This is a genomic window from Pseudarthrobacter oxydans (genome assembly GCF_013314975.1).
GTDB classification, from domain to species: domain Bacteria; phylum Actinomycetota; class Actinomycetes; order Actinomycetales; family Micrococcaceae; genus Arthrobacter; species Arthrobacter oxydans.
On sequence record NZ_JABTYH010000022.1, the window covers coordinates 1 to 57671 of the forward strand.

General features: G+C 67.7%; 39 protein-coding genes and 1 pseudogene (1 of these 40 running past the window's edge). 25 read left to right on the plus strand and 15 right to left on the minus strand.

All coding sequences use genetic code 11. The features are described 5' to 3' along the window. The 3 genes and pseudogenes from HTS88_RS14335 to HTS88_RS14345 all read right to left on the minus strand — a co-directional run. A pseudogene (locus tag HTS88_RS14335) lies at positions 1-316 on the minus strand (FAD-dependent oxidoreductase); the annotation flags it as partial. Continuing rightward, the gene (locus tag HTS88_RS14340) at positions 313-2532 is read right to left on the minus strand and encodes a molybdopterin oxidoreductase family protein (protein WP_174179490.1); all 2220 of its coding nucleotides are present in this window, start codon (positions 2530-2532) and stop codon (positions 313-315) included. The pseudogene HTS88_RS14335 and the gene HTS88_RS14340, both read right to left, overlap by 4 nt. A gap of 1 nt (position 2533) precedes the next feature. Further along, positions 2534-4006 (minus strand): MFS transporter, encoded by a 1473-nt coding sequence (locus HTS88_RS14345; RefSeq protein WP_174179492.1) that lies wholly within the window; start codon positions 4004-4006, stop codon positions 2534-2536. Positions 4007-4283: 277 nt separating this feature from the next. Between HTS88_RS14345 and HTS88_RS14350 the strand changes: the two genes are divergently transcribed. Then, complete coding sequence (locus tag HTS88_RS14350) at positions 4284-5693, plus strand: MFS transporter (RefSeq protein WP_174179494.1); 1410 nt, start codon at positions 4284-4286, stop codon at positions 5691-5693. 151 nt (positions 5694-5844) lie between these two features. Here the strand turns inward: HTS88_RS14350 and HTS88_RS14355 are convergent, their stop codons facing one another. From HTS88_RS14355 to HTS88_RS14380, 6 genes are all read right to left on the minus strand, one after another. Beyond that, positions 5845-6576 carry a glutamine amidotransferase gene (locus tag HTS88_RS14355; protein ID WP_174179496.1) on the minus strand — a complete coding sequence of 244 codons (732 nt, stop codon included), beginning with the start codon at positions 6574-6576 and terminating at the stop codon, positions 5845-5847. 35 nt (positions 6577-6611) lie between these two features. Then, positions 6612-7049, minus strand: coding sequence for a YybH family protein (locus HTS88_RS14360; RefSeq protein WP_174179498.1), 438 nt, complete (start codon positions 7047-7049; stop codon positions 6612-6614). A gap of 15 nt (positions 7050-7064) precedes the next feature. After that, positions 7065-8879: an acetyl/propionyl/methylcrotonyl-CoA carboxylase subunit alpha gene (locus HTS88_RS14365; RefSeq protein WP_174179500.1), complete on the minus strand. Its 1815-nt coding sequence runs from the start codon at positions 8877-8879 to the stop codon at positions 7065-7067. Between the two features lie 154 nt (positions 8880-9033). Then, positions 9034-9678 (minus strand): Maf family nucleotide pyrophosphatase, encoded by a 645-nt coding sequence (locus HTS88_RS14370; protein ID WP_174179502.1) that lies wholly within the window; start codon positions 9676-9678, stop codon positions 9034-9036. Between the two features lie 9 nt (positions 9679-9687). Further along, positions 9688-12228, minus strand: a complete 2541-nt coding sequence (locus HTS88_RS14375; RefSeq protein ID WP_174179504.1) for an MMPL family transporter — start codon at positions 12226-12228, stop codon at positions 9688-9690. 18 nt (positions 12229-12246) lie between these two features. After that, positions 12247-12951 carry a TetR family transcriptional regulator gene (locus HTS88_RS14380; protein WP_174179506.1) on the minus strand — a complete coding sequence of 235 codons (705 nt, stop codon included), beginning with the start codon at positions 12949-12951 and terminating at the stop codon, positions 12247-12249. Positions 12952-13114: 163 nt separating this feature from the next. On the opposite strand from HTS88_RS14380, the gene HTS88_RS14385 reads away from it, so the two are divergent. Continuing rightward, positions 13115-13678 carry a hypothetical protein gene (locus tag HTS88_RS14385; protein ID WP_174179508.1) on the plus strand — a complete coding sequence of 188 codons (564 nt, stop codon included), beginning with the start codon at positions 13115-13117 and terminating at the stop codon, positions 13676-13678. 120 nt (positions 13679-13798) lie between these two features. On the opposite strand, the gene HTS88_RS14390 is transcribed toward HTS88_RS14385, so the two are convergent. The 4 genes from HTS88_RS14390 to HTS88_RS14405 all read right to left on the minus strand — a co-directional run bounded on the left by HTS88_RS14390 (position 13799) and on the right by HTS88_RS14405 (position 19077). Continuing rightward, entirely contained in the window at positions 13799-15238 is a 1440-nt protein-coding gene (locus HTS88_RS14390) for a dicarboxylate/amino acid:cation symporter (protein WP_174179510.1), read from the minus strand. 273 nt (positions 15239-15511) lie between these two features. Then, positions 15512-17194, minus strand: coding sequence for a DUF885 family protein (locus HTS88_RS14395; RefSeq protein ID WP_174179512.1), 1683 nt, complete (start codon positions 17192-17194; stop codon positions 15512-15514). A 69-nt stretch (positions 17195-17263) separates the two neighbouring features. Further along, entirely contained in the window at positions 17264-17497 is a 234-nt protein-coding gene (locus tag HTS88_RS22010) for an acyl-CoA carboxylase subunit epsilon (protein ID WP_174179514.1), read from the minus strand. Continuing rightward, positions 17494-19077: an acyl-CoA carboxylase subunit beta gene (locus HTS88_RS14405; protein WP_174179516.1), complete on the minus strand. Its 1584-nt coding sequence runs from the start codon at positions 19075-19077 to the stop codon at positions 17494-17496. Before HTS88_RS14405 ends, HTS88_RS22010 begins: the two co-directional genes overlap by 4 nt. A gap of 223 nt (positions 19078-19300) precedes the next feature. On the opposite strand from HTS88_RS14405, the gene HTS88_RS14410 reads away from it, so the two are divergent. The 19 genes from HTS88_RS14410 to HTS88_RS14500 all read left to right on the plus strand — a co-directional run bounded on the left by HTS88_RS14410 (position 19301) and on the right by HTS88_RS14500 (position 50756). Then, the gene (locus HTS88_RS14410; protein WP_174179518.1) at positions 19301-20188 is read left to right on the plus strand and encodes an SDR family oxidoreductase; all 888 of its coding nucleotides are present in this window, start codon (positions 19301-19303) and stop codon (positions 20186-20188) included. 74 nt (positions 20189-20262) lie between these two features. Continuing rightward, the gene (locus HTS88_RS14415) at positions 20263-21171 is read left to right on the plus strand and encodes a biotin--[acetyl-CoA-carboxylase] ligase (RefSeq protein ID WP_174179520.1); all 909 of its coding nucleotides are present in this window, start codon (positions 20263-20265) and stop codon (positions 21169-21171) included. Beyond that, complete coding sequence (locus HTS88_RS14420; RefSeq protein ID WP_174179523.1) at positions 21164-21763, plus strand: PH domain-containing protein; 600 nt, start codon at positions 21164-21166, stop codon at positions 21761-21763. The genes HTS88_RS14415 and HTS88_RS14420 overlap by 8 nt, the downstream gene beginning before the upstream one ends. Next, positions 21753-22877 carry an adenylate/guanylate cyclase domain-containing protein gene (locus HTS88_RS14425; protein ID WP_174179525.1) on the plus strand — a complete coding sequence of 375 codons (1125 nt, stop codon included), beginning with the start codon at positions 21753-21755 and terminating at the stop codon, positions 22875-22877. The genes HTS88_RS14420 and HTS88_RS14425 overlap by 11 nt, the downstream gene beginning before the upstream one ends. A 365-nt stretch (positions 22878-23242) precedes the next feature. Continuing rightward, a complete protein-coding gene (locus HTS88_RS14430) occupies positions 23243-29320 on the plus strand; it encodes an Ig-like domain-containing protein (RefSeq protein WP_217432617.1) in 6078 nt (2025 codons plus the stop codon). 83 nt (positions 29321-29403) lie between these two features. After that, positions 29404-30375 carry an AAA family ATPase gene (locus HTS88_RS14435; protein ID WP_174179529.1) on the plus strand — a complete coding sequence of 324 codons (972 nt, stop codon included), beginning with the start codon at positions 29404-29406 and terminating at the stop codon, positions 30373-30375. Positions 30376-30425: 50 nt separating this feature from the next. After that, positions 30426-31757, plus strand: a complete 1332-nt coding sequence (locus HTS88_RS14440) for a DUF58 domain-containing protein (protein ID WP_174179531.1) — start codon at positions 30426-30428, stop codon at positions 31755-31757. Beyond that, positions 31754-34387 carry a transglutaminase TgpA family protein gene (locus HTS88_RS14445; RefSeq protein ID WP_174179533.1) on the plus strand — a complete coding sequence of 878 codons (2634 nt, stop codon included), beginning with the start codon at positions 31754-31756 and terminating at the stop codon, positions 34385-34387. The genes HTS88_RS14440 and HTS88_RS14445 overlap by 4 nt, the downstream gene beginning before the upstream one ends. Next, positions 34384-35976 carry an RDD family protein gene (locus tag HTS88_RS14450; RefSeq protein ID WP_343044974.1) on the plus strand — a complete coding sequence of 531 codons (1593 nt, stop codon included), beginning with the start codon at positions 34384-34386 and terminating at the stop codon, positions 35974-35976. Before HTS88_RS14445 ends, HTS88_RS14450 begins: the two co-directional genes overlap by 4 nt. Beyond that, positions 35973-36893, plus strand: a complete 921-nt coding sequence (locus HTS88_RS14455) for a PP2C family protein-serine/threonine phosphatase (protein ID WP_246256337.1) — start codon at positions 35973-35975, stop codon at positions 36891-36893. Before HTS88_RS14450 ends, HTS88_RS14455 begins: the two co-directional genes overlap by 4 nt. Continuing rightward, complete coding sequence (locus tag HTS88_RS14460; RefSeq protein ID WP_174179537.1) at positions 36880-38841, plus strand: FHA domain-containing protein; 1962 nt, start codon at positions 36880-36882, stop codon at positions 38839-38841. Before HTS88_RS14455 ends, HTS88_RS14460 begins: the two co-directional genes overlap by 14 nt. Then, positions 38838-40556, plus strand: coding sequence for a serine/threonine-protein kinase (locus HTS88_RS14465; protein ID WP_174179539.1), 1719 nt, complete (start codon positions 38838-38840; stop codon positions 40554-40556). The genes HTS88_RS14460 and HTS88_RS14465 overlap by 4 nt, the downstream gene beginning before the upstream one ends. A 130-nt stretch (positions 40557-40686) precedes the next feature. Beyond that, positions 40687-41391, plus strand: coding sequence for a hypothetical protein (locus tag HTS88_RS14470; RefSeq protein WP_174179541.1), 705 nt, complete (start codon positions 40687-40689; stop codon positions 41389-41391). Next, positions 41388-45833: a type VII secretion EssC family protein gene (locus HTS88_RS14475; protein ID WP_174179542.1), complete on the plus strand. Its 4446-nt coding sequence runs from the start codon at positions 41388-41390 to the stop codon at positions 45831-45833. The genes HTS88_RS14470 and HTS88_RS14475 overlap by 4 nt, the downstream gene beginning before the upstream one ends. 133 nt (positions 45834-45966) lie before the next feature. Continuing rightward, positions 45967-46578 carry a hypothetical protein gene (locus HTS88_RS14480; RefSeq protein ID WP_174179543.1) on the plus strand — a complete coding sequence of 204 codons (612 nt, stop codon included), beginning with the start codon at positions 45967-45969 and terminating at the stop codon, positions 46576-46578. Between the two features lie 63 nt (positions 46579-46641). After that, positions 46642-48951 carry an NAD-dependent DNA ligase LigA gene (gene ligA, locus HTS88_RS14485; RefSeq protein WP_246256344.1) on the plus strand — a complete coding sequence of 770 codons (2310 nt, stop codon included), beginning with the start codon at positions 46642-46644 and terminating at the stop codon, positions 48949-48951. Further along, the gene (locus HTS88_RS14490; protein ID WP_174179544.1) at positions 48948-49757 is read left to right on the plus strand and encodes an inositol monophosphatase family protein; all 810 of its coding nucleotides are present in this window, start codon (positions 48948-48950) and stop codon (positions 49755-49757) included. The genes ligA and HTS88_RS14490 overlap by 4 nt, the downstream gene beginning before the upstream one ends. A gap of 64 nt (positions 49758-49821) precedes the next feature. Continuing rightward, positions 49822-50325 (plus strand): GNAT family N-acetyltransferase, encoded by a 504-nt coding sequence (locus tag HTS88_RS14495; protein WP_174179545.1) that lies wholly within the window; start codon positions 49822-49824, stop codon positions 50323-50325. Between the two features lie 47 nt (positions 50326-50372). Further along, positions 50373-50756, plus strand: a complete 384-nt coding sequence (locus HTS88_RS14500) for a RidA family protein (RefSeq protein ID WP_174179546.1) — start codon at positions 50373-50375, stop codon at positions 50754-50756. Between the two features lie 10 nt (positions 50757-50766). Here the strand turns inward: HTS88_RS14500 and HTS88_RS14505 are convergent, their stop codons facing one another. Together HTS88_RS14505 and HTS88_RS14510 are read right to left on the minus strand one after the other, a co-directional pair. Further along, the gene (locus tag HTS88_RS14505) at positions 50767-51429 is read right to left on the minus strand and encodes a response regulator (RefSeq protein WP_174179547.1); all 663 of its coding nucleotides are present in this window, start codon (positions 51427-51429) and stop codon (positions 50767-50769) included. Next, on the minus strand, positions 51422-53149 hold the full coding sequence (locus tag HTS88_RS14510) for a sensor histidine kinase (protein ID WP_174179548.1): 1728 nt from the start codon (positions 53147-53149) through the stop codon (positions 51422-51424). Before HTS88_RS14510 ends, HTS88_RS14505 begins: the two co-directional genes overlap by 8 nt. A 151-nt stretch (positions 53150-53300) precedes the next feature. Between HTS88_RS14510 and HTS88_RS14515 the strand changes: the two genes are divergently transcribed. From HTS88_RS14515 to gatB, 4 genes are all read left to right on the plus strand, one after another. Then, a complete protein-coding gene (locus tag HTS88_RS14515; protein WP_343044977.1) occupies positions 53301-54836 on the plus strand; it encodes a CitMHS family transporter in 1536 nt (511 codons plus the stop codon). A 146-nt stretch (positions 54837-54982) separates the two neighbouring features. Then, positions 54983-55279 carry an Asp-tRNA(Asn)/Glu-tRNA(Gln) amidotransferase subunit GatC gene (gene gatC, locus HTS88_RS14520; protein ID WP_059319419.1) on the plus strand — a complete coding sequence of 99 codons (297 nt, stop codon included), beginning with the start codon at positions 54983-54985 and terminating at the stop codon, positions 55277-55279. A gap of 3 nt (positions 55280-55282) precedes the next feature. Beyond that, the gene (gene gatA, locus HTS88_RS14525; RefSeq protein ID WP_174179551.1) at positions 55283-56860 is read left to right on the plus strand and encodes an Asp-tRNA(Asn)/Glu-tRNA(Gln) amidotransferase subunit GatA; all 1578 of its coding nucleotides are present in this window, start codon (positions 55283-55285) and stop codon (positions 56858-56860) included. Then, positions 56860-57671 carry the 5' portion of an Asp-tRNA(Asn)/Glu-tRNA(Gln) amidotransferase subunit GatB gene (gene gatB / locus HTS88_RS14530; RefSeq protein WP_174179552.1) on the plus strand. The gene runs 697 nt beyond the window's last position, so 812 of the gene's 1509 nt are visible here — the first part of the coding sequence; the start codon lies at positions 56860-56862; its stop codon lies beyond the right edge, outside the window. The genes gatA and gatB overlap by 1 nt, the downstream gene beginning before the upstream one ends.

Sequence of the window (57671 nt, forward strand, 5' to 3'; positions counted from 1 at the left end):
CCAGCCGGTCGTAGTGGACGGCACCGCCGTCGGACAGGAGGACCTGCTGCCGGGCGCGGTCCACACGCTTCACCCGGACGCCCAGGCGGATGTCGGCGCCCTGGGCAGTCAGCTCCGCGGCGTCTGAGAGGGCCAGGGCCTCGACGGTGGTCCTGCCCACGCCGAGATCGGCCACGAGCACGCGGTTGTAGGCGGCTTCAGCTTCCTCGCCCACCACCGTCAGGCCCACCTTGCCGCTGCGGACGGCAGGCAGGAGTTCGTCAACCAGCCGGGCCGCCACCGGGCCGAATCCCACAATGACAATCTGCTCGCTCATGAGGCCTCCGTCGTTTGAAGCACGTTGGTGGAAAGGGACGCGGCTACGGGCCGGACCCACACGGTGTTGAACTTGAACTCCGGCATCCCGGAGACGGGGTCCGTGGCCGCTTCCGTGAGGCGGTTCGCACTCTCGAGTTCGGGGAAGTGGAACGGCAGGAAGACGGTTTCGGGACGGATGGCGGTGCTGAGCTGGGCCCGGCACTGCACCTCGCCGCGCTCATTGGCAACGGACACGAGCGACCCCTCGGTGATGCCCATCGACGCCGCAGCCGCCGGATGGATCTGCACCTTCGCTTCCGGCTGCGCCGCCAGCAGCTCCGACACCCGCCGGGTCTGCGCGCCGGACTGGTAGTGCTCCAGGAGGCGGCCGGTAATGAGGGTCATGGTTGTCGCTGCGGTGCCGGCCCCTGCAGGGGGCGCAGCAGGAGCACGACGGCGGCGCGGCGTCACCGGGGTCATCACGGCTTTGCCGTCCGGGTGCGCGAACCGGTCCTGGAACAGCCGCGGTGTTCCCTGGCTGCCGGCGGGGTAGGGCCAGTAGGCGGCTTCGCCGCGGTCCAGCATGCCGTAGTCGATCCCGGAGTAGTCCGCCAGTCCGCCGGCAGAGGCAAGGCGGAGTTCCTCGAACACGGTTTCGGGGTCCTCGCTGTAGGTGGAAGGGGCGTCAAGGGCTTCGGCCAGCCGCGCCATGATCCACAGTTCACTGCGGGCGCCGGCCGGCGGAGTGAGGGCCCGGCGGCGGCGCAGCACGCGGCCTTCGAGGTTCGTCAGGGTGCCCTCTTCCTCCGCCCACTGGAGGACGGGAAGGATGAGGTCGGCCTCAGCGGCCGTCTCAGACATAAAGAAGTCGCAGACCATCAGGAAGTCCAGGCTCCGGAGCCCCGCGATCACGGCGTTGGCGTCGGGGGAGGCCACGGCGATGTTGGAGGCGTGGACAAGAAGGCAGCGGACGCCGTCGGGCTTGCCCAGCGACTTCAGCAGCTGCACGGCGGGCAGGCCCGGGCCGGGAATGAGGTCCTCCTCCACGCCCCAGACCTTGGCCACGTGGGCGCGGGCGGCGGGGTCGGTGATCTTGCGGTAGCCGGGGAGCTGGTCGGCCTTCTGGCCGTGCTCGCGTCCGCCCTGGCCGTTGCCCTGGCCGGTGAGGGTCCCGTAGCCGCTCCGGGCCGATCCGGGCAGGCCCAGCAGGAGGCTCAGGTTGATCGCGGCCGTGGCGGTGTCGGTGCCGTCCACGTGCTGCTCCACACCGCGGCCGGTGAGGATATAGCTCCCGCCGTCGCGTGCGCCCCGGGCCAGCCGGCGGGCCGTTTCGCGGATCAGTTCAGCCGGGACGCCGGTGAGGGACTGCACCCGTTCGGGCCAGAAGGAGTTGACGCTGCGGGCTACGGCACTGTAGCCGGACGTGCGCCCAGCCAGGTACGCGCTGTCCACCAGGTTCTCGTGGATGACCACGTGGGAGATGCCCAGGAGAAGGGTAAGGTCGGTGCCCGGCAGGGGCTGGAGGTGGAGGCCGCCGCCGTCGGCCGTGAACGCGGCAGTGGCGGAACGGCGCGGATCCACCACGATCAGCCCGCCGGCGTCGCGCGTTCCCTTGAGATGCTGCACGAACGGCGGCATGGTTTCGGCGACGTTGGAGCCGAGCATCAGGATGGTGCTGGCGGTGTCCAGCGCTTCGAGGGGGAAGGGGAGCCCGCGGTCAACGCCGAAAGCGCGCATCCCGGCCGCCGCGGCCGAGGACATGCAGAACCGGCCGTTGTAGTCGATGCGGGAGGTGCCCAGGGCGAGCCGGGCGAACTTCCCCAGCATGTAGGCCTTTTCGTTGGTGAGGCCGCCACCGCCGAACACGCCGACGGCGTCGGCGCCGTACCGGGCGCGGGCGTCCTTCACAGCGGACACGGCGAGGTCCAGGGCCTGGTCCCAGCTGATGGGCCGGTGGACGCCGTCAGCGCCTTTCAGGAGCGGCTCCGTGATCCGTCCGGGGTGGTTCAGGAGGCTGGCGGAGGTCCAGCCCTTGCGGCACAGGCCGCCGCGGTTGGTGGGGAAATCCCGGCCGCTGACTTCGAGGGGTGCCGCCAAGGGGATTCCGGGGGCGGCAGTTCCCGGCACGGGGACTGACCCCGGCTGGGAAGCCGGGGCCAGTGCCGTGGGAGACGTGAGCGTCATGGCGCACTGCAGGGCGCAGTAAGGGCAGTGCGTGTCGGCGCTTTTGGTCATGTTAGACGTGTCCCATCGCATTTCGGTTGGCGTTGCGGATGTAGCAGGACCAGCACACAACCAGCATCAGGACGTACGCCCCGACGAAGCCGTAGAACGCGGGGGTGTACGAGCCGCTGGCCGAGTTGGAGGCGTTCAGCACCTGCGGGATCACGAACCCGCCGTAGGCGCCGATAGCGGAGATGAGGCCCAGGGCGGAGGAGGCGAGGCGCTGGGTGGCCACCGAGCTGGCGCCGTTCCGGGCAGCGCGGCTGTTGGTGGCAAAGATGATGGGGATCATCCGATAGGTGGCACCGTTTCCGAAGCCGCTGGCGGTGAAGAGCATCAGGAAGAGGGCCAGGAAGAGCCAGAAGTTCTTCAGCGGAAGGGTCCAGATCATGGTGAGGGTGATGACGGCCATGGAGGCGAAGGCCGCCACAGTCATGCGGGCACCGCCCATCCGGTCAGCCATGCGTCCGCCGTACGGGCGGGCCAGGGAGCCCACCAGCGGGCCGAGGAAGGCCAGCGACAGTGCCACAGTGCCCACTCCGATGGAGGAGAAAGCCGGGAAGTAGTCCTTGATCAGTTTGGGGAAGACACCGGCGAATCCGATGAACGAGCCGAACGTGCCGATGTAGAGCAGCGCCATGATCCACAGGTGCGGTTCCTTCAGCGCTGCGATGGAGCCTGCCACGTCACCCTTGGCACTGGTGAGGTTGTCCATGTACTTCCAGGCACCGAAGGCGGCGATCAGGATGAACGGGACCCACATCCAGCCGGCCAGGGGCAGGTTGACCGTGCCGACGGCGAGGAGGGTGATGGCAATCGGGACGGCCAGCTGTGCCACGGCGGCACCCATGTTGCCGCCGGCGGCGTTCAGGCCCAGGGCCCAGCCCTTTTCGCGGGCGGGGTAGAAGAAGGTGATGTTGGCCATGGAGCTGGCGAAGTTGCCGCCGCCGAAGCCTGCCAGGGCGGCCACCAGGAGCATGACGCCGAACGGGGTTTCCGGGTTGGAGACACACAGGGCCAGGCCGATGGAGGGGATCAGGAGCAGCAGGGCGGACACGATGGTCCAGTTGCGGCCGCCGAAGCGGGGAACCATGAAGGTGTACGGGATGCGCAGGGTGGCACCCACGAGGCTCGGCATGGAGATCAGCCAGAATATTTCGGAGGTGGAGAAGGTGAAGCCGGCTGCGGGGAGCTGGACCACCACGATGGACCAGAGCTGCCATACGACAAAGCCGAGGAATTCGGCGAAGATTGACCAGTTCAGGTTGCGGCGTGCAATGGAGCGGCCTGCAGTTTCCCACTGCTCCTTGTTCTCGGCATCCCAGTTGGCGATCCAGCGGCCGGGGCGGAATTCAAGGGCGGGGGAGTCTGTGGTGCGGGTAGGGCCGGGCTGTGCGCTGGCGGATGCGGCGGTTCCGGGCAAGGCGGAATCTTCGAGATCAACGGAACTTCCGGTGCCGGCATCGGCGGTGCGGTCAACAGTCACGGGGTACCTCCTTCTGGGGGATGTTGTTCCTCCAAGGTAGGGAAGCCGCGTTTCACGGACGGACGCCGTGTGTTAACGCGCTGTGACATTTGCCTATCGGCGGGCCTTGCCGGGTGTGAGGCGGACGGCGGGGACCACAAAATGAGACACACCACACAGGTCCGCATGCTGGACCTTTCGTCCATTGACTGGACGGAGGGAACTAATATTGAACTCTGACTATTTCGAGCCGTTCCTTTACCCCGGGTCCGGCCGGTCCTCACGAAAGCGTTTACCTATGTCATCCACCCATACCTCCACGGTGTCCGGGTCCCAGCCGGTGAACTCACGCGGACGCGTGATCGTCGCCAGCCTGATCGGCACCACGGTCGAGTTTTACGACTTCTACGTCTACGCCACCGCCGCAGTGCTGGTTTTCCCGCAGCTGTTCTTCCCCAACCAGAACGAAACCACCCAGCTCCTGAGCTCGTTCGCCGTGTTCGGCGTGGCCTTCATTGCCCGCCCCCTCGGCTCGATCGTCTTTGGGCACTTCGGCGACAAATTCGGCCGTAAGGGCACCCTGGTGGCATCCCTCCTGACCATGGGTATTGCGACCTTCCTGATCGGCTGCCTGCCCACCGCACTGGTTCCGGGCTGGGAGTTCTGGGCTCCGGCCCTGCTGGTGGTCATGCGTTTCGCCCAGGGCCTGGCCCTGGGTGGTGAATGGAGCGGCGCCGCGCTGCTGGCCACGGAGAATGCCCCGGCCAACAAGCGCGCCATCTACGGAACCTTCCCGCAGCTGGGTGCGCCCATCGGCTTCATCATCGCCAACGTCATCTTCCTGGTGTTCAGCTACGCGCTCTCGCCGGCTGACTTCCAGGCCTGGGGCTGGCGCGTGCCGTTCCTGCTCAGCGCCGTCATGGTGATCATCGGACTGTACGTCCGCCTGAAGCTGATCGAAACTCCTGCCTTCACCAAGGTGATCGAGTCCAACGAAGTGGCCAAGCTGCCGCTGGGCCGGGTGTTCAAGACCAGCTGGCGCCAGCTCATCCTGGGCACGTTCATCATGCTCGCCACATATGTGCTCTTCTATCTGATGACCACCTTCACCCTCACCTACGGCACCCGTCCCGCCACGCTGGACGCTGCCAGGGCCGCGGCTGAAAAGGCCGGAAAGCCGATGTCGGAAGCGGCCGCCGCGGCGTTCGTCCCCGGACTGGGCTACACCCGCAACGACTTCCTGTGGATGCTGATTGCCGGCGTCGTCTTCTTCGGCATCTTCACCCTCGTGTCCGGGCCGCTGGCCGAGAAGTACGGCCGCCGCAAGATGCTCCTGGCCGTTACCGGCGGAATCTTCGTCTTCGGCCTGCTGTTCGTCCCGCTGTTCAGCGGCGGATTTGTTGGCACCATGGCGCTGCTGGTGATCGGTTTCTCCCTGATGGGCCTGACGTTCGGACCCATGGGCGCCCTGCTGCCCGAATTGTTCCCCACCAACGTCCGGTACACGGGGTCCGCAGTGAGCTATAACTTCTCCAGCATCCTGGGCGCAGCGGTGGCCCCGTTCATCGCCGTCGCGCTGTGGGAACTCGCGGACGGCAGTCCCGTGCTGGTGGGCGTCTACCTGACCTCCATGGCCGTGCTGACGCTCATTGCCCTGTTCGTGAGCAAGGAAACCCGCGACCTGGACTACGAGAACAACGTGGCCTAGGGATACGGACCGTACGTTCCAGCCCGGTTCGTGGCTGCGGTGCCCGGTGCGTTCCCCGTCAACAGGGGAGTGCGCCGGGCACTTTCGCGTCCGGGGCCGGAGGAAGTGGGCGGGAACGCACGACGGCGGCGCTTCGGGGCCGTGCGGGGTGTCACCGGGCGTAGCGGTCCACGAAGTTCCGGAGCACCTTCATGGGTTCGGTGACGGTGAACTGCCGGGCGTTCTCCATCAGGTCCTCAGCCGATTCGGGCGGGAAGTAGCCGGCGTTGCGGTAGATGTCGATGCGGGTGATGAGCCCGTCTACGTCCAGTTCGGGGTGGAACTGCGTGGCGTAGAGATTCGTCCGGATGCGGAACATGTGCACCGGGCAGGCCGCGGAGCGCGCAAGCAGCACGGCGTGCGCCGGCAGGGCGGTGCAGGCCTCCTTGTGGCCGGTGAAGGCGGTAAAGGAGCGCGGCATACCCTTCAGGACAGGGTCCTCGAGTCCCGCGTCCGTGAGTTCTATCTCCACTCCGCCCAGCGGTTCACCATAGGTCCTGTCGATGACGGCGCCCTGGTGCGTGCCGAGCGTGCCCACGCCGTAGCAAGCGCCCAGGAACGGGAAATCCCGGGCCACCAGCCTGTCCAGCAGCCCGGACAGCTCACGTTCCACCCGGTGCTGGACGGCTGATTTCCCTTCCGGCGGATCGCTGGAGGTGAAGGGGCTTCCGCCAACAATGACCCCCGAGTAGTCCGCGAGGTCCAGGTCCGGCAGCGGTGCAGCCTCGAGCCTGACGCGGCGCAGTTCCCGCTCTTCCAGGCCGCCATAGCGCAGGTAGGCGTCGTATTCGTCGTCGGCGGCGGCGTCCTCGGCCCGGGAGGCCAGGAGCAGGAAAGGCAGCATCTGCTAAGTGTGCCGGTTTGGGCCGGAGCTGTCAGCTAGGCCGGAGGCTGGGTGAGGGAGCGGCGCGACTGCGGGCGCGCGGCAGGGTCGGCATGCCGGTGCACGAGCTTCCAGTAGCCTTCCTCGCGCCGGAAGATGCTGGTCACCCGGAGGGCGAACTCCTCGGCAACAGCCGCACCGTCCAGGCGGGCCTGGAAGTGTTCGGTCTCCACCAGGTAGGCGGTGTCCCGTGCGGTGTAGGACGTGACGGTGTCGAACCCCAGCATCCGGCCGTCCTGGAACTGCCGGGCAGCCTGGTCCAGCCTCGCCTCCACCTGCGCCCAGCCGCGGGCGATCCCGCCAAAGGGGTTGGCCAGCGTGACGTCGTCCAGCCGGGAATAGAGCTCCTTGACGGGCTCGGGATTGCCCCGGGTAATCTCGGGGACGGCCAGGTGGTACCGGCCCACTTCTTCCTGGAAACTGGGTGCGAGCATGGGTGCCTCCGGCGCTTACTGGTCTTCGATCATGGCGATGATGGCGCCGGCAGACACTGTCTCACCGGAGGACGCCTCCAGCCCGATGACGATTCCGGAGCGGTGCGCCGTCAGGGGCTGCTCCATCTTCATCGCCTCGAGGACCACCACCAGGTCTCCTTCGGAGACGACGTCGCCGTTGGCAACAGCCACCTTGACGATGGTTCCCTGCATGGGGGAGGTCAGGGCATTGCCGGTGGCCGCTGCAGGACCGCCGGAGCGGGAGCGCTTCTTCGACTTTGCCGGCTTCGCTGCTGCCGACCCGCCGGTTCCGAGGGCACCCAGGGATGCGGGCAGGACCACTTCCAGGCGCTTGCCGCCCACTTCCACCACCACGCGCTGGCGGTCGTCGGCTGCGCCGTCCGCGTCGGCGGGCCCGTCGGGGGTCCAGGCAGGAAGGTTGTTGACGAATTCTGTTTCGATCCACCGGGTGTGGACCGTGAACGGGCCCTCGGCCGGGGCGAATGCGGGATCGGACACCACCGCGAGGTCGAACGGGATAACCGTGGGGATGCCCTCCACCACCATTTCCTCAAGCGCGCGGCGGGCACGCTGCAGGGCCTGGGGGCGGTTGGCTCCGGTGACGATCAGCTTGGAGAGCATGGAGTCGAAGTTGCCGCTGATCTCATCACCCTGCTCGATGCCGGAGTCGATGCGGACTCCGGGGCCGGTGGGGTTCTTCAGCACGCGCACGGTGCCCGGCGCCGGCATGAAGTTGCGGCCCGGGTCCTCGCCGGTGATGCGGAACTCGAAGGAGTGCCCGCGCACCTCCGGGTCGCCGTAGCCGAGCTCTTCGCCGCGGGCCAGCCGGAACTGCTCGCGCACCAGGTCGATGCCGGTGACTTCCTCGGACACGCAGTGCTCCACCTGGAGGCGGGTGTTCACTTCCAGGAAGGAGATGGTGCCGTCCTGTCCCACCAGGAATTCGCAGGTGCCGGCACCCAGGTAGCCTGCCTCCTTGAGGATTGCCTTGGAAGACTCGTAGAGCCGGCGGTTCTGCTCCTCGGTGAGGAAGGGTGCCGGGGCTTCTTCGACGAGCTTCTGGTTGCGGCGCTGGAGCGAGCAGTCGCGGGTGGAGACCACCACGACGTTGCCGTGGGCGTCCGCCAGGCACTGGGTCTCGACGTGCCGGGGAGCGTCCAGGAAGCGCTCGATGAAGCACTCGCCGCGGCCGAACGCGGCGGTGGCCTCGCGCACGGCGGATTCAAACAGTTCGGGGATTTCCTCGCGGGTGCGGGCAACCTTGATGCCGCGTCCGCCACCGCCAAACGCAGCCTTGATGGCCACCGGCAGTCCGTGCCGGTCCACGAACTCGAGGATCTCCTCGGCGGATTCCACCGGGTCAGCGGTGCCGGGGACCTGCGGGGCGCCGACCTTTTCCGCGATGTGGCGGGCCTGGACCTTGTCGCCCAGGGCGGAAATGGCTTCGGGGGAGGGGCCGATCCAGGTGATGCCGGCGGCGATCACCTTGGCGGCAAACTCGGCATTTTCGGCAAGGAAGCCGTAGCCGGGGTGGATGGCGTCGGCGCCGGACTGGCGGGCGGCGTCGATGATTTTGTCCATGACCAGGTAGGACTCGGCGGCGGTGTTGCCGCCCAGGGCGTAGGCCTCGTCAGCGAGGCGGACGTGCAGGGCGTCGCGGTCCGGGTCCGCGTAGACAGCCACTGAGGCGATGCCTTCGTCGCGGGCGGCCCGGATGATGCGGACGGCGATCTCACCGCGGTTGGCGATCAGCACCTTTGTGAGGGTCGACTGCGTGGTTCCTGCGGACTGCTCCAAATTTGCTGACAAGGCGTCTCCTTCTTTCCTTCAGGGAGCCTAGCGCGGTTTTGAGGGTTCCGCCGATATTACTTGCGGAATCCGCGTGTAAACGGGCCAAGCTTTGTAGGGAAGCTACAAGACCCTGCCGTTTACGGTGCTTTTGGCGCCGGCGCTGCAGGTGCCGTCAGCCGCGCCAGAGGTCGGTGATGCGCACGTTCGCGGCGGCAAGGAGGCTGCGGAGGGTGGAGACGGAAAGTCCGACGACGGTGTGCGGGTCGCCGTCGACCTTCCGGATGAATGCCCCGCCCAGGCCGTCAATGGTGAAGGATCCGGCACAGTGCAGCGGTTCGCCCGTGGCGATGTAGGCGTCGATTTCTGCCGGGTCCATCTCCAGGAAGCTGACCTCGGCCGAGGCCACCGTCCCGAGGGTGGCGCCGGTGCCCATACCTTCGCCGTCGTCGTCGGAATGTGTGTCCCGGCAGTCCACCAGCCAATGGCCCGTATGCAGCACCCCTGTGTTGCCGCTCATCCGCAGCATGCGCTCGCGGGCGATCTCGGAGGTGTACGGCTTGCCGTGCGCCTCGCCGTCGAACTCGAACACAGAGTCGCAGCCCAGGACCAGCGCGCCCTCAGCTTCCGGCAGCGCCGCCACTGCCTCGGCCTTGGCCCGGGCCAGCAGCAGGGCGGTGTCGTGCGGATCGGTGACGCCGTAGCTGGCCTGGACGGTGTCCTCGTCCACGTCGGACACCAGGATGGAGTGCCGGATGCCGGCCTCGGCCAGGAGCTTGGTGCGGGCGGGGGACTGGGATGCAAGAATCAGGCGGACCACAAATCCAGCCTAATTGACCGGCCCGGCCTGGTGGACCAGTTCCCCGGGAACCGGTGCCGCTTCGGGCCGGTTGAGCTTGGCGCCCTCCACGTCCACGTCGGGCAGGATCCGGTCCAGCCACCGGGGCAGCCACCAGGACTTTTCACCCAGCAGGTACATCACGGCCGGAACGATGGTCATGCGCACCACGAAGGCGTCCAGGAGTACACCGAACGCCATCGCGAAGCCCAGCGGCCGGACCATGGTGAGGTGGCTGAAGATGAAGCCCGCGAACACGCTGACCATGATGATCGCGGCGGCGGTCACCACAGCGGCCGCGTGGCGGAAGCCCACCCGGACGGCTTCCTTGGCGGTGGAACCGTGCATGTACGCCTCCCGCATGCCCGAGGCGATGAACACCTGGTAGTCCATGGCCAGGCCGAACAGCACACCGATCAGGATGATGGGCAGGAAGCTCAGCACGGCGCCGGGGTTGGCGACGTCAAACACGCCGCCGAGCCAGCCCCACTGGTAGACGGCCACCACGGCGCCGAAGGCTGCGGCGAGCGAGAGGAGGAAACCGCCCGTGGCCAGCAGCGGCACCACGATGGAGCGGAAGACCAGCAGCAGCAGGATCAGGGAAAGCCCGACGACGATCGCCAGGTAGGGCGGCAGGGCGTCACCCAGCTTGGTGGAGACGTCGATGTTGCCGGCCGTCTGGCCTGTCAGGCCCATCGCCACACCGTGCTCGGACTGGATGTCGTCATTGAGGCCGCGGAGTTCGGACACCACGTTGACGGTGCTGGCGCTGGCCGGGCCTTCCTCGGGGATGACCTGGAAGACGGCGGTCCGGCGGTCCTCGCTGAGGGCAACCGGCACAGCGGCCACCACGTTGTCCACGGCGCGGAGCTGGTCGGCGACGTCGTATTGCAGGGTCTGTGCCTGGGCTTCATCGAGGCCGGCCGGGAACTCGCCCACGGCGACGATGGGGCCGGTGACGCCCTCGCCGAAGCTGCGGGCCGTGAGGTCATACGCCTGGTAGGCCTCGGAGTCCACGGGTTCGGAGCCGCCATCAGGCAGTGCGAGCTGCAGCTGGGTGGCCGGCAGCGCGAGGGTGCCCAGGAGGAGCACGCCGGCCAGGAGGGCCAGGATGGGGTGCCGGGTGACCAGGCCGCCCCAGCCACGGGTGCTGCGCTCGCGGTCCCTGGCCTCATCGGCTGCTTCGTGGCCGGGCTCCGCGTTGTGGGCATCGGCTTTGGCCCAGGCCCGCCGGGAGATAATGCGCCGGCCGATCAGGGACAGCATCGCGGGCGTCAGGGTGATGGCCACCAGGACGGCCACGGCAACGGTGCCGGCCGCGGCCAGGCCCATGACGGTGAGGAACGGCAGGCCCGGCACCACCAGTGCGGCGAGGGCGATGATCACGGTCAGGCCGGCGAAAACCACGGCGTTGCCCGAGGTGCCGGTGGCCCGCGCCACGGATTCCTCCGGATCCATCCCGGCAAGGAGCTGCGTCCGGTGGCGGTTCACGATGAACAGGGAGTAATCGATGCCCACGGCCAGGCCCAGCATGAGGGCCAGCATGGGAGAGATGGAGCTCATGTCGAAGAGGCCGGACAGGGCGAACGTGATGCCGACCCCCACGCCGACGCCCACCACGGCCATCAGCAGCGGCAGTCCGGCGGCGACAAGCGTGCCCAGCATCAGGATCAGGACCAGGGCTGCCACCGCAATGCCGATGATCTCAGCGGCGCCGAAAAGTTCGGAGATGTCCTCGGTGATTTCCTTGCTGGCGTAGGCGGTGACGCCTGCGCCGGACGTCTCGTGGGCGATGTCCTGGACCTGCTGGCGGACCTCGGGGCTCAGGCCGTTGATGGAGGTGTTGAACTGGATTTGGGCCACGGCGGCGCGGCCGTCTTCGGACACGAACCGAATGGCCGAGGACGCTTCTGCCTGGCGCTTGCCGAGTTCGAGCTTTGCCTTGCTGGTTTCCAGCTCCCGGGCGCCTGCCTCGAGCCTGGCCTGGCCCTCGGCCAGTGCCGCCTTTTGCTGGCCGAGCTGGGCCTCGATGAGTGTGGCAGGTGCGCCGGCTGCGGAAAGCTGCTGCTCTGCTGCGGCCAGCTGCGCCTGGCCGGCTTCGAGCTGGGCTTGGGAGGCGTCCAGCTGGGCCTGGCCCGCGGCAAGCTGCTGCTCGCCGTCGGTGATGGCCTGCCCTGCCTGGTCCACCTGGGCCTGCGTGGCGAAGGGATCCACGGTGCCGCGGACGTCCGGCACGGTCTCAAGCTTCCTGAGCGCATCCGTGACGGCGGTCCGGCTCTCGGCGGTAAAGCCGCCGTCGGGCGCCTCAAAAACGATGGTGGCCGTGCCTCCGGATGCCGAGGGAAGCTCTTCCTTCAGCTTGTCCGCGATCCGCTGCGTTTCGGTGCCGGGAATCTGGAAGTTGTTGGACAGTGTTCCGTGGAACGCTGCGGCGGCACCGCCCACGGCCAGCAGTGCGGCAAGCCAGAGGGAAATGACCAGCCAGCGCCGGCGGTAGGAGAACTTGCCCAGGCGGTAAAGGAACAGTGCCATATGAGGTGACCGATCTGATCAGGAGGAACGGGAGGCTGAGGATGAGGGGGCGGGCGTGCCGCCGATGGTGAAACCGGAACCGAGCAGGGCCATGGCATCGATCAGGAGCTGCCTGAGCTCCGCGAGGGATGCCGGTGAGAGGTCGGCGCCGCGGCGGAAAAACCAGACCTCCATGGCGGCCTTGCCGCAGGAAATCACCGACCCCGCGAGGGCGCGGAGGTAGAGCTCGTCCGCTGCGCCGGGAGTGGCGGACGCACGGTCGCGGGCCACGGCGGTGATCTGTTCCCGGCAGTGGTCCCAGGCTTCCAGTTCGGAATGGGACATCAGGCTGCTCTGCTGGGTCAGTGTGAACAGTTCTGCCAGCGGGGCCACCGTCATCGGGTCCGCAAGCGCCATGAGTGCCTCTTGGGCGGACTGGAGGACGGGTTCGTCCGCGGGCCGGAGCCTGAACTGCTGGATGGCGTTGTCCAGGAAGCCGTGGGTGACAGAGGCCAGCGCGGCATCGGTACTGCCGAAGTAGTTGAAGAAGGTCCGGCGTGAAATTCCGGCGGCGTCTGCGATGTCCTCGACGGTGAAGTTCCCTGGCCCCTTGCTGCGCAGGAGGGCCAGAGCGGCGTCAGTGATGGCCTGGCGGGTGGCGGCTTTGTTCAACTCCCGCCGGGAAGGCGGCGCAGGCGCCTGCGCGGCGGCTTCCGAGGGTGTGGGGTCTGCGGAAATTGTCACCCTTTTACACTACGTGCAAGTTTGCACTCTGGGCAACTTACTTTCACAGCAGAATGAAAGGTTCCGGACAGCTCTTCCATGAGTTGCTTGCCGATGCTGGAAGTGTCCCGAGAAGGACTAAAGATCAGCAGCCGTCCCGGACGGCAGTACCAGGAGACAAGAAATGTCACGCACAAAGAAAATGACCCTCGGCCTGTCAGCTACGGCGCTGGCCCTTGGAGCCGGAATCGGCGTTGCCGGCATGGCCTCCGCCACCACAACACCGGCTCCCACTCCGAGCGCGAGCGCGAGCGCATCGGCCGACGGCAGCACCAGCACCATGCCCGGCGGCATGGGCAAGCACGGCGGCCGGGGCGGTGAGCGGGGAATTGCCCAGGCGTCCGCGCTGGCGGAGAAGCTGGGTGTTGAGGAAGCAAAGGTGACGGAGGCCCTGCAGGCCTTCCGCGATGCCAACAAGCCTGCCGGTCCTCCGGCGGAGGGGGAGAAGCCTGATGCAGCCACCCGCGAGGCCGCCCTTGCGAAGTCGCTGGCTGAATCGCTTGGCATCGAGGAATCCAAGGTCACCGCGGCGCTGGAGGAGCTCCGCAGCGAGCGGCAGGCAGAAAAGGCGGCGGGTCTCAAGACCCGGCTGGACCAGGCGGTCGCGGACGGGAAGCTGACGCAGGCGGAGGCGGACGCCGTCACCAAGGCGGTGGAGAACGGCGTGATCGGCGGCGGCGGGCACTGACCGCACGCCTGGCCTCCTGCCGGGCAGCGCCTTGCACAGAGATGGCGCTTCACACAGAAAGAAGTCCCCGGGAACCGTTGGGTTCCCGGGGACTTCTTTGTGGTGGGTGAGCAGGGGCCTTTAGGCCTTCGCATCCTCAAGGTGGCGCGGAGCGGTGTCCGTGGTGGTGCCGTCCTGGGGAGCGGCGTCAGCGTCGAAGCTGTCGTCGACAAACGGTGTGCCGTTGCGGGGCGCGTTGTACAGGTGCTCGTCCAGGATGCCCTGGCGCTTGGCCACGATGGTGGGAACCAGGGCCTGGCCGGCCACGTTGACCGCGGTGCGGCCCATGTCCAGGATCGGGTCAATGGCCAGGAGCAGTCCGACGCCGGCCAGCGGCAGTCCCAGCGTGGACAGCGTCAGCGTAAGCATCACCACGGCGCCGGTGGTGCCGGCCGTGGCGGCGGAACCAAGCACGGAAACCAGGGCGATCAGCAGGTACTGGGTGAAGTCCAGCTGGATTCCGAAGAACTGGGCCACGAAGATGGCTGAGATCGCGGGGTAGATTGCGGCGCAGCCGTCCATCTTGGTGGTGGCTCCCAGCGGCACGGCGAAGGAGGCGTAGGCGCGGGGGACGCCCAGGCTGCGCTCGGTGACGCGCTGGGTCAGCGGCAGGGTGCCCACGGAGGAGCGGGAGACGAAGGCCAGCTGGACGGCGGGCCACACGCCCGAGAAGTACTGCTTGACCGAGAGGCCATGGGCTCGGACCAGGATGGGGTACACCGCGAAGATGACCAGGGCCAGGCCAACGTAGATGGCGAAGGTGAACTTGCCCAGGGAACCGATGGTGTCCCAGCCGTAGACGGCAACGGCGTTGCCGATGAGGCCCACAGTGCCCAGCGGGGCGATCCGGATGATCCACCACAGCACCTTCTGGATGACGGCCAGCGCCGAAGCGTTCAGGTTCAGGAAGGGCTCGGCAGCCTTGCCTACCTTGAGTGCGGCAACACCGACGGCGATGGCGATCACGAGGATCTGGAGCACGTTGAAGCTGACGGAGGTGGTGACCGCGCCGGATTCGGCAACGGTGGAGCTGGCGCCGAGTCCCAGGAAGTTCTTGGGGAACAGGCCCACCAGGAAGGCCCACCAGTCACCGGACTTGCCGGAGTACTTGGCTTCCTCTGAGATGCCGGTGTTGGCACCGGGCTGCAGCAGGACACCCAGGCCGATGCCGATCAGCACGGCGATCAGGGACGTGATGGCAAACCACAGCAGGGTGTTCCAGGCGAGCTTGGCGGCGTTGGACACCTGGCGCAGGTTCGAGATGGAGCTGACCACCGCGGTGAAGATCAGGGGTACGACGGCGGTCTGCAGCAGCGACACGTAGCTTGAGCCGATGGTCTGCAGCGTGGCGCCAAGGGCATTGGGGCTGGCTTTGGTGCTGCCGGTGTACTTGGCCAGCAGGCCGAGGCCGAGCCCGACGATGAGGGCGGCGATGATCTGGAAGCCGAACGAGCCAGCCCATTTGGGCAGCTGGAAGCCGGTCTTTCCTGCGGGGGGAGGGGTGCTTGTCTGAGTGCTCACCCGAATACGCTAAGGGCCATTCGCATACCACGGCGAACGAACATTGAGAAATATTACGCTCCCCATGTTTCCACTGAAGCCAAAAATCCCTGTGAGGACAAGGGTTTCAGCCCCCTATGTTAAGTATTCCCGGCCCTGCTGTGGTTAATGTCTCTCTGTTGCAGGGGCAAAAGGCCCGACGTGGGTGCCTTCCGGCAGCTTGCTCCCCACCGGCTCCCTAGCCTCGCAAGCTCGGCCAGGGAACCCTGCCGGCGTGGGCCCATTCAGTGGAACTCAGAGCAGCGCCCGCCTGAGCGTGTCGAGCCCGACTGAGCCGATGTTGAGTGCCCTTGTGTGGAACTCCTTGAGGTCAAACCCGGGGCGTGCCTCGAGTTCCGCGCGGATCTGTTCCCAGAGCCGCTGGCCCACTTTGTAGGACGGTGCCTGGCCCGGCCAGCCCAGGTAGCGCGTGAACTCGAAGTTGAGCTGTCCTTCGCTGATGGGCAGGTTCTCCTTCAGGAACTCATAGCCCTTGTCCGGGGTCCAGGTGCCAGAGCCCCAGCGCCCGGGGACTTCCAGCTCAAGGTGGACGCCGATGTCGAACACCACGCGGGCGGCCCGCATCCGTTGCATGTCCAGCATGCCCATGTGGTCGCCGGGATCGTTGAGGTAGCCCAGTTCCTGCATGAGGTTTTCCGCGTACAGCGCCCAGCCTTCGCCGTGGCCGGAGGTCCAGCAGACGTTGCGCCGCCATTTGTTCAGCAGTTCGCGGCGGTAGGTGGCGGTGGCCACCTGGAGGTGGTGGCCCGGAACGCCCTCGTGGTAGACGGTGGTGGTTTCGGCCCAGGTGGTGAAGGTGTCCTCGCCGGCGGGGACGGACCACCACATGCGGCCGGGGCGGCTGAAGTCATCCGAGGGGCCGGTGTAGTAGATGCCCCCTTCGTCGGTGGGCGCGATCAGGCATTCCAGCTTCTTCATGACGTCCGGGATGTCGAAGTGGACGCCGGCGAGTTCGGCCACGGCTTTGTCTGAAAGCTCCTGCATCCATTCCCTCAGCGCCTCCTTTCCTTTCAGCTGGCGCGCGGGGTCGTTGTCCAGGATCTCCTTGGCCTCGGCGATGGTGGCGCCCGCCTTGATGGTGTCCGCCACCTGTTCCTGCCGTGCGATGAGCCTGTCCAGTTCCTCCACGCCCCAGGCGTAGGTCTCTTCCAGGTCAACCGTCGCGCCAAGGAACGAGCGGGAGGCGAGGGCGTAGCGCGCCCTGCCCACGGCGTCCTTCTGGGGCGCGGCGGGCAGCAGCTCCGCGCGGAGGAACTCGGCCAGCCCGGCGTACGCTGCCCGGGCGGCGGCAGCGCCGGCGTCGAGCTCTTCCTGGACGGCGGCGGGCAGCGGCCCGGCGGCCGTGGCTGCCCCTGCCGCGAGCTTCGCAAAGAAGCCGTCCCCGGCGGCGTACTTTGTGACCTGCTCAATGACGATCCTGACCTGGCGCACCGCGGCGACCCGGCCGGCGTCCTTCGCCTGGCGCAGGGATTCGGTGTAGCCGGCGATGGCTGCGGGAACGTTGGACGCGCGGCCGGCAATGTGCTGCCAGTCCTCCACGGTCTCCGTCGGCATGAGGTCGAAGATGGCGCGGATGTCCTGGGCCGGGGAGGCGATGTTGTTCAGGTCGGCGTAATCCCAGCCCGAGGCGTGGATCAGCAGCTGCAGGCCCAGCCGCTCCTGCATGGCGTCGAGCGTCACGGCGTCAACATCGTCCTCCGGCTCGAGGCCTTCGAGGTCGGTCAGTGCCTTGCGCGCGGCCTCTGCAAATTCGGCAATGCCGGCGGGGGAGAAGTCCTGGTATTCGGTTTCGTGCCCGGGGACGCCGAGGGTAGTGGCGAAGGACGGGTTGAGCCTGATGAGGGTGTCGGTGTAGTCATCTGCGACGGCGTCGATGCGGGTATGCGGGCGGGCGGCAGGAGAGGTGTCTGTAGTCACCCTCAGAGACTAACGGCGCTGCGGCTCTTCCGGACAGGCCCACGCCGCCGGAGCGTGCGGCAGGCCCCGCTAGCCGCGGCTCCGCTTCCACGCGCCGGGACCCGGGGTGGGGTCCAGTCTCAGCTGCTGGCGGCGGACCCAGTGCCGGACCGGCGGCTTGTCCGTCCCGGTGTTCTGGACGCCGCCCAAGGAAAGCACGACGGCGGTCAGCGCCGCCAGCTCCTCGGCTGTCGGCTGCCCTTTCACCACTGAGAGGAGGGGCGTGGCGGGTGCGTTGTTGTCGCCAGCAGGCTCGGTGGTCACAGCGGAATGTTCCCATGCTTCTTGGTGGGGAGGCTGGCGCGCTTGTCGCGCAGGGCGCGCAGGCCCCTGATGATCTGCAGCCGGGTTTCGGAGGGGGCGATGACGGCGTCAACGTACCCGAGTTCCGCCGCCTGGTAGGGGTTGAGGAGCTCCTCCTCGTACTGCCGGATCACTTCGGCGCGCCGTGCCTCGACGTCGCCGCCGGCCTCCGCCACCGCGGCGAGGTCGCGGCGGTACAGGATGTTGACGGCGCCCTGGGCGCCCATGACGCCGATCTGGGCGGTGGGCCAGGCCAGGTTCAGGTCTGCGCCGAGTTTTTTGGAGCCCATCACGATGTAGGCGCCGCCGTAGGCCTTGCGGGTGATTACGGTGAGCTTGGGCACGGTGGCCTCGGCGTAGGCGTACAGGAGTTTGGCTCCGCGGCGGATGATGCCCTGGAATTCCTGGTCCTTGCCGGGAAGGAAGCCGGGCACGTCCACCAGGGTAATGATGGGAATGTTGAACGCGTCGCAGTGCCGGACGAACCGGGCGGCCTTTTCCGACGCCGCGATGTCCAGGGTGCCGGCGAACTGCAGGGGCTGGTTGGCAACGATGCCCACCGTATGGCCTTCCACCCGGCCGTACCCGATCATGACGTTTGGCGCGTACAGGGACTGCATTTCCAGGAAGTGGCCGTCGTCCACGATCTGCTCAACCACCGTGCGCATGTCATAAGGCTGGTTGGCGGAGTCGGGGATGAGCGCATCCAGGGCGAGGTCGTCGTCGTCGAGTTCCAGTTCCTGGGTGTGCTCCAGGACGGGTGCCTCGGACAGGTTGTTGGACGGCAGGAAGTCCAGCAGTTCGCGGACGAACTCGATGGCGTCCCCTTCGTCGGAGGCAAGGTAGGTGGACGTTCCCGTGGTGGCGTTGTGCTGCCGGGCGCCGCCGAGGGTTTCCATGTCAACGTCCTCGCCGGTCACCGTCTTGATGACGTCCGGGCCGGTAATGAACATGTGGGAGGTCTTGTCCACCATCACCACGTAGTCGGTGAGGGCAGGGGAGTAGGCGGCCCCGCCGGCCGAGGGGCCCATGATCAGGGAGATCTGCGGGACGACGCCGGAGGCGTGGACGTTGTTGCGGAAGATGTCCGCGAACATCGCCAGGGAGGCCACGCCTTCCTGGATACGGGCTCCGCCGCCGTCAAGGATGCCGACGACGGGGCAGCCGTTGCGCAGCGCAAACTCCTGCACCTTGACAATTTTTTCGCCATTGACCTGGCTGAGCGAGCCGCCGTAGACGGAAAAATCCTGGCTGTAGACGGCCACCAGGCGGCCGTCCACGGTGCCGTAGCCGGAAACCAGGCCGTCGCCCAGCGGCTTCTTCTTCTCCATGCCGAACGCTGTGGATCGGTGCACTGCCAGGGCATCGAACTCCACGAACGAGTCCTCATCCAGCAGGAGGCCGATGCGCTCCCGGGCGGTGTTCTTGCCGCGGGCGTGCTGCTTTTCGATGGCTTCGGGGCCGGAGGGCTGTTCGGCACGCGCCTGGCGGTCGCGGAAATCGGCGATCTTTCCCGCTGTCGTTGTCAGATCGTGGCTCATCAAGTGTCTCCGGCTCTGTAGCAGATTGATTCTGTGGTGCTGAGTTTGCTGGCCGGCAGTTGTGCAGGGTTTTAAGTAGCTTCCACACAAAAGACGAACCCTGCTGGCAAGTCTAGTGACGCTTCCGGCCGCCGCAGCTGTAGGGAACCTACAATTTTCTGCGCCGCGATCACCAGCAATGTCATGTTACTCGTCAGTAACTTAGCTGGGTTAGAGTGGTGCCATGACTTCGAGCAATGATGCTTTGCACGCCCCCGCAGGCCCCTACCGGGCCGCCGCCTCCCTCCACGGACGGACCCTCGTGATCTCCGGCGGAAGCCGCGGCATCGGCCTGGCGATTGCCCTCCGTGCGGCCCGGGACGGCGCCAATATCGTCCTGATGGCCAAGACCGGGGAGCCGCATCCCAAGCTTGCCGGGACCGTCTATTCCGCCGCCCGGGAGATCGAAGACGCCGGCGGACAGGCGCTGCCCCTGGTGGGGGATGTCCGGAACGATGACGACGTGGCCCGCGCCGTCTCCTCTGCGGTGGAGACTTTTGGCGGGATCGATGCCGTGATCAACAATGCGTCCGCCATCGACCTCTCCCGCACCGACGACGTGGACATGAAAAAGTACGACCTCATGCAGGACATCAATGTCCGCGGGACGTTCCTGCTGTCCAAGCTGGCGCTGCCTGCGCTGCGGTCATCGGACAGTGCCCACATCCTCACGCTTTCGCCTCCCCTGAACCTCGATCCCCACTGGGCGGGAAAACACCTTGCCTACACCATGGCCAAGTACGGCATGAGCCTGACAACCCTTGGACTCGCCGAGGAACTGAAGGCGGACGGTATCCGGGTGAATTCGCTGTGGCCGTGCACCCTGATTGATACGGCGGCCATCAGGAACATGCCCCACGGGGAGAGCATTGCCCAGGCAGCGCGCGGCCCGGAGATCATGGCGGACGCGGCCCACGCCGTGCTCACCGGCAGCAACGTGGAAAGCGGCAGCCGGCCCAGCGGGAATTTCTACACGGACGAGGCAGTGCTCACAGCTGCTGGAGTCACTGATTTCCGGCCGTACAGCCTGGGGGCTCCGGAAGACCGCCTGGTGCCGGATATTTTCCTGTAGCCGGCCCTCCGCCGGTCCCGCAGGTGCCCCGGCTGCGGGCAGCCGGGGCCGGGCCGGGTCGGTAGAGTTTAGGTATGGATGACGCACATGCCCCCGGTACGCCGCTGAACCGGAGCGACCTCGCGGACCAGGACTTCCTGTCCGCCACCGGCATCGCACGGCTCGAGGTGGTGGACTCCACCGGGTCCACCAACGCGGACCTGCTCCGGTCGGTGACCGTGGAGCCCTCGGCGTGGCCGGACATGTCGGTGCTGACGGCCGAATACCAGACGGCGGCCCGGGGACGCCTGGACAGGCACTGGGAGGCGCCGCCCCTGAGTTCCGTCTCCGTTTCGTTAGTCCTGAGGCCCGCGAACGCGGAAGGCAGGCCGCTCCCCACCCAAAGCTATTCCTGGCTGTCGCTCATCGGAGCCCTGGCGCTGCGCGAAACCCTGCTGGAGACGGCCGGCCTCCCCGCGGAGCTGAAGTGGCCCAACGACGTCCTGGTGCGCGGAAAAAAGATTGCCGGAATCCTGGCCCAGCTGGGTCCCATGGTGGACGGCTCGGTGCCGCCCGTCATCCTTGGAACCGGCTTGAACGTCACCCTCCGGGAGGAGGAGCTCCCCGTGCCCACCGCCACGTCCGTGGTCCTGGAGGCGCCGCGGACAGCGGACCGGACCGAGTTGCTGAAGAGCTATCTGTCGCACTTTGCCGTTCTTTACCGCAGCTTCTGCAATGCCGACGGCGATCCCGCGGCGGGCCTGGCCGGCGGCCCGTCGCTGCACAAGCGCGTGGAGGCCGTCATGACGACGCTGGGCAAGCAGGTGCGGGCGCAGCTCCCCGGCGACCACGAAATCATCGGCCACGCATCCCGGCTCGACGAGTACGGCTCACTGCTGGTGGTTGACCGGGATTCCCGTGAGCACGTTGTGACTGCCGGCGACGTGGTGCACCTGCGTCCGTGGACCTCCCCGGATGCTTCCGGCCAGGGCGGATATGCGTAAAGACCTCGTCCCGGGCGAGCAGGTGATTGTCACCACCCGCCCGCAGCCGAGGAAGCTGGCGGGGGCAGCCGCAGCCTTCATACTCTCACCGGCACTTGCCGCCTTTGCTTCGGCGTGGGTGGTCCGCGGGGAAGCGTTGAGGGTCATCCCCGGCCTGGAGGCACGATGGACGCCGGCGCTGGTGGCAGGATGCATCCTGGCGGCGGCCGGCGTCTGGCTGGGTTACTGCCTGCCCCGGCTGCTGCGATGGCAGGGCACCCGGTATACGCTCACCAGCCGGAGGCTCATCTCCAGGTCCGGCCTGGTGCGGCGGCAGGACCAGCAGGTGAACCTGGCATCGGTGCGCCACCTGACCGTCCACGAGTCGGTACTTCAGCGCCTGTTGCGCTCCGGGAATATATCCTTGGAAACCGGGTATCAGGGCGTCGTGACTTTCCGGGATGTGCCGGAGGTTGCCAGGTTCCGGGACTTCATCCTTGACGCCCTCGAGGAACTGCCCGACGAACGCGAAGGCCAGTCCGGCGGGGCGCTCGATTACCCTGCCGGAGCATTGCCATGGGAACTGAGAGAAGGTGGACGGGATGAACGATGAGGACCAGCAGGAACGCGTGGACTCGATCACGCCCCCGTCCGCGATGGACGCCCATCCCGCGACGGGCACCATGTCAGCCGAACGGCTCGCCATGAAGGCGCTGGAAGCCCGGCTCCTTGGGGGCGAACGCAAGCTCCGCCGTCGTGAAGTCGCAGCCGGCGCAGGGCTGTCCCTGCTGTCCGCCCGCAAGCTGTGGCGCGCCCTGGGCTTTCCCAACTTCGGCGACGAGGACGTTGCCTTCACCGAGCGGGACCAGGCCGCACTTTCCACCGTGGTGGACCTGGTGCGCTCCGGCAAGCTGACGGAGGAGGCCGCCATCTCTGTCACCCGTTCCATCGGGCAGATGACGGACCGGATGGTGGTATGGCAGATCGAAGCCCTTGTGGAGGACATGGTCCACGAACAGGGGGTCACGGATGCCGTGGCGCGCAAGCGGCTGGTCAACGAACTGCCCGCGCTGGTGGACGCCCTCGAAGAAATACTGGTGTACTCCTGGCGGCGCCAGCTCAATGCCGGCGTGCAGCGGCTCGCCGTCCGGGCGGAGGCGGGGCTCCAGGCCAGTGAGGAAGGCCGGGAAGGCGATGAGGACGACGCGCCGCTGCCGCTGGCACGCGCCGTGGGTTTCGCGGACCTGGTCTCCTACACCAGCCTGTCCCGGCGCATGAATGAAAAAACCCTCGCCCGCCTGGTCCAGCGCTTCGAGAACAAGTGCGCGGAGATCATCTCCGTCGGCGGCGGCAGGCTGGTGAAAACAGTGGGGGACGAGGTCCTGTACATCGCGGAAACCCCCGCTGCCGGCGCTGAGATCTCCCTTGCCCTGGCGCAGGCCTTCACGGAGGATGAAATCCTTCCCGAAGCGCGGGTAGCCATGGTGTGGGGAAGGATCCTGTCCCGGCTTGGTGACATCTACGGGCCCACGGTGAACCTGGCGGCGCGGCTTACCACCCTGGCCGACCCCGGGACGGTGTTGGTGGACTCGATGACGGCCTCGGCCCTGGAGCACGACGAACGGTTCGTGCTGGAGCCCCAGCCGCCCGAAAACGTCCGGGGTTTCGGCGAGATCCGGCCGGTGCGCCTGGAGCGGGGTCTTGGCAAGGGGCTTGTGCTGGACTAGGACGCCTGATTCTTCAGGTGGAGGGACCAGCCCTAAAATAGTTTCTCCAGTTGTTGGTCAATCACGGTATAGTCGGTGCGGCGGCGAAGGACGGCAACCTCCCGTGGGCAGGGCTCCCCATCGCGGCCACATGTGGCCGTGGGTATGCTTGCCACCGGGCAAGTTACCTTTGCCGGCACTCGGCGCCAAGCGTGGCCGGGTGTCATTCATGTCGGGTCTCGGCTGCTTCCTGCCAGGAGCAGCACAACATCAAGGTCCGGGCGAGTCCCGGCCGGACAGCTGCCTGCGGCAGCAGTAATTTCAGGGGATATCAAGCTGTGACAAGTCTGCTGGGGAAACTTGGACTGAATCGGCGCCACAAAAAAATGGTGACGGGCACTGCTTTCAGTGCAGCCGCTGCTGTTGTGGTGACGGGGGCAATTCTGTATCCGGGGTTCAAAACCACCGAGGTGGAATTGAACGACGGCGGCGTGTGGGTGGTGTCCAAGTCCAAGAACGCAGTGGGCCGGTTGAATTATCCTTCCCGGGTCCTTGACGGGGCGGTAACGCCGGCGTCCACGACGTTCGACATCCTGCAGGACGCGGGGGATGTGTTCGTTGATGACGAGACCGGGTCAACGTTGAACCAGGTGTCGCCGGCGAACATGCGGCTGGGCGGGGACAAGCAGCTGCCGGGGTCCGCGGATGTGAGTTTCGGATCCGAGGTGATCTCGGTGACCGACGCAGCGTCAGGCAAGGTGTGGGCGGTGTCTCCGTCCACGGTCAACGGTTTTGACGAGGAAGCCTCCGAGCCCGTCATGGTGGGCTCAGAGGGCATTGTCTCGGCGGTGGGGGAGGACGACCGGATCTATTCGGCGGATCCCAAGTCCGGTGCGGTGACGGTCACCGGTGTTGACGCCAACGGGGAAGTAACGTCCTCGGAGTCCGAGACCTGGGCGGAGCTTAAAGGTGCAGGGGACCTCCAGATCACGGTGGTGGGCGATAAGCCCGTGCTTCTTGATGCGGCGGCGGGAAGGCTGTTCCTGCCCGGCGGGAAGCGTCTCCAGGTGGAGAACGCGCGGGATGCGAAGTTGCAGCAGGGCGGGCCGGGCAGTGATTTCGTGGCGGTTTCGACGCCCAAAGCGCTGTTGAAGCAGCCGCTGGACGGGTCCACGGCGAAGACGGTGACGTTCGACGGCGAGGGTGTGCCGGCTGCCCCTGTCCAGCTGGGCGGGTGTGTGCATGCGGCGTGGTCGGGGGCGAACAAGTATGTTCGGGACTGCGTGAACGATGGCGATGACAAGAACGTTGACGTGCCCAAGGCGAGCGCCTCGCCGTCGTATGTTTTTCGGGTGAACCGTGACCTGGTGGTCCTGAACGACGTGAACTCAGGCAACGTGTGGCTGGTCAACCAGAACATGCAGCTGGTCAACAACTGGGACGACGTCGTCCCGCCCAAGAATGAGTCCGACGAGCAGGACCAGGAGTCCGCGGACAACAACACCATCAACGTCCTTCCGGACCGCACCAAACCCAACCGTCCGCCGGAAACCAAGCCCGACGCCGTCGGCGTGCGCCCCGGCCGCACCACCATCCTCAGCGTCCTGGACAACGATTCGGACCCCGACGGCGACGTGCTCACCGCAGCGGTGGGGGACTCCGGACCCCAGGCCGGAAGCCTCCAGAACATCTACGGCGGCACCGCCTTCCAGATCTCCGTTCCCGCCGACGCGAAACCCGGCACCGAGACATTCAGCTACAGCGCCTCCGACGGCCGCGGCCTCTCCGCCGGCGGGCAGGTCACGCTCAGCGTGGTTGGGCCCGACGAGAACAAACCTCCGCAGTTCAAGCGCGGGGACAACACCACCACCATGCTGGTGGAACAGGGCAAGACAGTCAGCCAGAACATCCTCACGGACTGGATCGATCCCGACGGCGACGACCTGGTGCTCCTCGACGCCAAGGCGGACAACGACCAGGACCAGGTGAAAGTCCGCCGTGACGGCCTGCTCACCTTCCAGGACTCCGGCGCGACAGCCGGCAAGAAAGCCGTGGAAGTCACCATCTGGGACGGCCGGGACACCGTCACCGGGAAAGTTGTGGTCAACGTCCAGCCGCCGGGAGCCCTCGCACCCGTGGTCAACGCCGACCACGTCACTGCCGTGGTGGGCCAGGACCTGGTCATCTCACCGCTGAAGAACGACGTGGACCCCAACGGCGGAGCCCTCCGGCTGGCACAGGTGGAGGCCAACGGCCCCGCCGAACTGGGTCCCGTGACCGACGGCGGCACCTTCACGTTCCGCAGCACCACCCCCGGCCCGGTCTACCTGACGTACATCGCCAGCAACGGCCCGCAAAGCAGCCAGGGGCTCATCCGCGTTGACGTGGAATCCGGAGACGAGGCCGGTGACCCCGTCGCCGTCCACGACGTGGCGCTCATGCCCACCGGCGGCAGCGTGCTGCTGGATCCGCTGGCCAATGACTCCGACCCCTCCGGAGGCGTCCTTGTGCTGCAGTCCGTGAAACTGCCCGAGAACTCGACCGCGTCCGTCAGCGTGATCAATCACGGTGTCCTGCGCATTACCGACATCCTGGGAACCAAGGACCCGATCCTCTTCGAATACACCATGTCCAACGGGAAGAAGTCCGCCACGGGCAGCGTCTCCGTGGTCCCCGTCCCGGCGCCCGCCGTCGTGGAAGCACCCCAGCCCAAACCGGACGAGGTCAACGTCCGCGTCAACGACGTCGTCACCATCCCCGTCCTCGAGAACGACACCCACCCGCAGGGCCAGGAACTCACGGTGGACCCTGTCCTGCCGCAGGGCGTGGATCCAGTGGACGGAAAGAGCTTCGTCTCCGAGAACACCCTCCGCTTCATTGCCGGCCCGCAGCCCAAGACGGTCCGCGCCATCTATAACGCCGTGGACCCGCAGGGCCAGAAGAGCGCCGCCGCGGTCACCATCCACATCCTTCCGCTGGAAGGGGCCGAAAACTCGCGCCCGCAGCCGCGCAACCTGACCGCCCGGGTGGTGGCCGCCGGCACGGTGCGCATTCCCGTCCCGCTGGACGGCATCGATCCGGACGGCGATTCGGTCCAGCTGACCGGTATCGACAGCACGCCGGCGATGGGAACCGCTGCGGTCGGCAGTAACTTCATCGACTTCACAGCTGCCGGTGACGGCGCCGGAACCGACACCTTCCGCTACAAAGTGGTGGACCGGCAGGGCGCCGTCAACACCGGCACCGTCACCGTGGGCATCGCGCCGCGCGGGGAGGTCAACCAGAAACCCACTCCCGTGGATGACGAGGTCCGGGTCCGCCCTGGCCGCCAGATCGCCGTGGACGCCACCGGCAACGACACCGACCCCGACGGCGACCTCATCCGCATCCTCAGCGACGGCATCGAAGCCGACCCCGCGCTGCAGGCCACGGTGAGCAAAACGAGCGGCCGGATCATCCTGCTGGCACCGGAGGAAGCCGGGACCGTCAACGTCCGCTACACCATCGCTGATGACCGGGACGCTACCGCGCAGGCCACCATCCGCGTGGTGGTGGACAACGAGGTGCCCCTCAAGGCACCAGTCGCCCGCGACGACAGGGTGACCTCCGCCCAGACCATGGGGAAGACCGCTGTGGACGTCCCCGTCCTGAAAAACGACGAGGACCCCGACGGCGTCGGGGAGAACCTCAAGGTCAGCACCGAGGCCACCACCGCCCGGCCCGGGGCAGACGGCACCATGATCGTGGACCTGGCGGAGCAGCCGCAGCTCATCCCGTACAACGTGGAGGATGTTGACGGCCAGCAGTCGACGGCGGTTATCTGGGTGCCGGGCCTCGGCCAGCAGGTGCCTACCCTGGCCAAGGACGAGGTCCTCGAGGTCGTCGCCGGCCAGTCCGTGGACGTCGACCTCGACGAGTGGGTCAAGGTACGTGAAGGCCGCTCGCCGCGGCTTACCCAGACCGACCGGATCAAGCTCATCGGCGCAGACGGCGGCGACCCCGTCATCGGCGACGGTACAGGCCTGAAGTACACAGCGGGCACCGACTACGTGGGTCCCGGCTCGCTCACCTTCGAGGTCACGGACGGGACCGGTCCGGACGATCCGGAAGGCCTCAAGTCCACCCTCAGCATCCGCACCAAGGTCCTGCCCGACCCCAATAAGAACAACCCGCCGGAACTGCTGGGTGCAAACGTCGACGTGCCCAAGGGCGACTCCGCCAGCACAGACCTGGGCAAGCTGACCTCGGACCCGGACGCGGAAGACGTCGAAAAAATGAAGTACGAACTGGTGGGCGGAGCGCCTGCCGGATTCAACGCCAGCATCGACGGCAGGACCCTCAAGGTCTCCGCGGCCGACTCAAGCGGCTCAGGAACCACCTCGGCCGTCCAGGTCAAGGCGAAGGATCCCCGCGGGCTCGAGGCCACTGCCACCTACCAGCTGAAGGTGACCGCCTCCAACCGGCCGAAGCCGGTGGCCAACGACGACGTGCAGGACAACGTTGCCGCGGGCAAGCCCGTGACGGTCAATGTGCTGGCCAACGACGCCAACCCATTCCCGGAGACCGCGCTGAAGATTATTGCTGCCGCCGCGGAAACCGGCAGCGGCAACGTGGACGTAAACGGCGATTCCATCACCGTCACGCCTGCGCCGGGCTTCACCGGCACCATGGTGGTGTCCTACACCGTGGCGGACAAGACGGAGGATCCCTCGCGCCAGGCAACAGCCCGCGTCCGCCTCACCGTCAAGGACAAGCCCCAGGCGCCCACCACCCCGCAGGCGCAGAGCGTGGGGGACCAGACGGCGCTCCTGAACTGGACGGCGCCCGCGGACCGCGGCTCACCCATCACCAAGTACACCGTGTACGGCGAGGGCGGATTCCAGCAGGACTGCCCCGCCAACACCTGCACGCTCAATGGACTGGTCAACAACACCAAGTACCACTTCCAGGTCTCGGCCACCAACGAGTTCGGCGAGTCGGACCGGTCGCCTGCCTCTGCCGAGGTGCGCCCTGACGTGAAGCCAGACACCCCGCTGGCGCCGTCGATGAAGTTCGGTGACAAGGAGCTGTCCATCACCTGGTCCGCCCCTGCAAGCAAGGGCTCGCCGGTGAAGTCCTACGACCTGGAGATCTCACCGCCTCCCGCCGGGCAGAACGCCCAGATCCAGAACCTGACAGCAGTCAGCTATGTCTGGAAGGGACTGCAGAACGGCGTCTCCTACAAAGTCCGGGTCCTGGCGCGCAACGATGCCAAGGAACCGTCCGAATGGAGCCCCTACTCTGCAGCCGAGGTGCCTGCCGGAGTCCCGGCCACCCCTGCTGCACCATCTGCGGCGCAGGCGGGATCCGTGGGTTCGCAAAGCCAGCTGAAGGTGAGCTGGACGGCGCCGAACAACAACGGCGACGCCGTCTCGGCCTACACCCTGACCACCCTTCGCGGCGGCGCGGTGGTGGCCAGCCAGCAGGTTGCCGGTACTTCGCAGAACGTGACCGTGGACAACTCGGAAACGAACTACACCTTTACGGTGTCCGCCACGAACAAGGCGGGTACCAGCGGGACGAGCGCTCCGTCGGCGGCCATCCGGGCAGTGGGCAAACCGGGCATGATGGGCACGCCTACTGCCACACTGGTTGACACCGGGGGGAACGGCGGAAAGATCGATGTACGGTTCCCGGTATTGACGGCTGCCCAGCGCAACGGTTCCACCTCCGACGAGATTACGTATAAATACAGCCTGACGTCCGGCGGGGGCAGCGGCAATATCCCTGCAGGCGGCGGGATCGTGGCGGCAGCCAACGGCACCCAGACCGCCGTGGTGGTGTGGGCCGTGTCATCCCGCAGCTCCACCGCCGGCGATGCAAGCCCTGCGTCGAACTCCGTCAATCCCTACGGCCTCGCTTTCGCTCCGAACGTTACTGGAAGCAACAGCAGCGGCGTAGGGGACAGGACAGTGTCCTGGACGTGGAACCAGCCGGACGGAAACGGCCGTGCGGTGACCGGATACCAGTACAGCCTGGACGGAGGTGCCTGGCAGGATACCCAGGAGCGGCGTTTCTCCAAGACCGTGGGCTACAGCGAGACGCACACTCTCCGGGTTCGTGCCATCAGTGCCGGCCAGCCGGGACGTATTGGCAGCGATACGTCCCGCAGTGGCGCGGAACCGCCGCCTCCCGTGCCCACCTCGTGGAACATCACGGCAACCCCGGTCCGCAGCTGCACCGAACCCCGCAAGGGAACCGACAGCTACGTCGCCGGCAACCCGTCACAATGCAACGGCGAGGGCAAGTGGCTGGACGCCGGGGCAGCAGCGACGACCGACCGTTACCAGGTCTGGTACAAGACCTCGAACAACCCCACCGGTATCTGGTACCACCTGACCTCGGGCATGGCGGCCGGAAACTGGATCCGCTGCGACACCTCGAACCTTGGGTGCAACCCGCCCAACGGCATGCCAAACCGCTAGCCCATCACCACCGACGCGACGATGGGGCCTGGTCTCCCGGGCCCCATGAAAAACCTGAAACCTTAAGTAGGAAGAGCAACACGATGACCATGACCCCCGAGCAGGCCGCCTGGTTTGCAGACACGTTCGAGAAGCTCGTTGCCAACGTGGGACAGGCCGTGCTGGGCAAGGAACACGTCATCCGGCTCACCTTCACGGCCATGCTGGCCGAGGGCCACGTGCTGTTCGAGGACGCCCCCGGCACCGGCAAGACCTCCCTGGCCCGGGCGCTGGCCGCCACCGTGCAGGGCTCCAACAACCGCATCCAGTTCACCCCGGACCTGCTGCCCTCGGACGTCACCGGCGTGACCATCTACGACCAGAAGACGCAGAAGTTCGAGTTCCACAAGGGCCCGATCTTCAACAACATCGTCCTCGCGGACGAAATCAACCGTGCCTCGCCCAAGACCCAGTCGGCCCTGCTGGAGGTCATGGAGGAATCCCGGGTCACGGTGGACGGCGTCACCTATGAAGCCGGACGGCCGTTCATGGTCATGGCCACGCAGAACCCCATCGAGCAGGCCGGCACCTACCGCCTGCCCGAGGCGCAGCTGGACCGCTTCCTGATCAAGACCTCCATCGGCTACCCGGACCACGCCTCCACCGTCCGGCTGCTGGGCGGCTCCAACCTCAAGGACCGGTCCCTGGACCTGTCCGCCGTCATCACCACCCAGGCCGTGGCAGACATGGCAGACCTGGCAGCCACCGTGCACGTGGACACCGCAGTGCTGGAGTACATCTCCAGGCTCTGCGAGGAAACCCGCAACGCCCCCGAAACCCGGCTGGGCGTCTCGGTGCGCGGCGCCCTGGCCATGGTCCGGGCAGCCAAGGTCTGGGCCGCCGGGCAAGGCCGCAACTTCGTCCTCCCGGACGACATCAAGGAACTGGCTCCCGTGGTGTGGACCCACCGCTTTGTCATGGATCCCGAAGCGGAGTTCTCGGGAGCAACCGCCGAAGCGGTGCTGACGCGGATCCTGGCGGATATCGCGGCCCCCCAGCAGCGCACCAACGCCTGACGCCCCGGCCAGGACACCACCACTTTCCACGCAACAACGAAGGCACATATATGTCCAGCGGCACCCCGTTGACCCGGCTCACGGAGCGTCTGAAGCAGCCCTTCGCCAGGAACGGCAGTCCCGGCGCCCTGCACCCCTCAGCTGTCTGGGCCGAGGCAAGGAACACCGCAGCCATGGCATCGGCCCCCGCCTGGCGTGCCGTCCGTGGAGCCTGGCTGAAGTACGCCTGGCCCGTGCTGTCAGTGGTCAGCGTCCTGGGCTGGTCAGTCCTCGCTGCCGCCATCCTGCTCTGGGCAACAGGGCAGGCGTTTGGCTGGCAGGAGGCGAAGGCCGCGGCCATCGCCGCGTTCGTCATGTTCGTGATTGCGGTGGGGTTCGTCCTGGGCCGCTCGTCCTATGGCGTGGTCCTTGACCTGGCCCGGACCCGTGTGGCGGTGGGGGACAGCGCCGTTGGCAGCATCGCGGTCTCCAACACCTCCGCCCGGCCGCTGTTGCCCGCCGCCCTGGAATTGCCGGTGGGCAGCGCCACCGCCGTGTTCCACCTGCCGCGGATGAAGCCGCAGCAGGTCCACGAGGACCTCTTCACCATTCCCACCGCGCGCCGTGCCGTGATCGTCGTCGGCCCCGTCAGGTCGGTCCGGGCGGACCCGCTGCACCTTTTGCGCCGCCAGGTCCTGTGGACCGAACCGGAGGACCTGTTCGTCCACCCGCGCACAGTGGCACTGGCCGGTTCGGCGGCCGGATTCATCCGGGACCTCGAAGGCATGCCCACCACGGACCTCTCCAGCGCGGACGTGTCCTTCCACGCGCTGCGCGACTATGTGCCGGGGGATGACCGGCGGCACATCCACTGGAAAACAACGGCCCGGACCAACAAGCTCATGGTGCGCCAGTTCGAGGAAACCCGCCGCGCCCACCTGGCCATCTCGCTGTCCATCAACACCGACGAGTACGCCTCGGAAACCGAGTTCGAGATGGCCGTCTCCGCCGCCGCCTCCATCGGCAGGCAGGCCATCCGCGAGCAGCGTGAGCTGGACGTCCTCACGCAGAAAGGCCCGCTGCGCTGCGAAACCGGGCGGAACCTGCTGGACGACATGACACGGATCATCGGCGCGCCCATGCGCCGGACCGCCGTCGACCTTGCCAGGACCCTGGCCGACACTGTTCCCAACGCCTCCGTGGTGTTTTTTGTGGTGGGCAGCCACGTGACCGCCACGCAGCTGCGTTCCGCCGCCGCTTCCGTGCCTCCGGGCGTCCGCAGCCTCGCCGTCCGGGTGGAGGCCGGCGCCTCTCCCACGCGGGCGAACATCGCAGACCTCACCGTGCTGACGCTCGGAGACCTGACTGACCTGGCCATTGTGCTGAGAAAGGCCGCAGCATGACCTCCCCGGAAGGCCTGCGCCCGCGCAGCACGCGCCCCCGCGCCAGCCAAACCCGCACCGCACAGCCGCGCACCATCCGCATCGCACCCCGGGACCAGGCAGACTCCGCCTTTGCCAACGGGCAGCCGTTCTGGCACTTTGTGCTCGACGCCGGCGCACTGACGGTGCTGCTGGGGCTGGGCCTGCTCGGGTTCGGGCTCAGTTTCGGCGGCGACCCCTACTACCTGCTGTCCGGCTTCGGCGGAATCTTCCTGGGGCTGGCCCTGGGCGCTTTGAACGCACACCTGCGCCTCGGGCTGCTCATCACCACGGCACTGGCCCTGGGCGCCTACCTGGTCTTCGGTACCCTGCTGGCGGTTCCCGATTCCGCCATCGCCGGCTTCGTCCCCACCCTGGACTCGCTCCGCATCCTCCTGCTGGGGATTGTGTTTGCCTGGAAGGACATGCTGACGGTCGGTGTCCCCGTGGGCACCGCGGGCGGTGTGCTGATCGTTCCATTCCTGAGCTCCATGATCACCGCGCTGGTGGCCGCCATCCTGACCTGGAGGCTTCGTAGCCCCTACTTCCCGCTCCTGCCCGTGCTGGTCCTGTTCGTCACCGGCATCGCCTTCAGCACCAACGCCGCCTTCCTCACCGTGGAACGAGGCATTGGCCTCACCGTGCTGGGGATCGCCTGGGCCACCTTCCGCAGGGACGCGCTCCGGAAGAACTCCACCCGGAAGGTTTCCGTCAACAACCCGCAGACAGATACCGCCACCGCGCAGCGCGCCAGGCTCCGCCGGCTGGGAATGGCGGCCGGCGTCATCGCCGTCAGCGTGGCCGTCACCGCGCTCGCCGCACCCCTGGTCACGGCGGGCAACGACCGGAAGGTCCTCCGGAACGTCGTGGTCCCGCCGTTCGATCCCAAGGACTACATCACACCCCTCGCAAGCTTCCGGACCTTCGTCAAGGACAAGAAGGACGACACCCTGTTCGTGGTCCAGGGCCTGCCGCGCGACGGCCGCGTCCGGCTGGGTGCCCTGGATTCCTTCAACGGCACCAACTACACGATGGACCCCAACGGCTCCGGCAACTTCAGCAAGGTGGGAGACACCGAATCGATCAACACCCTGGCCGATACCTCCGGCGTTGTTCCCACCAACGACTACGCCATCAACATCACCGTTGAGGACTACCAGGGCTTCTTTGTCCCCGGCGGCCGCAAGACCACCGGGCTGAGCTTCGACGACACCGCCTCAGCCGCGGCATCCGGCCTCTACTTCAACTCCGGCACCGACACCGCCGTCACCACCAACGGGTTGTCCCGCGGCGACTCCTACCGGGTGCAGGTCTCGGACCCCGTAAAGCTGGAACACGGGCAGCTGGCGCAGTACGACTTTGCGAAGCTGTCCCTTCCCGGCGCCGTGGAAGTGCCGCCGGTGGTGGGATCACAGGCCAACGACCTCTCCTCCGACGCGCCCACGCCCATCGACCGGGTCCGCCAGATTGAGGCCCATTTCCAGAAAACCGGGGCCTTCAGCAACGGGCTGGTCAGCGAGGGCCAGCTGCCCAGCGTCTCCGGCCACGGATCCGCCCGGATCAGGGACCTCCTCACGGCCAAGCAGATGCTCGGCGACGACGAGCAGTACGCCGTGGCCATGTCCCTGATGCTGCGCCACCTCGGCATCCCGTCCCGCGTGGTGATGGGCTTCTACCCTGAACCCACCAGCCCCGAGAACGGTGCGGGCGAGGTCAGGATCACCGGCAAGGACGTCCACGCGTGGGTTGAAGTGGCGTTCGAACGGGTGGGCTGGGTGAGCTTCGACCCCACGCCGCCCAAGGACAATATCCCCATCCCGCCGGACCCGGAAAACAAGTCCAAGCCCAAACCGCAGGTGCTGCAGCCGCCGCCCCCGCCGCAGGAGCCGGCGGACCTCCCGCCGGACTCCTCACCCGACGCGCTGGATGCGGATGAGAAGAAGAACAACCCCTGGCTCTTCTGGGGCGCGCTGCTGGGGGCCCTGGGCATCGCCCTGATCCCGCTGGCCGTCCTTCTCTTGCCGCTGCTGCTGATTGCCCTGCTGAAGTCCCGGCGGCGGAAGTCGCGGTTCAGTGAAGGCCATCCCGCGCAGCGCGTGGGCGGCGGCTGGAGCGAGGTGGTCAGCCTGGCCACCGACATGGGTGCCGCCGTTGACTCCCGGGCCACGCGGCGCGAAAGCGCAGCGGTCCTTGCCGAGGCGTTCCCCGCCGCGGGCGGCACCACCACCCTGCTGGCAAGGCGTGCGGACGCGTCCATCTTTGGCGCTGGCCAGCCGAGTGAGGAGGAGGTGCGCGAGTACTGGACCATCGTGGACAGCTCCCTGCAGGAGATGACCTCGACGGCCGGCTTCTGGCGCCGGCAGCAGGCGAGGTTCTCGCCACGGTCGCTCCTGGCCGATGCCCGCAGCGCCCTGGCGCTGGGTGGCCCGCTGGCACTGCCTTCCCTCAAGGCCCTCAACCCGGCGTCCCGCCGTCGTACGGGGTCGGCTGCCACCGGTCAGGGTGGGACTGCGCCGGAGCGGAATGAGCCGCAGGGTCCTGCTGCGGAGGGGACTCCGGAGCAGGACCGCACGACGCCGGAACCACCCCGGCAGGGACCCGCGGCACCGTGACGGCGGACCTCCAGACGTGCCCCCGCTGCCGGCAGGCCATCCGCGCGGGGGCGGCCTTCTGCACCTCCTGCGGAGCGCCACTGCCCAACCGGGCGGCGCGCAGCGCCCGCACCCTGCAGCCCGGCGGCGCCGCGGCCCGCGAACCCCTGCACGCGGCGCCGGCTGCCCACGGAACAGGGATTCCCGGTACTATCCCGGTAGTACAAAGATCCCCGGCTGCCCAGGCCGCGGATCCACTCAACGCAGGCACCGGGCGGGGGAGCGCCGGCGGTACCACCGCGCAGTCGGGGTCCGTCCCAGGGGGAGGAACGGGAATGGGAGTGAACCTTCAGCTTGCCCCGGCCACGGCCGGCAAGCGGCTCGGCGCTGCCGTCATTGACTGGCTGCCGCCACTGGCCGTCCTGGTGGTGACGTTTGCCATCGGCTTTGCCGGGATCACGCGGACCCGCAGCGGGCAGTTCATCACCTATGACACGGCGTCGCTGGTGCTGTCTGGCGGCATCGGCCTGGCGCTGACGGCTGTGTACCTCTTCACAGTCATGGGCATTGAAGCCAGGACGGGCAAGACCCCCGGGAACCTGCTCATGGGCATCCGCAGCGCGGACAACGACGGCTATGCGCCAGGCGCCGGCACGGTGTTCCTCCGGGGACTTATCACCGGTGCCGGGATCATCCTGGCGCTGCTGGCGGCCGTCCTGGTGGTGGTCTTCCGGTGGTTCGAGCCCGCCCTGTTCATCCTTGCGCCGCTGGTGCTTGCGGGCGCGGCCTGGGCCGTGCTGGTGGTGGTGTCCAGCCACTGGGACAAGAACAGCGGCCTGCGCGGCTGGCACGACAAAGCAGCCAAAGCACTGGTCTTCGATGTGAAGGCCGGCCGGAACCCCATCACCACGGGCGGCATCCAGGGCCCTTACAGCTTCGCGCCGCTGGACCTTCCCCCGGTGCAGCAGGTGCTCTCCCCGGTGGCCGGCCCCCAACCAGCTCCGGCGCCGCCAGGCCCCGTGGTGGCATCCGCGCCTGCCTCGCCTGCCCGGACGCCGTCCGCCCCGACGCCGCCGTCGCAGACCATGCCTTACGCCCAGCCGGCGTCCTTCGCCCCGCCGGCTGCTCATGCGCCAGCCGGCCAGCCTGTTCCCGGCGGCCTCCCTGTGCCCGCTGCCCCGTCCCTTCCCGTTCAGGGTGGGCAGGGCACGCAGCACCACGTGGACGACGACGTCGAACGCACCCAGGTGCGGCCGGGCGCAGGCGGTCCGGCGCCCGTCGCTGTGCTGCGGATCCGGCTGGACGACGGCCGCGACTTCCAGCTGGACCGGAGCGTCCTGGTGGGCCGCAACCCCGTGGGCCAGGCGGGCGAACAGCATGCCCAGCTCCTCGCCGTCGACGATCCCGGCCGCTCCATCTCCAAGACCCACCTCCACCTGCTGACCGATGGCGCAGGAATCTGGGTGACGGACCGGAACTCCACGAACGGCAGCGCCGTGACCACCCCCGACGGCGCCAGGACGCCCCTCGCGCCGGGGGTCCCCACTTTTGTTACCCCGGGATCCAGTGTCCACTTCGGAGACCGGACCTTTTACCTAGGACAGGCATGAACCAACAGCCCGCCAGCGTTCCCTCCACCTTCCAGCCGGGCCTCAGCCTGGGCTACGGCTACGGGACAGACCGGGGACTCCGCCGGGAGTTGAACGAGGATTCCTACATCGCTTCCGATCCTGTGTTTGCCGTGGCAGACGGGATGGGAGGCCATGAGGCAGGCGAAGTGGCCAGCGGCATGTGCGTCCGCGCCCTCGCTGCCATCCCGCAGCTCGCCACAGGTGAACGGACCGTCACCGCAGCCGTCCTGCAGCAGTACCTGATCCAGGCGGACACCGCCATCCGCGAGGCCACCGGGGCGCGCGCCGGAACCACCCTGGCCGGTGCCGTGGTGGTGGAACAGATGGGCATGCCCTACTGGCTGGTGATGAACATCGGGGATTCCCGCACCTACCGCCTCAGCCAGGGCCGGTTTGTCCAGATCAGCGTGGACCACTCCGAGGTGCAGGAACTGGTGGACGCGGGGGAGATCACCGCCGAACAGGCCACCGTCCATCCCCGCCGCCACGTGGTGACCCGCGCGCTTGGCACGGGAGACGAGACCGAGGCCGACTATTGGCTGCTCCCCGTGGAGGAAGGCGACCGGGTCCTGGTCTGCTCGGACGGCCTCACCGGCGAGCTGACGGACGATCACATCCTCCGCATCCTCAGCACGGTGGGTGACCCCCAGGAAGCCGCCGATGCCCTGATCCAGGCCGCGCTCCGGAGCGGGGGGAGCGACAACATCACGGTGATCGTGGTGGATGCCAGGAATGTCCTGAATGACGCCGGTGCAGCCACCACCGCACCGCGGCGCGACCCTGATGTGGAAGATGAAGACACGCTGCCGCGGTCGCAGGCGGCACAGGCTGGGCCCCAACCCGGCAGCGAAGCAGCCGTGCACCAGGAAGGGGAGCCTTCCGATGACCGGCACTAGCTACGTTCCGGGCACCTGGCTGGGTATCGTCCGTGGGAGCACGGCCGTCATCCTCGGCCCGGATTCCCCGCCGGCTCTGGCAGGTGCGGTGTGGGACCTGCTGGGCACCAATCCCGAAGTCCACGAGGTACTCCATGCGGTGACCAGCAGCTCGGGCGGCTCGCTGGCGCAGATACCGTCCTTCGGCATCCTTGAGGCCACCGGTCCCTTGCGGGTCTTCCTCCGCGGCGACCTCGACCTCGCAGTGGAGCTGCCCGACGGCCGCGTGGAGCTCGACGGCCGGGACGTCACCACCTGGAACGAGCGCCGGTTTGCCCTGCCGGGGGCATGCCGGCTGGCCATTCCGGCTGCCGGCGCCCCGGGGCAGCAGGAACTGCCGCTGGGGGAGGGTGTTGTCCTGCTGCAGTCCCTGGCGCTGGTGCTGGCGCCGCGCCAGCCGGAACTTGGACCGTCCGCAGCCGTTCCGGCCTCGGTTGTGGTGGACTCCGTCGGCATCGCTGACGTCCGGGACACCGCCCCCGATGCTGATGCCTCCGCAGAAATGACCATCGTCCCGGACCACGAGGCCCCGGCGGAGACCGTCGCTCCTGACCACGAGGCCCCAGCGGAGACCGTCGCTCCGGAACACGGCGCCTCGGCCGAGACCGTTGTCGGCATTCTCGACGACGACCTGCCGGCAGACGGCGGCGATCTTGAGGACCGGGAAGGCGACCTGGCGCAGGAAGACGGCGCCGCGCACGTTGGGATGACAGGTTCCGTTCCGGACTCCGGCGCGGCTTCCGACTCTGACGATGCTTCAGCTGACGGCTCCGCGCCGTCAGAAATTATCTCCTCGGAGGTACGTCCGGCGGACGTCCACCCGGCAGAACCCGCTCCCGGCGAGCCGGCACCTCCCGCCAGCGACCACACCGGCTCCTACGACCACCTCTGGGAGAGGACCGTTGTGCGGAGCATCGAGGACGCGGCAGTACGGGACGACGACGAGGCGGAAATCGACGGAACTCCCGAAACGGGCCCGGACGGGGAAGACCAGGCAGAACCCCCAGTTAACGCACAGCCTGACGGACACGAACTCCCGACGGCGGCCCCCACGCCCGCGGCAGGGCCGCCGGCAGCCCCTGCTTCTCCGCTGCCCCTTGCTTCTCACGTGCCGGCTGCATCTCCCGCCCCTGCCGGGGGGCTCATTGACTCCGTTCCGTGGAAGAAGGGTGCGGACGCCGCCGTGCAGGGCAGCGCCCCGCAAATCCATGTCCCGCAGGGCAGCGCCCCGCAGATACCTGACCCGCAGATACCTGTCCCGCAGGCGAATGTCCCGCAAACCGGCGCTGGGCCACGGGCGGCCGTGGCCGCGCCGGCAGCAGCCGCGCAGCAGTCCCATCCCGGCAGCGCCGCCGTCGACACTGACCACGACGGCCAGACGGTCATGAAGAGCAGCATCCCCACGTCAGCCGGACAGCCCGCCCTACCGGTTGCGGAGGATCCGGCGGCCGGGCCCACCGTCCTGGCCCGGGTCTGCCGCCAGGGCCATGCCAACCCGCCCACCCGGGCGCAGTGCGCCGCGTGCGGGGCGGGGCTGCTCCCGGACGCCGTCCAGGTGCCGCGCCCCCGGCTGGGCAGGGTGCGCGTGTCCACGGGGGAACTCCTGGACCTCGACCAATCGCTGGTCATCGGACGGCAGCCGTCCGTGTCCCGGGTCCAGGGCGGCGTCATGCCCAGGCTGGTCCAGGTTCCAAGCCCGGAAGGGGACATCTCGCGGTCCCACGTGGAGGTCCGGCTGGAGGGCTGGCACGTCATGCTGTGCGACCTCAAGGCCACGAACGGTACCGTCCTGGTGCGTGAAGGCCAGTCTCCCCGCCGCCTGGCACAGAACGAGATGGCCATCCTGCTGGACGGTGACATCGCTGAGCTGGGCGACAACATCTCGCTGCGTTTTGAGGAGATTCCTTGAGTTCCAAACGGCCCGTCGCGCCGCCTCCCCGCATCCAGGGGTTCACCTATATCAGCCTGCTGGGGTCCGGCGGTTTCTCCGACGTCTACCTGTATGAACAGGACAGGCCGCGCCGCAAGGTTGCAGTCAAGGTGCTGCTCTCGGACCTGAAGACGGAGGGTGCCCGCCGCAGGTTCGAATCCGAGGCGAACCTGATGGCCCAGCTGTCCTCGCATCCGTACATCGTCACCATCTTCGAGGCGGAAGTGACCGACGACGGCCACTCCTACCTGGCGATGGAGTACTGCTCCAGGCCCAGCCTGGACGTCCGGTACCGCAAACAGCGGTTCAGCGTGGATGAAGTCCTGGCCGTCGGCATCCAGGTGGCCTCCGCCGTCGAAACCGCCCACCGTGCCGGCATCGCCCACCGCGACATCAAGCCTGCCAACATCCTGGTCACGGACTACAACCGCCCCGCCCTCACGGACTTCGGCATCTCCGGCACCCTCGCCGGGGACGCCGACGACGACTCAGGAATGTCCATCCCCTGGTCCCCGCCCGAGCAGTTCACCGACGGCGCGGTGGACGGGGTCATGGTGGACGTGTGGGCCCTCGGTGCCACGCTTTACACCCTGCTGGCCGGCCGGTCGCCCTTTGTGATGCCCGGGGCGGACAACTCGCAGCGCGAGCTGATCAGCCGGATCAGCAACACGCCGGTTCCGCGGCTGGGCCGCGCGGACGTCCCCGAGTCGCTGGAACTGGCGCTCTCCACGGCCATGGCAAAGTCGCCACAGTCCCGATACTCTTCCGCGCACGCCTTCGCCCTTGCCCTGCAGCGCATCCAGGCGGAACTGAACCTCTCCGTCACACCCTTTGAGGTGCTGGAGGAGCCGCACCACGAGGACAGCCAGCCGGACGACGGCGTCGAGGAAACCCGCGTCCGGAGCATCGCGGCGATCGATCCGGAGCGGACCGGCAGCGCCCCCACCTTCCCGGCACGCACCTGGCCCCAGGCCGGCGGCAGCCAGAGCGGTAGCGGCCAGGGCTCCGCAGCGGAGGCCCCGCCGTCGCGCTTTACCCCGACAGCCTCCGCGGGCTTTCCGCCGGCACCAGCCCCTGCCCCGCAGCCGCAGGAGTGGGCGGATGCCACAGTCCTGCGCGGTTCCGGCGGCAGCGCCGGTGCTGCCCAGGACGGGGGCACGCTGCCCGGAAGCCGCACCGGCTCGGGCGCTGACGCCGCGGACACCACCGTCCACCGGCCGGCAAGGGTGGAGGAGCCGGCCATTGCAGCGCCGGCTGCGGACCACGGCCGGCGCAACCTCTGGCTGGCAATCTCGGGCGGCACCCTGCTGGCCCTCACTGCGGTGGTGGGCCTGGTGGTGGCCAACGCCTCGCCGGAAAAATCCGCTGCGGTGGAGACCCAGCAGGCCAGCAGGCCGCCGGCCGATGCACTGGACAACGGAACTGTGCCGGATGTGGAAGGCCTCACCGGGACAGTGGCAGGGGACGGCAACGCCTCCTTCACCTGGGTGAACCCGCAGCCCAAAGAGGGAGACACGTACAAATGGCGGGTTTACACCATCGGTGGCGGCGGCGAATACCAGTCCATCGACCAGCCGCCGGTCAGGGTGACGGCCAATCCGTCGGGGGAGACCTGCATCCAGGTCATGATCGTGCGCTCTGACGGCGCCTTCTCCCCGATGGAGGAAAGCTCCATTGCGTGCACCGGCTCCTGAGCCGCGGACCATCCCAGTAGCAAGTACGACGACGAAACGCACCATGCGGCCGCACGACAGGTTGTCGGGCGGCGGCTTGTCCAACGAAAAGTTAGCCGGTGAAATTTTGCCCAACGAGGAGGCACAGAAAATGGGGGATCTAGCAATAGATTTCTGTGGCGAGTGGTACGAGCCATCGGACGAGGACGTCTTCAATATCGGCCGCGAAGGTGACCTGGAAGTCGATGACAACCCTTACCTGCACCGGCAGTTCCTGCAGGTGGCCCGCTACGACGGGATCTGGTGGCTCAGCAACGTGGGCAGCATGCTCTCCGCCACGGTGGCGGATGCCTCCGGCGGAATGCAGGCCTGGCTGGCGCCGGGCGCCCGGATCCCGCTGGTCTTCAGCCATACCAACATCATCTTCACCGCCGGACCCACGACCTACGAGTTCGCGGTGCACCTGAAGACGCCGTCGTTCCGGCAGGAGTCGCGCGAGGGCGACAGCAACGGCGACACCACTATCGGCCCGGTAGTGTTCACGGACTCCCAGAAAGCACTCATCGTGGCGCTCGCCGAACCTATGCTCCGGCGGGAAGGAACCGGCTTCAGCGCCATTCCCTCCTCGGCCGCGGCCGCCAAGACCCTGGGCTGGGCCCTGACCCGCTTCAACCGGAAGCTGGATAACGTCTGTGACAAACTCGACCGCGTGGGTGTGGTGGGCCTAAGAGGGGGCGGCGGGAAGCTGGCCACCAACCGCCGGGCCAGGCTGGTGGAGCACGCCGTCACGTCGCACCTGGTGACCCCCGAGGACCTGTACCTGCTGGAGAAGATGAGGGGCGTGGACGAAGGATGAGGATCCGCCTGACCCTTCGCCGGGATCCTGCCGAGTCCAAGGACCTCGCCGTCACAGTTGACGGCCTGGCCACCGTTGCCGATACCGCTGCCGTGCTCTGGGCCGCGGACCCGGGCCGCAAGGGCACGCCGGCCCCGGACAACCTCTCCCTGCGGATCGAGGAAGCCTTCGTGGGCTCCGGCCTGAGCGGAAACATGCTCACCCGGACCGACAACCTCCTGGAGTCCGGCCTGCGCCCAGGCTCCGTGGTGTCACTGGCCCAGGTCAGCACGCAGTTCGACGTGCCCGGTGCCGGCCGCGGTCCCGCAGCGGCCACCCTCCGGGTCCTTTCGGGGCCCGACGCCGGCCGGGAGTTTTCGCTGCCCACCGGCACCAGCTACATCGGCCGGGACCGTGACGTGGACATCCGCCTCTCGGACCCCCTGACGTCCAAGCGGCACGCCCGGATCACGGTGGGCGACGGCGTGGAAATCGTGGACACCAACTCCGCCAACGGGCTCCTGATGGACGGGCTTCCGGTCACCCGCGCCACCCTCAATTCCTCGGACACGGTGACCTTGGGCGACACCACCGTGACCGTGGTGCCGCTGGGGCACAGCCATGCGGCAGCCCCGACGTCGCCCCTGGTCAGCTTTAACCGCTCACCCCGGGTGGTTCCGCGCTTCGAGGAGCCAAAGCGCGTGGTCCCGTCAGGGCCCAAACGGCCCGAGGACAATCCCTTCCCGTACATCATGATGATTACCCCGCTGCTGATGGGCGCCGTGATCTTCGCCGTGACCGGCAACCCGCTCTCTGTGCTGTTCATGCTGATGATGCCGCTGTTCGTCGTGGGCCACTACGTGGACCAGCAGATGCGGACCAGGCGCCAGCAGAAGGAACAGCTCAAGCAGTTCCGCGCCTCCATGGCCGATTTCCGGCACGACCTCACCGAACTGCAGCAGGTGGAACGCGCCGTCCGCCTGCAGGAGGCGCCGTCCGTCAGCGACACCGTTGACGCCATCTACAAACTGGGTCCGCTGCTGTGGACCCACCGTCCGGAACACCGCGGATTCCTTGGCCTCCGGTTTGGCCTGGGCACCGCACCCTCGCGGGTCCTGCTTGAGGAACCGCAGAACAACGACACCGAAGTCCAGTACGCCCGGGAGATCCAGGATTGCCTGAAGCAGTTCCGCAACGTTGAGGGCGTTCCCGTTGTCTCGCAGCTGCGGAGCTCCGGCTCCCTGGGCATTGCCGGCGCCCGCGGCCTGGTGGATGACGTGGCCCGCGGCATGGTGCTGCAGCTCGTGGGGCTCCACTCGCCCGCGGAGGTGGTCCTCACGGCCATCACGTCAGCCCAGTCCCGGGAACGGTGGAACTGGCTGCAGTGGCTGCCCCACGTGGGCTCAGGGCACAGCCCCCTCGCCGGCGACCACCTGGCGGCCGGCTCAGCCGGCGGGGCTTCGCTGCTGGCCCGGCTCGAGGACCTCCTGGACGCCCGGGAGGCGGCGGCCAAACGCACCGGCGCCGACCTTCGGCCGGAGCTGGACCCCGCCAAGCAGGAGGTGGCCGAACCAGTGCTGCCGGCCGTGCTGGTCATCGTGGAGGACGACGCCCCGGTGGACCGCGGCAGGCTCACCCGGCTCGCAGAGCGCGGCCCTGACTCCGGCGTCCACGTGATCTGGGTGGCCACCGACATCCAGTCGCTTCCCGCAGCCTGCCGCGACTTCATGGTGGTGGACGGCGACCACGGCACCACCACGGGGCAGGTCCGCCTGGGCAGGCACACGTACCCCGTCAGCTGCGAAAGCGTTGACGCGGAACTGGCCGCCCAGCTGGCCCGGATGCTGGCGCCCGTCATGGATGTGGGCAAGCCCGTAAACGACGACTCCGACCTTCCGCGGGCCGTCTCCTATGCCACCCTGATTGGCAAGGACTTCCTGGACAACCCCCAGTCCGTCGCCGAACGCTGGACGGAAAACAACTCCGTGCACGCCAGCGCCGTGGCCAACCGCAAGGACAACGGGACACTGCGGGCCCTGGTGGGCTCCAAGGGCATCGAACCGCTGTACCTGGACCTCAAGAACGAGGGGCCGCACGCGCTGGTGGGAGGCACTACGGGTGCCGGCAAATCCGAATTCCTGCAGTCCTGGGTGATGGGAATGGCCGCCGCCTACAGCCCGGACAGGGTCAGCTTCCTGTTCGTGGACTACAAGGGCGGGGCCGCCTTCGCCGACTGCATCAACCTGCCCCATACCGTGGGCCTGGTGACAGACCTCTCGCCGCACCTGGTCCGGCGCGCCCTGACCTCGCTGCGCGCCGAACTCCACTACCGCGAGCACCTGCTGAACCGGAAGAAAGCAAAAGACCTGCTGGCCCTGCAGCGCGAGGCCGACCCCGACGCCCCGCCCTACCTGGTGATCGTCGTCGACGAGTTTGCCGCGCTGGCCAGCGAGGTGCCTGAATTCGTGGACGGTGTTGTGGACGTTGCAGCCCGCGGACGGTCCCTGGGGCTGCACCTCATCCTGGCCACCCAGCGCCCGGCAGGCGTCATCAAGGACAGCCTGCGTGCCAACACCAACCTGCGGGTGGCCCTGCGGATGGCCGATGAGGACGACGCCACGGACATCCTGGGCGTGCCGGACGCCGCATACTTTGACCCGTCCATCCCCGGCCGCGGCGCCGCGAAGACGGGCCCCGGCCGGATCCAGGGCTTCCAGACCGGCTACGCCGGCGGCTGGACCACGGAGAAACCGCAGCGGCCGCAGATCGACGTTGTTGAGATGGCCTTCGGCTCGGGGCCCAGCTGGGAAGCCCCGGCACCGGAGAAACCCGAGGCGGCAGAGCCCACAGGCCCCAACGACATCGCGCGGATGACTTCAACCATCGTCCGGGCTGCCGAGACGCTGTCCATCCATGCCCCGCGCAAACCCTGGCTGGACGAACTGGCCAAGACCTACGACTTTTCCAGGCTGCCCAACCCCCGCACGGACGAGCAGCTCCTCCTCGGCGTTGCCGACGATCCCGCCCGCCAGTCCCAGCCCACCGTGTTCTACGAACCGGACAAGGACGGGAACATGGCCATCTACGGCACCGGCGGGTCAGGAAAGTCCGCAGCGCTGCGCGGCATCGCCATTGCCGCGGCCATCACGCCGCGCGGCGGGCCGGTGCATGTCTACGGCATCGACTGCGGCTCCTCCGGGCTGCGAATGCTGGAAGAGCTTCCCCACGTGGGCGGCATCATCAACGGCGACGACGTGGAACGCGTCGGGCGCCTGCTGCGCCTGCTGCGGGACATCGCGGAGCAGCGCTCCGCCCGGTACGCTGAGGTCCGCGCCGCCACCATCGTGGAGTACCGCAAGCTGGCCAACAGGCCCGACGAAAAGCGCATCTTCGTGCTGGTGGACGGCATGTCCGCGTTCCGGGAGGCCTACGAACACAGCAGGCTATCCGCCCTGTGGGACATCTTCCTCCAGCTGGCCACGGACGGCCGCGCCGTCGGCATCCATCTAGTGGTCACCGGCGACAGGCCGAACGCCGTGCCGGCGTCACTGCTCGCTTCCATCCAGCGCCGCCTGGTCCTGCGGCTGTCCTCCGAAGACGACTACATTTCCCTGGACGTGCCCCGGGACGTCCTCAGCGCCGCCTCACCTCCCGGACGCGGACTCCTGGACGGCCTCGAAGTCCAGCTGGCAGTCCTCGGCGGGAACTCCAACCTGGCGCTGCAGGCCCGCGAGGTCCACAAACTCAGTGAAGCCATGCAGCGCCAGGGACTGGACGCCGCCCCCGTCATCGAGAGGCTTCCGGAACAGGTGGACCTGGAGGTCCTGCCCGCCGGCAGCCAGGGCCTTCCGGTCATTGGCGTCGACGACGAGACCCTGCAGCCCGCCGAGATCCTGGCCAGGGGACCGCTGCTCCTGGCCGGCCCCCCGGGTGCAGGCCGCACCGTCGCCCTGGTGACACTCGCGTACGCCCTGCGCCGGTCCAGCCCTGACACGGAGCTGGTCTACATCGGATCCCGGCGCTCCGCCGTCGCGTCCCTACCCATCTGGAACCGGTCCATCGTGGGCGCCGACGACCTCGCCGAGGTGGTGGAGGACCTGGTGGAACACTCCTCCGGGAATCCCGGGGCCCTGGGCATCTTCATCGAAGGACTCACCGAGTTCACCGACACCCTGGCGGAATCCGGAGTGGCCCAACTGGTGACGACGTCCATCAAGGCGGACCAGTGGGTGGTGGGGGAATCCGAAACCTCCACCTGGTCCTCCGCCTGGTCCCTTGCCCAGCCGTTCAAATCCGGCCGGCGCGGGCTGCTGCTGAACCCCGGCGACATCGAAGGGGAGAGCCTGCTGAACACCTCCCTGGGCCGTGTCAGCCCGGACTTCATCCCGGGCCGCGGCTACGTGGTGGGCCGCGGCAAGGCCCGGAAAATCCAGGTGGCGCTGCCTCCCGAAAACAGGGTCTGACGCATCGCGTTACGCATCGCGTCCACGGAGGGCCGCAGATCCGGTGGATTTGCGGCCCTCCGTGGAGGTATAGAAAACTACCGGGGACACCAGAAAGCCGCAGCGGGGGACTGCGCGCATCGAAAGGTAGCAAATGTCCCCGTCCTTACCAGCACTCCGCGCTGTCCCGGCGACGGCGTCGGCCGCCGTCCTGGCGCTCGCAGTAAGCCTGTCCGCGGCCGGGGCCGCAGCGGCTGAGACTCCGGATCCCACGGCAACCACCATCACCAGCCCCTCGTGCGGGGCATCCTGTACGCCGGAGCCCACCGAAACAAAACCCGGCGAAGGCCGGGCGGACAAACCAAAGGGACCCGACGAGCCGCCCGGCCAGCCAGGTGGCCCTGAGCCGGCGCCCCCGGCGGCGGCCCAGCCAATTGCGACCTCCACCCCGGCACCCCCGCCCGCCGAGTCCATCGTTCCCGCGGCTCCAGACCCCGCGGAAGCATCGCCCGACGGATCCGCCACCCCGGAAGCCGCAATCACGGAACCCGGCACCACGTCCTCGGCCACTGCCTCCACCGAATCAAACTGGACCAAACCCGTCACCAGGCCGGCCAAGCCAACCCAGGCCGCGGCCGTTGCCCCCGCCGGCGGTCCGGGAACGGGAGGGCCGGACCCCCTGACCATCACGGCCGGCGTGCTGCTGGTGGGAACCGCAGGGCTGGCTTTCACCTGGTGGGGCAGGACCCGGTTCCGGGCACACTGACGGACGGTGAGGCAAGATAGGTCTGTGACTACAGGACCTGGCCCCGCAGAAAAGACCGCCTCGATGTCTCCGCACCGGACCCCCGGTGCCGGAACAGCCACCGGCGGGACACCAAAGGAACCTGAGGCCGTCCCCACCGAATCCGTCCGTGAGGAATACGAGAACCTGGTGGACCTGGTCAGGAAGTACCGGTTCGCGTATTACCAGGAAGATGCGCCGCTGGTCTCCGATGCCGAATTCGATGACCTCTTCCGGCGCCTGGAGGAGATCGAGGCGCTCCACCCCGAACTCGTGGCGAACGACTCGCCGACCCAGGAGGTGGGCGGGGAAGTCTCCGCCGCGTTCGAGCCCGTGGAGCACCTGCAGCGGATGTACAGCCTCGAGGATGTTTTCTCCCTCGAAGAACTGGAGGCCTGGCTCGCCAAGGCCGAGGCCGGCATCGGCAAGCTCGGCGACGGCACCCCTGCCGTGGCCTGGCTGACGGAGCTCAAGATCGACGGACTAGCGGTCAACCTCCTGTACCGCGACGGGAAGCTGGTCCGCGCAGCCACCCGCGGGGACGGCACCACCGGTGAGGACATCACGCACAACGTCCTCACCATCAAGGAAATCCCGCAGCAGCTCCAGGGCGGGGACTTTCCGGCCGAGATGGAAATCCGCGGGGAAGTCTTTATCCCGTCCAAGGCTTTCGCCGAATTTAATGAAGCACTGATTGAAGCCGGCAAAGCGCCCCTGGCCAACCCCCGCAACGCTGCAGCCGGCTCGCTCCGCCAGAAGGACCCTGCCGAAACAGCCAAGCGCCCGCTCAAAATGTTTGTCCACGGCATCGGTGCCCGCGAAGGTCTGCAGGCGCGCAGCCAGTCCGGGACCTACGCCCTGCTGAAGGAATGGGGCCTCCCTGTCAGCCCCTACTCCGAGGTGCTTAAAAGCGTCGGGGAGGTTCTGGACTTCATCAAGCGCTACGGGGACCAGCGCCACAAGCTGCTGCATGAGATCGACGGCATCGTCATCAAGGTGGACGACTTCGCCACCCAGCGCGCACTCGGCTACACCACCAGGGTCCCGCGCTGGGCGGTGGCCTATAAATATCCGCCCGAGGAAGTGCACACCAAGCTGCTCGACATCCTGGTGAACGTGGGCCGCACCGGCCGCGTGACGCCCTTCGGCATGATGGAACCGGTCAAGGTAGCAGGCTCAACCGTGGAAATGGCCACCCTGCACAACCAGGACGTGGTCAAGGCCAAGGGCGTAAAGATCGGCGACATCGTGGTCCTGCGCAAGGCGGGCGACGTGATTCCCGAGATCGTGGGCCCGGTCCTTGCCCTCCGCGACCAGCAGGACCCGCCGGTGCGGGATTTCGTGATGCCCACCGAATGCCCATCCTGCGGCACACCGCTGGCTCCGGCCAAGGAGGGCGACGTGGACATCCGCTGCCCCAACGCCAAGTCCTGCCCGTCCCAGCTGCGCGAGCGCGTGTTCCACCTGGCCGGCCGCGGAGCCTTCGACATCGAGGCCCTCGGCTGGGAAGCCGCCATTGCGCTGACCCAGCCGGCCGAGCCGGAAGTTCCACCGCTCACCTCCGAAGCCGCACTGTTCGACCTCACCCGCGAGGACCTGGCCGGCGTCCGCATCCGGCGGGAGAAGCGGTCCAAAGGCGTCCCGACTGGCGAATACGAGCTGGTGCCCTACTTCTACAGCAAGGGCACGGCCAAGTCACCGTCCAAGCCCACGGCCACCACGGAAAAACTCTTCACGGAACTGGAGAAGGCCAAGGCCCAGCCGCTCTGGCGGGTGCTGGTTGCACTGTCCATCCGGCACGTGGGCCCGCGGGCATCCCGTGCGCTGGCTACCGCCTTCGGCACCATGGACGCCATCCGCCAGGCGTCGGAGGAGGACCTGGCGCATGTTGACGGAGTCGGCCCCACCATCGCTGCAGCCCTGAAGGAATGGTTCGCGGAGGACTGGCACCAGGAGATCGTGGACCGCTGGGCGGCCGCGGGGGTCCGGATGGCGGACGAACGCGACGACTCCATGCCCCGCACGCTCGAAGGACTGACGGTGGTGGTCACCGGCTCGCTGCCGAACTTCAGCCGGGACGAAGCCAAGGAAGCCATCCTGGTCCGGGGCGGAAAGGCGGCCGGTTCCGTCTCCAAGAACACCAGCTACCTGGTGGCCGGTGAAAGCGCCGGTACCAAGCTGGACAAAGCCGAGCAGCTGGGCGTTCCGGTGCTGGACGAGGACGGTTTCCGCAAGCTCCTGGACGGCGGGCCGGCAGCACTGGAGGGCGGGGCTGAACTGGAGGTTGGGGCTGAGGCAGAGGGGCCTGAGACTGCGGCCCCGGCAGGACACACTGACGCGGAGGTAACGGCATGACGAGTCCTATAGACCTGCTGGAGGTGGCAAAGGCTGCAGCGGAGGCGGGAGCTGCGGTGCTGGCCGGCCGCAACGCAGAGGCCCTGCAGGCCAGCAACAAGGGCGACGCTGGCGACTGGGTCACGGCGTTCGACGTCGCGGCCGAGCACGCCGTCCGGGACGTCATCACGGCAGCCCGGCCGGGCGACGCCATCACCGGCGAGGAACACGGCACCACCCGGCCGGCCGAACCCACCGGCTACCGCTGGTCCATCGACCCGCTGGACGGCACCACCAACTTCATTCGCAACATCGTCTACTACGCCACCTCCGTGGCAGTCGCCGATGCCGACGGCGCCTGGCTGGCCGGCGTCGTCAACGCCCCTGCGCTGGGCCGCGTCTACTATGCCGCACGCGGCCAGGGCGCCTGGCTGGAGGAAGCAGGGAGGGTGACCCGGCTGGAGGGACCCGTCCTGGGCCGGAAGGGCCAGATCCTGGCCACCGGGTTCAGCTACGATCCCGGGGTCCGGGCCGAGCAGGCCGTTTTCCTGGCCGGACTGATGGACGGCTTCGCCGATGTCCGGCGCCTGGGATCCGCCGCCCTGGACCTGTGCCTCGTGGCCGACGGGACCCACGATGCGTATGGGGAGCGCGGCCTCAACGAGCACGATTTCTCGGCCGGTGCGCTCATTGCGGAAGAGGCCGGCTGCTGGGTCCGGCGGCCGCGCCTGGCCAGTCCGTTGGAGGGCGGGCCCACCGACGCCGACCGCCTGGACGCCTGGACCTGCGCCGGGGGCCTGGAGCTTTCGGGCAAATTCCCGTTCTGATAGTTCGCTCACGAAAAGCGCCGGTTTGCCAGGTGTTACCGGCCAGTACTACTACCATTGACGGGTGCAGCCGCAGATAACAGTCCGTCCCGCCGTCGAAGCAGATTACGACGCCGTTGCCCGCATTACGCGTGATTCCTACCTCGCCGCGGGCTACTTTGAGGACGCCGACCACCCCTACATGCGCAAAGTGCAGGACGTGGCGCTGCGGGCCGGGCACGCCACCATCTGGGTGGCCGAACGGGACGGCCAGGTTGTCGGTTCGGTGACACTGGCGCGGGCAGGTGAGCCATATGCGGACATCGCCCTTGAGGACGAGCTGGAGTTCCGCATGCTGGTGGTGGATCCGGCGGTGCAGCGCAGCGGCGCGGGCAGGGCCATGGTGGATGCCATCCTGGACTATGCCAGGCAGCTGGACGGCATCAAGGCTGTTGCCCTCACCACCGGACAGACCTGGGAAAGCGCCCACGGCCTTTACCGCAAGACGGGCTTCCGCCGGGTGCCCGAACGCGACTGGCTGGTCCCCGGAACTGACATAAAACTGCTGGTTTACCGCCTCGACGTGTAGCAGCCCTACAGTGGTGCCGAACCCCATCCAGCAGTGAAAGGCCCACCATGCGCGAAAACTTCGGCACCGGCTCCGTCTGGGAGCAGACCCTCGGCTACTCACGGGCCGTCCAGGTGGACAACACCCTCTACATCTCCGCCACCGCGGCCAGCGGCGAGGACGGAATCGTTGGGGACGATTTCTACACCCAGACCCGGTACATCCTGCAGAAACTCGGCACAGTCCTGGCTGACGCCGGCTTCGCCTTCGAGGACGTCGTCCAGTCCAAGCTCTACCTCACGGACATCAGCAAGTGGGAAGACGCTGGCCGGGCCCACGGCGAGGTTTTCGGCGATATCCGCCCCACCCTGTCACTGGTGCATGTCCTGCCGTTCCTGGACCCCAAGATGCTCGTGGAGATCGAGCTCGTGGCGCAGAAGGGCAGCAACTAGGAGTACCGGCTCACGTGGCGGGGAGTCCGTAGCGGTGCTCCGGCCTCCCCGTCGTTCCGTACCGCAGCTGGATGTCCACGGCGCCGTCGTCCGCCAGGGAGGACAGGTACCGCTGCGCGGTGGCGCGGGAAACCCCCACCCGGCCGGCCACCTCCGCCGCCGAGTACTGCTCGCCGGGAACCAGGGATTCCAGTACTGCCGCCTCGGTTGCCGAGCGGGGTTTTGACGACGGCGTGACGTCGCCCGGGATCAAAGCGCGCTTGGCGCGCTCCACCGCCTCCTGGTCCAGGGCCCCCGGCTGCGCCAGCAGGCGGCGGTACCGGGCATACGACCGGAGCTGCTGGGACAGCGCCTCCGACGTAAAAGGCTTCAGGAGGTAGCCCAGCGCCCCGCGGCGAAAGGCCACCCGGACGGAAACGGCATCGGAGGCCGCCGTCAGCATGATGGTGTCCACGTCCAGCTGCTGGAGCAGGTCCAGCCCCGACGCGTCCGGCAGGTAGACGTCCAACAGCACCAGGTCCGGCCTCAGGCTGTGGATGGACTGCAGCGCCAGCGACGCGGTGCCCACCGGTGCCAGCGCCATGAATCCCGCCACGGAATCCACGTAGGCGGCGTGGAGCTTGGCCACGTGGAAGTCGTCGTCCACGATCAGCACCCGAAAATCATCAGGCATGGGTGTCCTTTCCGGCTGTTCCTGTGCTTGTCCTGCCTGCCGTCCCTGCCGTGGTCCCCGGCAGGGTGGCCATGAATACTGCGCCTGGTCCGCCCGGACTGCCCGATTCCAGGACTCTGACGTCCCCGCCGCGCCGCCGGGCCAGCTGGCGCGCCAGGGCCAGCCCAAACCCCTGTCCGCCGCTGCCGTTCCGGGCCAGCGGCCCGGACGCCGTGCTGAAGCCTTCCGCGAAGATCGCCTCCGGGTCCGTTCCCTCCGCCAGCCCGTCACCCGAGTCGGCGACGACGATGTGCAGCGTGCCGCCGTCGTCGTCCGGCTCGTCCAGCACCTCCAGCTCCACCCAGCGGTCCGTGGCGGAGCCTGCCACTGCGGCGTTGACCGCGTTGTCGATCAGGTTGCCGAGCACTGTGGTGACGTCCTGGGTCTCCGCCACCTGCCCGCGGACCAGGGTCTCGGGGCCGATCCGCAGGGCCACCCCGCGCTCGTCCGCCTCCACGCCCTTGGCGCCCACGAAAGCCTGCAAGTACGGGTCCTGGAGCAGCTCGGCCTGGTCCACCGGGAATTTCAGAGGCCCGGTGGCTGCCAGCCGTGCCAGGTACTCCCGGGCCTGCTGGTGCTGGCCTATGCTCATGAACCCGGCAATGGTGTGCAGCTGGTTGGCGAACTCGTGGCGCTGGGCCCGCAGCGCCGTGGACATGGTTCCCACGGCATCCAGCTGCCGGGTGAGCTGCTGGAGTTCCGTGCGGTCCCGGAGCATCACCACCCAGCCAAGGTCCTCCCGCCGGTGCAGGGCCTTGCGGGCATTGGCTACCAGCACGCGCCCGCCGGCCACCAGCTCAAGGGCCTCGGGGCTGTTGGAGCCTGCCCGGGTGAGGGACTTCACCTGGTCCGGCACCGGAGCGTCCTCCCAGCGGCTGCCGGCCAGGTCCGGCAGGTCCAGCAGCCGTTGGGCGGCTGCGTTGAACACGGTGATCCGCCCGTCAGCGGAGACGCCAACGACGCCGTCGTCCACGCCTTGGAGGACCGCCACCTGGTCATGGACCAGCGTGCTGATCTCCTCGGGTTCAAGCCCCAGGGTGAGCCGCGTCAGCCGGCGGCGCAGCAGGAAGGAACCCAGCACGCCCGCCAGCAGCGCCCCGGCGGCGGTGAGGGCGACGGGGCCGATATCCCGTGCCACGCTCTGGCCCACCGTTTCCATGGAGTAGCCCACGCTGACCTCGCCCACCACAGTGGTGCCGTCCGGCGCGTAGACGGGGACCTTCGCCCCGGCAGAGGGCCCCAGCGTTCCCGTATTCCGGGTGGTGACCTCCCGGCCGGCCAGGGCCTCGGACGGGTCGGTGCTGACCTTTTCGCCCAGGCGCTCCGGGTCCGGGTGGGCAAGCCGCAGGCCGGTCTCGTCGGTGATCACCACGAACAGGGCGCCGGTCCGGGTCCGTGCCGCTTCGGCTGCCTCCATGAGCGGCCCGGCGGCCAGCTGCGACGGCGGCGGAGTGCCGGGCTGTTGGCTGATGGCCAGCACGTCAGCCCGCACCGAGGCGTCCGAGGCTACGGTCCGCGCCAGCGTCAGGGCCTGGTTTTCGGCCTCGCTGCCCACCCTGTCGTAGGTGAGCCAGGCGTGCACGGCGGCGCTGAACAGGACAACGAGGATCACCACGGACAACTGGAGCAGGAGGGTCTGGGTGGAGAACCGCAACGGCCGCCGGGGCACGGAACGCTGCATGATCCTCCTTGATTAGGGCGGGCAGCCGCGGACACCGGCAGCCGTGAGCACAATGAGCAAAATGCTCCCAATAAGCAGTATGCCAATCAATTGAGCCAAAGGCACGGCCGTGACGGCCGCCACCCTACAGTCTGTAGCACGCGTCACACCGCTGTGCCGCTGTTCACATAGTAAGGAGCCGGCCGTGCTGGTATTACTTGGATTCGCAATGATCGCGGTATTCATGGTGCTGATCATGACGAAGAAGTTGACGCCAGTGCTGGCGTTGATCATCGTCCCCACCGTTTTTGGCCTCTTCGCCGGTGCAGGCCTGGGCATTGGCGACATGGTCATGGACTCCATGAAGTCCATGACCTCAACCGCAGCCCTGCTGATGTTTGCCATCATCTACTTCGGCCTGATGATCGACGTCGGGCTGTTCGACCCCCTGGTCCGGTTCATCCTCCGCAAGCTCGGCAACGACCCCGCCAAGGTGGTCCTGGGAACTGCCATCCTCGCGGCCGCCGTATCCCTCGACGGTGACGGCTCCACCACCTTCATCCTCACCACGGCGGCCATGCTGCCCATCTACCTCCGGCTGAAGATGAGCCCCGTGGTCCTCACCTGCGTGGCCGGCCTGGCCAACGGCACCATGAACATCGTGCCGTGGGGCGGTCCCACCGCCCGCGCCGCCAGCGCCCTGAACATCGACGTTAACGACGTCTTCGTCCCGATGATCCCGTCCCTCCTGGCCGGCATCGCCGTCGTCCTGGCCTTCGCCTGGCTGCTCGGCCTGCAGGAGCGCAACCGCCTCCGCGCCACCCAGCCGGAAATCTGGGCAATGCCGTCCACGGCAGAGCCCTTTACCGCTGAGGCGTTCGACGGCGGCACGCACCCTTCAGGTGGTACCAGTGGTTCAGGTGCCGGCCGCGGACCCAAGGCGACCAACCCGGGCGGCGCAGCCCCCGCCGTCGGCGGCGTCTCCACAGACGGCTCGTCCGTTGCCGTCCTGGAACGCACCGGGGACCTGGTGGATGAACACGACACAGCCATGGCGGACACCGCCTTGGACCCCAACCGCAGCACCCTGCGCCCCAAGCTGCAGTGGTTCAACCTGGGCCTCACCGTCGCCGTCATGGGCATGCTCATCGCCGACCTCGTGCCCCTGCCTTACGTCTTCATGGTGGGCTCCGCCATCGCCCTGCTGGTCAACTTCCCCAACGTCAAGGACCAGGCCGCACAGATCGTGGCCCACGCACCGTCGGTCGTGGCAGTCGTCAGCATGGTCATGGCCGCCGCAGTCCTGACCGGCGTCCTCACCGGCACCGGCATGGTGGAAGCCATGTCCGCCTGGCTGGTCCAGATCATCCCCTCCAGCATGGGCCCGCTCATGGCCGTCATCACCGGCGTCCTGAGCATCCCCATGACGTTCTTCATGAGCAACGACGCTTTCTACTTCGGCGTGCTGCCCGTCCTGAGCGAGACGGCCGGACACTACGGAATCAGCGCCGCCGAGATGGCCCGCGCCTCCATCACCGGCCAGCCGTTCCACATGCAGAGCCCGCTGGTTCCGGCCATCCTGCTGCTGGTTTCACTGGCCAAGGTCGACCTGGGCGACCACCACAAGAAGGTCCTGTGGCGCAGCGCCGTGGTCTCCCTGGTCATGCTGGGAATCGGCATGCTGACCGGAGCCATCGGAATCGGTTAGTCTATAGCTGCCGTGCTCCCGCCACCTGGTGGCGGAACCCGGCATCAAGGTGCCCGTCTGACGCCCGCTGGGGGATGTCAGACGGGCATCATTGTTTCCCCACTAGAATGGATCGGAAATCAATTCGAACTTTGCAGGGGAGATCCATGGCTGCGATCAACCGTGACGACGTCGCGCATCTCGCGCGGCTCGCTCACATTGAGATGAGTGACCAAGAGCTGGACAGGATGGCCGGAGAACTGGCCGTCATCGTCGATTCGGTCAAATCCGTCAGTCAGGCCGCCGGAGACGACGTCCCGGCCACCTCACACCCCATTCCGCTGAGCAACGTGTTCCGCGAAGACGTTGTGGGCCACACCTTCACCGCGGAACAGGCACTCTCCGGGGCGCCGGATTCCGACGACAACCGTTTCAAGGTCCCGGCAATCCTGGATGAGGCATAACCCATGACTGACACCAAAACACTGATCCGCCTTTCAGCCGCACGGCTCGCGGAAAAGCTGGCAGCCGGCGAGGTCACCTCCGTCGAGGTCACCCAGGCCTACCTGGACCGGATCGCGGAGGTTGACGGCGGTGAACGCGGCGTCCACGCCTTCCTGCACGTCAACGCCGAAGAGGCGCTCGCCGTCGCCGCCGAGGTGGACGCCATCCGCGCCGCCGGCGGAGCCGAAGCCGAGGCGCTGCACGTCCTGGCCGGCGTCCCCATCGCCGTCAAGGACCTCATCGTCACCATTGGCCAGCCCACCACCGCGGGCTCCAAAATCCTCGAGGGCTGGCACAGCCCGTACGACGCCACCGTGGTGGAGCGCCTGCGCGCGGCGAAGATGCCCATCCTGGGCAAGACCAACCTGGACGAGTTCGCCATGGGCTCCTCCACCGAACACTCCGCCTTCGGCCCCACCCGCAACCCGTGGGACCTGGACCGTATCCCCGGCGGTTCCGGCGGCGGGTCCGCGGCCGCCGTCGCCGCCTTCGAGGCACCCCTCGCGCTGGGCACGGACACCGGCGGGTCCATCCGCCAGCCCGGCGCCGTCACCGGCACCGTGGGCGTCAAGCCCACGTACGGAAGCGTCTCCCGCTACGGCGCCATCGCCATGGCGTCCTCGCTGGACCAGATCGGCCCCGTGTCCCGGACCGTCCTGGACTCGGCACTCCTGCACCACGTCATCGGCGGGCACGACTCCCGGGATTCCACCTCGCTGCCTGACCCGCTGGCCGACCTCGTCGCCGCCGCGAAGACAGGCAACGTCGAAGGCATGCGGATCGGCATCATCAAGGAGCTGCACGGCGAGGGCTACCAGGCCGGCGTCGAAAACCGCTTCAATGACTCCCTGGAAATCCTCAAGGAAGCCGGCGCGGAAATCGTCGAGGTCTCCTGCCCCAACTTCCAGTACGCCCTGGGCGCCTACTACCTGATCATGCCCTCCGAGGCCTCCTCCAACCTAGCCAAGTTCGACGGCGTCCGCTACGGCCTGCGCGTCCTGCCCGAGGACGGTCCCATGACCATCGAACGCGTCATGGGTGCCACCCGCGCCGCCGGCTTCGGCGACGAAGTGAAGCGCCGCATCATCCTGGGCACCTACGCGCTGAGCGCCGGCTACTACGACGCCTACTACGGCTCGGCCCAGAAGGTCCGCACCCTGGTGCAGCGCGACTTCGATGCCGCTTTCACCGTGGCGGACGTGCTGATTTCGCCCACCGCCCCCACCACGGCCTTCCGCCTTGGCGAAAAGCTGGACGATCCGCTGGCCATGTACCTCAACGACGTCGCCACCATTCCGGCCAACCTGGCAGGTGTGCCGGGCCTGTCCCTGCCCGGCGGCCTGGCGGACGAGGACGGCCTTCCCGTGGGCATCCAGCTGCTGGCACCGGCCCGCGAGGACGCCCGCCTTTACCGGGTAGGCGCCGTGCTTGAGTCGCTGCTGGAGGCCAAGTGGGGCGGACCGCTGCTTGCGCAGGCGCCCGAGCTTGCCGCCGCGGCCGGGCCCGTCGAAACCCTTGTAGGAAGCCAGGAGGCAAAGTAATGGACACAGAGGCAATCCTGAGCTTCGAAGAAGCCATGGAGAAGTACGATCCCGTCCTGGGCTTCGAGGTCCACGTGGAGCTCAACACCAAGACCAAGATGTTCTCCTCCGCGCCCAACGTCTTCGGCGACGAGCCCAACACCAACGTCAACGAGGTGGACCTCGGCATGCCCGGCGTCCTGCCCGTGGTGAACAAGACCGCGGTGGAGTCCTCCATCAAGATCGGCCTGGCGCTCAACTGCAAGATCGCCGAGAGCTGCCGGTTCGCCCGGAAGAACTACTTCTACCCGGACACCCCCAAGAACTTCCAGACGTCCCAGTACGACGAACCCATCGCGTACGACGGGTACCTGGACATCGAGCTCTCCGACGGCACCGTGTTCCGCGTGGAGATCGAGCGCGCCCACATGGAAGAGGACGCCGGCAAGCTGACCCACATGGGCGGTGCCACCGGCCGCATCCACGGCGCCGACTTTTCCCTGGTGGACTACAACCGCGCCGGTGTTCCGCTGGTGGAAATCGTCACCAAGCCCATTGAGGGGGCAGGCTCCCGCGCCCCCGAACTGGCCAAGGCCTACGTGGCTGCAGTCCGCGAGATCGTCAAGAACCTCGGCGTCTCCGATGCCCGGATGGAACGCGGCAACGTCCGCTGCGACGCCAACGTCTCGCTGCGCCCGCACGGCCGTGAACGGTTCGGCATCCGGTCCGAAACCAAGAACGTGAACTCGCTGCGCGCCGTCGAACACGCCGTCCGCTACGAGATCCAGCGCCACGCCGCCGTCCTGGACGCCGGCAACCCGGTGGTCCAGGA

What these genes read in the sequence shown, in the direction of transcription:
- HTS88_RS14340 (WP_174179490.1), bottom strand. Translation starts at nt 2,532, where the DNA reads ATGACCAAAAGCGCCGACACGCACTGCCCTTACTGCGCCCTGCAGTGC.
- HTS88_RS14350 (WP_174179494.1), top strand. Translation starts at nt 4,284, where the DNA reads ATGTCATCCACCCATACCTCCACGGTGTCCGGGTCCCAGCCGGTGAAC.
- HTS88_RS14355 (WP_174179496.1), bottom strand. Translation starts at nt 6,576, where the DNA reads ATGCTGCCTTTCCTGCTCCTGGCCTCCCGGGCCGAGGACGCCGCCGCC.
- HTS88_RS14360 (WP_174179498.1), bottom strand. Translation starts at nt 7,049, where the DNA reads ATGCTCGCACCCAGTTTCCAGGAAGAAGTGGGCCGGTACCACCTGGCC.
- HTS88_RS14375 (WP_174179504.1), bottom strand. Translation starts at nt 12,228, where the DNA reads ATGGCACTGTTCCTTTACCGCCTGGGCAAGTTCTCCTACCGCCGGCGC.
- HTS88_RS14385 (WP_174179508.1), top strand. Translation starts at nt 13,115, where the DNA reads ATGTCACGCACAAAGAAAATGACCCTCGGCCTGTCAGCTACGGCGCTG.
- HTS88_RS14405 (WP_174179516.1), bottom strand. Translation starts at nt 19,077, where the DNA reads ATGAGCCACGATCTGACAACGACAGCGGGAAAGATCGCCGATTTCCGC.
- HTS88_RS14410 (WP_174179518.1), top strand. Translation starts at nt 19,301, where the DNA reads ATGACTTCGAGCAATGATGCTTTGCACGCCCCCGCAGGCCCCTACCGG.
- HTS88_RS14415 (WP_174179520.1), top strand. Translation starts at nt 20,263, where the DNA reads ATGGATGACGCACATGCCCCCGGTACGCCGCTGAACCGGAGCGACCTC.
- HTS88_RS14420 (WP_174179523.1), top strand. Translation starts at nt 21,164, where the DNA reads ATGCGTAAAGACCTCGTCCCGGGCGAGCAGGTGATTGTCACCACCCGC.
- HTS88_RS14425 (WP_174179525.1), top strand. Translation starts at nt 21,753, where the DNA reads ATGAACGATGAGGACCAGCAGGAACGCGTGGACTCGATCACGCCCCCG.
- HTS88_RS14430 (WP_217432617.1), top strand. Translation starts at nt 23,243, where the DNA reads ATGGTGACGGGCACTGCTTTCAGTGCAGCCGCTGCTGTTGTGGTGACG.
- HTS88_RS14435 (WP_174179529.1), top strand. Translation starts at nt 29,404, where the DNA reads ATGACCATGACCCCCGAGCAGGCCGCCTGGTTTGCAGACACGTTCGAG.
- HTS88_RS14440 (WP_174179531.1), top strand. Translation starts at nt 30,426, where the DNA reads ATGTCCAGCGGCACCCCGTTGACCCGGCTCACGGAGCGTCTGAAGCAG.
- HTS88_RS14445 (WP_174179533.1), top strand. Translation starts at nt 31,754, where the DNA reads ATGACCTCCCCGGAAGGCCTGCGCCCGCGCAGCACGCGCCCCCGCGCC.
- HTS88_RS14455 (WP_246256337.1), top strand. Translation starts at nt 35,973, where the DNA reads ATGAACCAACAGCCCGCCAGCGTTCCCTCCACCTTCCAGCCGGGCCTC.
- HTS88_RS14460 (WP_174179537.1), top strand. Translation starts at nt 36,880, where the DNA reads ATGACCGGCACTAGCTACGTTCCGGGCACCTGGCTGGGTATCGTCCGT.
- HTS88_RS14470 (WP_174179541.1), top strand. Translation starts at nt 40,687, where the DNA reads ATGGGGGATCTAGCAATAGATTTCTGTGGCGAGTGGTACGAGCCATCG.
- HTS88_RS14475 (WP_174179542.1), top strand. Translation starts at nt 41,388, where the DNA reads ATGAGGATCCGCCTGACCCTTCGCCGGGATCCTGCCGAGTCCAAGGAC.
- HTS88_RS14480 (WP_174179543.1), top strand. Translation starts at nt 45,967, where the DNA reads ATGTCCCCGTCCTTACCAGCACTCCGCGCTGTCCCGGCGACGGCGTCG.
- ligA (WP_246256344.1), top strand. Translation starts at nt 46,642, where the DNA reads ATGTCTCCGCACCGGACCCCCGGTGCCGGAACAGCCACCGGCGGGACA.
- HTS88_RS14490 (WP_174179544.1), top strand. Translation starts at nt 48,948, where the DNA reads ATGACGAGTCCTATAGACCTGCTGGAGGTGGCAAAGGCTGCAGCGGAG.
- HTS88_RS14500 (WP_174179546.1), top strand. Translation starts at nt 50,373, where the DNA reads ATGCGCGAAAACTTCGGCACCGGCTCCGTCTGGGAGCAGACCCTCGGC.
- HTS88_RS14505 (WP_174179547.1), bottom strand. Translation starts at nt 51,429, where the DNA reads ATGCCTGATGATTTTCGGGTGCTGATCGTGGACGACGACTTCCACGTG.
- HTS88_RS14510 (WP_174179548.1), bottom strand. Translation starts at nt 53,149, where the DNA reads ATGCAGCGTTCCGTGCCCCGGCGGCCGTTGCGGTTCTCCACCCAGACC.
- gatC (WP_059319419.1), top strand. Translation starts at nt 54,983, where the DNA reads ATGGCTGCGATCAACCGTGACGACGTCGCGCATCTCGCGCGGCTCGCT.
- gatA (WP_174179551.1), top strand. Translation starts at nt 55,283, where the DNA reads ATGACTGACACCAAAACACTGATCCGCCTTTCAGCCGCACGGCTCGCG.